This window comes from Paraburkholderia sp. RL17-383-BIF-A, assembly GCF_046028015.1.
Taxonomy (GTDB): Bacteria; Pseudomonadota; Gammaproteobacteria; order Burkholderiales; family Burkholderiaceae; genus Paraburkholderia.
Window position 1 is genome coordinate 1 of the sequence record NZ_JARESR010000046.1, and the last position, 55,962, is coordinate 55,962.

46 protein-coding genes are annotated in these 55,962 nt (G+C 63.6%); 14 read left to right on the forward strand and 32 right to left on the reverse strand.

Going from position 1 to position 55,962, the window contains the following annotated elements; translation table 11 throughout:
• Positions 1-262: 262 nt before the first annotated feature.
• The 8 genes from P0D71_RS32965 to P0D71_RS33000 all read left to right on the forward strand — a co-directional run bounded on the left by P0D71_RS32965 (position 263) and on the right by P0D71_RS33000 (position 9,460).
• Positions 263-754, forward strand: coding sequence for an NUDIX hydrolase (locus P0D71_RS32965; protein ID WP_091796710.1), 492 nt, complete (start codon positions 263-265; stop codon positions 752-754).
• A 79-nt stretch (positions 755-833) separates the two neighbouring features.
• On the forward strand, positions 834-1,979 hold the full coding sequence (mnmA, locus tag P0D71_RS32970) for a tRNA 2-thiouridine(34) synthase MnmA (protein ID WP_408483615.1): 1,146 nt from the start codon (positions 834-836) through the stop codon (positions 1,977-1,979).
• A 213-nt stretch (positions 1,980-2,192) separates the two neighbouring features.
• Positions 2,193-3,803 carry an FMN-binding glutamate synthase family protein gene (locus P0D71_RS32975; protein WP_408302551.1) on the forward strand — a complete coding sequence of 537 codons (1,611 nt, stop codon included), beginning with the start codon at positions 2,193-2,195 and terminating at the stop codon, positions 3,801-3,803.
• A 218-nt stretch (positions 3,804-4,021) separates the two neighbouring features.
• Complete coding sequence (gene glyQ, locus P0D71_RS32980) at positions 4,022-5,029, forward strand: glycine--tRNA ligase subunit alpha (RefSeq protein ID WP_408186525.1); 1,008 nt, start codon at positions 4,022-4,024, stop codon at positions 5,027-5,029.
• 20 nt (positions 5,030-5,049) lie between these two features.
• Positions 5,050-7,149: a glycine--tRNA ligase subunit beta gene (glyS, locus tag P0D71_RS32985; protein ID WP_091796713.1), complete on the forward strand. Its 2,100-nt coding sequence runs from the start codon at positions 5,050-5,052 to the stop codon at positions 7,147-7,149.
• Between the two features lie 10 nt (positions 7,150-7,159).
• Positions 7,160-7,714, forward strand: a complete 555-nt coding sequence (gmhB, locus tag P0D71_RS32990) for a D-glycero-beta-D-manno-heptose 1,7-bisphosphate 7-phosphatase (protein ID WP_408483616.1) — start codon at positions 7,160-7,162, stop codon at positions 7,712-7,714.
• A 40-nt stretch (positions 7,715-7,754) separates the two neighbouring features.
• A complete protein-coding gene (locus tag P0D71_RS32995) occupies positions 7,755-8,513 on the forward strand; it encodes a lysophospholipid acyltransferase family protein (RefSeq protein ID WP_091796715.1) in 759 nt (252 codons plus the stop codon).
• A gap of 44 nt (positions 8,514-8,557) precedes the next feature.
• Positions 8,558-9,460 carry a M48 family metallopeptidase gene (locus P0D71_RS33000; RefSeq protein ID WP_408483617.1) on the forward strand — a complete coding sequence of 301 codons (903 nt, stop codon included), beginning with the start codon at positions 8,558-8,560 and terminating at the stop codon, positions 9,458-9,460.
• Between the two features lie 70 nt (positions 9,461-9,530).
• Here the strand turns inward: P0D71_RS33000 and P0D71_RS33005 are convergent, their stop codons facing one another.
• From P0D71_RS33005 to P0D71_RS33015, 3 genes are all read right to left on the reverse strand, one after another.
• Positions 9,531-9,929: a hypothetical protein gene (locus P0D71_RS33005; RefSeq protein ID WP_091796717.1), complete on the reverse strand. Its 399-nt coding sequence runs from the start codon at positions 9,927-9,929 to the stop codon at positions 9,531-9,533.
• A 29-nt stretch (positions 9,930-9,958) separates the two neighbouring features.
• The gene (gene gloA, locus P0D71_RS33010; RefSeq protein WP_095417469.1) at positions 9,959-10,345 is read right to left on the reverse strand and encodes a lactoylglutathione lyase; all 387 of its coding nucleotides are present in this window, start codon (positions 10,343-10,345) and stop codon (positions 9,959-9,961) included.
• An 87-nt stretch (positions 10,346-10,432) separates the two neighbouring features.
• A complete protein-coding gene (locus tag P0D71_RS33015) occupies positions 10,433-11,554 on the reverse strand; it encodes a porin (protein WP_408483618.1) in 1,122 nt (373 codons plus the stop codon).
• 349 nt (positions 11,555-11,903) lie between these two features.
• Here P0D71_RS33015 and P0D71_RS33020 point away from each other — a divergent pair, with 349 nt between their 5' ends.
• Positions 11,904-12,839, forward strand: coding sequence for a DMT family transporter (locus P0D71_RS33020; RefSeq protein ID WP_091796720.1), 936 nt, complete (start codon positions 11,904-11,906; stop codon positions 12,837-12,839).
• Positions 12,840-12,883: 44 nt separating this feature from the next.
• Here the strand turns inward: P0D71_RS33020 and rsmA are convergent, their stop codons facing one another.
• The 4 genes from rsmA to P0D71_RS33040 all read right to left on the reverse strand — a co-directional run bounded on the left by rsmA (position 12,884) and on the right by P0D71_RS33040 (position 18,687).
• A complete protein-coding gene (rsmA, locus tag P0D71_RS33025) occupies positions 12,884-13,714 on the reverse strand; it encodes a 16S rRNA (adenine(1518)-N(6)/adenine(1519)-N(6))-dimethyltransferase RsmA (protein ID WP_408186503.1) in 831 nt (276 codons plus the stop codon).
• A gap of 158 nt (positions 13,715-13,872) precedes the next feature.
• Positions 13,873-14,883, reverse strand: a complete 1,011-nt coding sequence (pdxA, locus tag P0D71_RS33030) for a 4-hydroxythreonine-4-phosphate dehydrogenase PdxA (RefSeq protein WP_408483619.1) — start codon at positions 14,881-14,883, stop codon at positions 13,873-13,875.
• A 5-nt stretch (positions 14,884-14,888) separates the two neighbouring features.
• Positions 14,889-16,250: a peptidylprolyl isomerase gene (locus tag P0D71_RS33035; protein WP_408186505.1), complete on the reverse strand. Its 1,362-nt coding sequence runs from the start codon at positions 16,248-16,250 to the stop codon at positions 14,889-14,891.
• A 67-nt stretch (positions 16,251-16,317) separates the two neighbouring features.
• Positions 16,318-18,687 (reverse strand): LPS-assembly protein LptD, encoded by a 2,370-nt coding sequence (locus P0D71_RS33040; RefSeq protein ID WP_091796724.1) that lies wholly within the window; start codon positions 18,685-18,687, stop codon positions 16,318-16,320.
• Positions 18,688-18,909: 222 nt separating this feature from the next.
• Between P0D71_RS33040 and P0D71_RS33045 the strand changes: the two genes are divergently transcribed.
• Together P0D71_RS33045 and murU are read left to right on the forward strand one after the other, a co-directional pair.
• Entirely contained in the window at positions 18,910-20,001 is a 1,092-nt protein-coding gene (locus P0D71_RS33045) for an aminoglycoside phosphotransferase family protein (RefSeq protein WP_408483620.1), read from the forward strand.
• Between the two features lie 3 nt (positions 20,002-20,004).
• Complete coding sequence (gene murU, locus P0D71_RS33050) at positions 20,005-20,730, forward strand: N-acetylmuramate alpha-1-phosphate uridylyltransferase MurU (RefSeq protein ID WP_408483621.1); 726 nt, start codon at positions 20,005-20,007, stop codon at positions 20,728-20,730.
• Positions 20,731-20,853: 123 nt separating this feature from the next.
• On the opposite strand, the gene P0D71_RS33055 is transcribed toward murU, so the two are convergent.
• On the reverse strand, positions 20,854-22,743 hold the full coding sequence (locus tag P0D71_RS33055) for an ABCB family ABC transporter ATP-binding protein/permease (RefSeq protein ID WP_408483622.1): 1,890 nt from the start codon (positions 22,741-22,743) through the stop codon (positions 20,854-20,856).
• 284 nt (positions 22,744-23,027) lie between these two features.
• Between P0D71_RS33055 and P0D71_RS33060 the strand changes: the two genes are divergently transcribed.
• Positions 23,028-23,423, forward strand: coding sequence for an acyl-CoA thioesterase (locus P0D71_RS33060; RefSeq protein WP_091796728.1), 396 nt, complete (start codon positions 23,028-23,030; stop codon positions 23,421-23,423).
• Positions 23,424-23,520: 97 nt separating this feature from the next.
• On the opposite strand, the gene P0D71_RS33065 is transcribed toward P0D71_RS33060, so the two are convergent.
• Both P0D71_RS33065 and P0D71_RS33070 read right to left on the reverse strand, forming a co-directional pair.
• A complete protein-coding gene (locus tag P0D71_RS33065) occupies positions 23,521-23,856 on the reverse strand; it encodes a DUF4148 domain-containing protein (RefSeq protein ID WP_091796729.1) in 336 nt (111 codons plus the stop codon).
• Between the two features lie 286 nt (positions 23,857-24,142).
• Positions 24,143-25,075, reverse strand: coding sequence for a LysR substrate-binding domain-containing protein (locus P0D71_RS33070; protein WP_408302527.1), 933 nt, complete (start codon positions 25,073-25,075; stop codon positions 24,143-24,145).
• A 159-nt stretch (positions 25,076-25,234) separates the two neighbouring features.
• Between P0D71_RS33070 and P0D71_RS33075 the strand changes: the two genes are divergently transcribed.
• On the forward strand, positions 25,235-25,849 hold the full coding sequence (locus P0D71_RS33075) for a glutathione S-transferase (RefSeq protein WP_408483623.1): 615 nt from the start codon (positions 25,235-25,237) through the stop codon (positions 25,847-25,849).
• A gap of 19 nt (positions 25,850-25,868) precedes the next feature.
• Here P0D71_RS33075 and P0D71_RS33080 read toward each other — a convergent pair whose 3' ends face one another.
• Together P0D71_RS33080 and P0D71_RS33085 are read right to left on the reverse strand one after the other, a co-directional pair.
• Complete coding sequence (locus tag P0D71_RS33080; protein WP_408186511.1) at positions 25,869-28,979, reverse strand: sensor domain-containing protein; 3,111 nt, start codon at positions 28,977-28,979, stop codon at positions 25,869-25,871.
• 217 nt (positions 28,980-29,196) lie between these two features.
• Positions 29,197-29,673: a nitrate reductase associated protein gene (locus P0D71_RS33085; RefSeq protein WP_408302521.1), complete on the reverse strand. Its 477-nt coding sequence runs from the start codon at positions 29,671-29,673 to the stop codon at positions 29,197-29,199.
• 149 nt (positions 29,674-29,822) lie between these two features.
• Between P0D71_RS33085 and fdhD the strand changes: the two genes are divergently transcribed.
• Positions 29,823-30,662, forward strand: a complete 840-nt coding sequence (gene fdhD / locus P0D71_RS33090; RefSeq protein WP_408483624.1) for a formate dehydrogenase accessory sulfurtransferase FdhD — start codon at positions 29,823-29,825, stop codon at positions 30,660-30,662.
• Positions 30,663-30,794: 132 nt separating this feature from the next.
• Here the strand turns inward: fdhD and P0D71_RS33095 are convergent, their stop codons facing one another.
• The 20 genes from P0D71_RS33095 to P0D71_RS33190 all read right to left on the reverse strand — a co-directional run.
• Positions 30,795-31,565 carry an enoyl-CoA hydratase gene (locus tag P0D71_RS33095; RefSeq protein ID WP_408302517.1) on the reverse strand — a complete coding sequence of 257 codons (771 nt, stop codon included), beginning with the start codon at positions 31,563-31,565 and terminating at the stop codon, positions 30,795-30,797.
• Between the two features lie 154 nt (positions 31,566-31,719).
• The gene (locus P0D71_RS33100; protein ID WP_408186514.1) at positions 31,720-32,919 is read right to left on the reverse strand and encodes an acetyl-CoA C-acyltransferase; all 1,200 of its coding nucleotides are present in this window, start codon (positions 32,917-32,919) and stop codon (positions 31,720-31,722) included.
• A gap of 185 nt (positions 32,920-33,104) precedes the next feature.
• Entirely contained in the window at positions 33,105-35,540 is a 2,436-nt protein-coding gene (locus P0D71_RS33105; protein ID WP_408302515.1) for a 3-hydroxyacyl-CoA dehydrogenase/enoyl-CoA hydratase family protein, read from the reverse strand.
• Positions 35,541-35,678: 138 nt separating this feature from the next.
• A complete protein-coding gene (locus P0D71_RS33110) occupies positions 35,679-37,466 on the reverse strand; it encodes an acyl-CoA dehydrogenase C-terminal domain-containing protein (RefSeq protein WP_408483625.1) in 1,788 nt (595 codons plus the stop codon).
• 99 nt (positions 37,467-37,565) lie between these two features.
• Positions 37,566-38,165 carry a TetR/AcrR family transcriptional regulator gene (locus P0D71_RS33115; RefSeq protein WP_091796739.1) on the reverse strand — a complete coding sequence of 200 codons (600 nt, stop codon included), beginning with the start codon at positions 38,163-38,165 and terminating at the stop codon, positions 37,566-37,568.
• Between the two features lie 423 nt (positions 38,166-38,588).
• The gene (locus tag P0D71_RS33120; RefSeq protein WP_408483626.1) at positions 38,589-40,157 is read right to left on the reverse strand and encodes a tetratricopeptide repeat protein; all 1,569 of its coding nucleotides are present in this window, start codon (positions 40,155-40,157) and stop codon (positions 38,589-38,591) included.
• 284 nt (positions 40,158-40,441) lie between these two features.
• On the reverse strand, positions 40,442-41,701 hold the full coding sequence (clsB, locus tag P0D71_RS33125; protein ID WP_408483627.1) for a cardiolipin synthase ClsB: 1,260 nt from the start codon (positions 41,699-41,701) through the stop codon (positions 40,442-40,444).
• Entirely contained in the window at positions 41,698-42,201 is a 504-nt protein-coding gene (gene nudB, locus P0D71_RS33130) for a dihydroneopterin triphosphate diphosphatase (RefSeq protein WP_091796742.1), read from the reverse strand. Before nudB ends, clsB begins: the two co-directional genes overlap by 4 nt.
• Before the next feature lie 169 nt (positions 42,202-42,370).
• Positions 42,371-44,170, reverse strand: coding sequence for an aspartate--tRNA ligase (gene aspS / locus P0D71_RS33135; RefSeq protein ID WP_091796743.1), 1,800 nt, complete (start codon positions 44,168-44,170; stop codon positions 42,371-42,373).
• Between the two features lie 63 nt (positions 44,171-44,233).
• A complete protein-coding gene (locus P0D71_RS33140) occupies positions 44,234-44,887 on the reverse strand; it encodes a DUF502 domain-containing protein (RefSeq protein WP_091796744.1) in 654 nt (217 codons plus the stop codon).
• A 75-nt stretch (positions 44,888-44,962) separates the two neighbouring features.
• On the reverse strand, positions 44,963-45,349 hold the full coding sequence (locus P0D71_RS33145) for an FmdB family zinc ribbon protein (RefSeq protein WP_408186519.1): 387 nt from the start codon (positions 45,347-45,349) through the stop codon (positions 44,963-44,965).
• 182 nt (positions 45,350-45,531) lie between these two features.
• A complete protein-coding gene (locus tag P0D71_RS33150; RefSeq protein ID WP_408483628.1) occupies positions 45,532-46,155 on the reverse strand; it encodes a class I SAM-dependent methyltransferase in 624 nt (207 codons plus the stop codon).
• A 23-nt stretch (positions 46,156-46,178) separates the two neighbouring features.
• Positions 46,179-47,756 (reverse strand): ubiquinone biosynthesis regulatory protein kinase UbiB, encoded by a 1,578-nt coding sequence (gene ubiB, locus P0D71_RS33155; RefSeq protein WP_091796747.1) that lies wholly within the window; start codon positions 47,754-47,756, stop codon positions 46,179-46,181.
• 15 nt (positions 47,757-47,771) lie between these two features.
• The gene (locus tag P0D71_RS33160) at positions 47,772-48,416 is read right to left on the reverse strand and encodes a ubiquinone biosynthesis accessory factor UbiJ (protein ID WP_091796748.1); all 645 of its coding nucleotides are present in this window, start codon (positions 48,414-48,416) and stop codon (positions 47,772-47,774) included.
• 153 nt (positions 48,417-48,569) lie between these two features.
• Complete coding sequence (locus tag P0D71_RS33165; protein ID WP_408483629.1) at positions 48,570-49,565, reverse strand: Tim44 domain-containing protein; 996 nt, start codon at positions 49,563-49,565, stop codon at positions 48,570-48,572.
• A gap of 38 nt (positions 49,566-49,603) precedes the next feature.
• Entirely contained in the window at positions 49,604-50,335 is a 732-nt protein-coding gene (gene ubiE, locus P0D71_RS33170) for a bifunctional demethylmenaquinone methyltransferase/2-methoxy-6-polyprenyl-1,4-benzoquinol methylase UbiE (protein ID WP_091796750.1), read from the reverse strand.
• A 66-nt stretch (positions 50,336-50,401) separates the two neighbouring features.
• A complete protein-coding gene (locus P0D71_RS33175) occupies positions 50,402-50,815 on the reverse strand; it encodes a gamma-butyrobetaine hydroxylase family protein (RefSeq protein WP_408483630.1) in 414 nt (137 codons plus the stop codon).
• A gap of 78 nt (positions 50,816-50,893) precedes the next feature.
• Positions 50,894-51,322, reverse strand: a complete 429-nt coding sequence (locus P0D71_RS33180; protein ID WP_408483631.1) for an HIT family protein — start codon at positions 51,320-51,322, stop codon at positions 50,894-50,896.
• 34 nt (positions 51,323-51,356) lie between these two features.
• Entirely contained in the window at positions 51,357-55,451 is a 4,095-nt protein-coding gene (locus P0D71_RS33185; RefSeq protein ID WP_408302502.1) for a DUF3683 domain-containing protein, read from the reverse strand.
• Between the two features lie 215 nt (positions 55,452-55,666).
• Positions 55,667-55,962 (reverse strand): hypothetical protein (locus P0D71_RS33190; protein ID WP_408483632.1); only part of this gene is annotated, 296 nt, incomplete at its 5' end.

The window sequence follows — 55,962 nt, forward strand, 5'->3', positions numbered from 1 at the left end:
GGCTGGCACTCCGATGTGCATCGTTGTTCCTCCTCGACTTCCTGTTTTACGACAGATCCGCCGACGAGGCACGCCGGCTTGCAAGTGCAACGGCTAACGCCTCACTTTAACCGAAACGGACGCCGCGCCGAAATCGGGGACAATGCGGGGGGCCTTGGCGGATGCAGGCTGCGTCGTGGCGGGCCACGAATGGCCAAGACCGGGCGCCGCGCGCCGCCAGCTTCCCGGCAAGCGAAGCCCATAAACGGTAAAATGCGCACCCATGAAACCGGAAACCTGGCTGCCGCACGTCACCGTCGCGGCCATCGTCGAACGTGACGGGCGCTTCCTCGTGGTCGAGGAACATACCGCCGAGGGCCTGCGCCTGAATCAGCCCGCGGGCCATCTGGAAGCGGGCGAAACGCTGCTTGAAGCCGTGATCCGCGAAACGCTCGAGGAAACCGCCCATCCGTTCGTGCCCGTGGCACTGGTGGGCATGTATATGACCCACTTCGAGCGTCCCGGCAGCGAGGGCGCGGCAGGCGGGGTGACCTACCTGCGCTTCACCTATTGCGGCCCGGGCGGCGAACCGGACACGGAGCGCGCGCTCGACCCCGACATCGTCCGCACATTGTGGATGAGCGCCGACGAATTGCGCGCCTGTCCCGAACGGCACCGCACGCCGCTCGTCATGCAATGTCTGGACGACTACCTCGCGGGGCGGCGTTTCCCGCTCGACTTCGTGCACACGCATTCGGTCGGGCCCAAACAGTAAAAACAGTACATATCGCGGCAGCCGTCACGAGCGGCCCACCCACGATCCATGAAGTCACGCAGCACCCAGTGAGCACCTTATGAGCAAGCAGAAAGTCGTAGTAGGCATGTCGGGCGGCGTCGATTCGTCGGTTACCGCGTGGCTGCTGAAGGAACAGGGCTACGACGTGGTCGGCCTGTTCATGAAAAACTGGGAAGACGACGACGACAGCGAGTACTGCTCGACGCGGCAGGACTGGATCGACGTGGTTTCGGTGGCGGACCTGATCGGCATCGACGTCGAAGCGGTCAACTTCGCCTCCGAATACAAGGACCGCGTGTTCGCCGAATTCCTGCGCGAATACTCGGCCGGCCGCACGCCGAATCCGGACGTGCTGTGCAACGCCGAAATCAAGTTCAAGGCGTTCCTCGATCACGCCATGTCGCTCGGCGCGGAAACCATCGCGACCGGCCACTATGCGCGCGTGCGCAAGAACAATGGCCGCTTCGAACTGCTGAAGGCATTCGACCATACGAAAGATCAGTCCTACTTCCTGCACAGGTTGAATCAGGCGCAGTTGTCGAAAACGCTGTTTCCGCTCGGCGAGATTCCGAAAACCAAGGTGCGCGAAATCGCCGAACAGATCGCGCTGCCCAATGCGAAGAAGAAAGACTCGACCGGCATCTGCTTTATCGGCGAACGGCCGTTCCGCGACTTCCTGAACCGCTATCTGCCGACCAAGCCCGGCCCGATGAAAACCACCGAAGGCAAAGTGGTCGGCGAACACATCGGCCTCGCGTTCTACACGTTCGGCCAGCGCAAGGGCATCGGCCTCGGCGGCAGCAAGGACGGCAGCGGCGAGCCGTGGTTCGTGGCCGGAAAGGACATCCCGTCGAACACGCTCTACGTTGCGCAGGGCCACGATCATCCGTGGCTGCTGAGCCATACGCTGTCCGCGGGCAACACGAGCTGGGTGGCGGGCGAGCCGCCGGCGGACGGCTTTGCGTGCGGCGCGAAGACCCGCTACCGGCAAGCGGACGCGCCGTGCACGTTCAGTTCGGCGGGGGCCGGCGAAGGCCTCTTCGAGCTGAATTTCGACACGGCGCAATGGGCTGTCACACCGGGGCAATCCGCCGTGCTCTACGATGGCGACGTGTGCCTGGGCGGCGGCATCATCGAACATGCGGTAACCGGCCAGCCGGTCTCACGCCAGCCGCAACAAGCGGCATTGCTGACCACCCGCTGATCCATGCTTTCAATCGATGAACCATGCTGCGCGTCGCCGTACGCGCCGCACGTTCACGTCTGAACCCGGTCGCGGCATTCATGCGTTCGCACTTCAAACGGCAGCCCGCTTCGCCACGACAAGCAGTCGCCCGTTTTCCTTCACGACGGATTCCGCCTGCGCCAACGGCGTTGGCGATCCCGCCGTGACGATCCTCACCGCAACGGAGTCCCCATGTTTTCTCGACGTTATCTCGCCATGTGGTGCGCAGCCGCGCTACTCGCGGTCTGCGCGGCGCTCGCCGCCACGCATCACATTTCGTGGTTCTGGATCATCGTGCCGCTCGCGCTCGTGGCGCTCGGCCTGTTCGACCTGACGCAGCAGCGTCACGCGATCCTGCGCAACTATCCGCTGTGGGGGCACTTCCGTTTCCTGTTCGAATTCATCCGGCCGGAAATCCGTCAGTATTTCGTTGAAGGCGATACCGACGAAAAGCCGTTCTCGCGCGCTCAGCGCAGCATCGTCTACCAGCGTGCGAAGAACGACGTCGACAGCCGACCGTACGGCACCGAGCTCGACGTCAAGGCCGTCTCGCACGAATGGATCAGCCACTCGCTCGCGCCGACCGTGCTCGATCACCACGACTTTCGCGTCGTCGTCGGACCGGACCGCGCACAGCCTTATTCGATGTCGATCTTCAACGTCTCGGCAATGAGCTTCGGCTCACTGTCGGCGAACGCGATCATGGCGCTGAACCTCGGCGCGAAGAAAGGCAACTTCGCGCACGACACCGGCGAAGGTTCGATGTCGAAGTATCACCGCGAGCATGGCGGCGACATCATCTGGGAAATCGCTTCGGGCTACTTCGGCTGCCGCAACGACGACGGCACTTTCAGCGCGGAGAAGTTCGCGAAACAGGCCGCCGAGCCGCAAGTGAAGATGATCGAGGTGAAGCTCTCGCAAGGCGCGAAGCCGGGTCACGGCGGCGTGCTGCCGGCGGCCAAGATCACGCCGGAAATCGCCGAAACGCGCGGCGTGCCGATGGGCCGCGACTGCATCTCGCCGGCCACGCACTCGGAGTTCTCCACACCGCGCGGTCTGCTCGAATTTGTCGACCGTCTGCGCACGCTGTCGGGCGGCAAGCCGACCGGGTTCAAGCTGTGCATCGGGCACCCATGGGAATTTTTCGGCATTGCGAAGGCGATGCTGGAAACGGGCATCCTGCCGGACTTCATCGTGGTGGACGGCGCTGAAGGCGGCACCGGCGCGGCGCCACTGGAATTCACCGACCACGTCGGCGTGCCGTTACAAGAGGGCCTGCTGCTGGTGCATAACACGCTGGTGGGCATCGGCTTGCGCCAGCGCATCCGCATCGGCGCGAGCGGCAAGATGATCACCGCATTCGATATCACCAAGACGCTCGCCATCGGCGCCGATTGGGTCAATGCGGCGCGCGGCTTCATGTTCGCGGTGGGCTGCATTCAGGCGCAGACCTGCCACACGGGGCGTTGCCCGACCGGCGTCGCGACGCAAGACCCGGTGCGCCAGCGCGCGTTGGTGGTGCCGGACAAGGCCGACCGTGTTTTCAATTTCCATCACAACACGCTGCATGCGCTGAAGGAAATCATTCAGGCCGCGGGCCTGAAGCATCCGGCGGAACTGCGCGCGCATCACATCGTGCGGCGCGTGTCGTCGCATGAGGTGCGCCTCATGTCGGACTTGCTGAAGTATCTCGATCCGAACGACCTGCTCAACGGCAATTACCGTTACTCGCTGTTCGAAAAGTACTGGCCGGTGGCGCAAAGCGATTCGTTCTCGCCGAAGGTGGAGCTGGCGGCGACGTGACCGGCCTGCCGATGCGCGCGCTATGACGCGACACTATTGACGAAGGGCCGCACCACGCGGCCCTTCGTCATTCAGAGAACCGTTGAACTCCCGTCCGACCCCGCAAAACGGACACCCCCCTCCCTTTCCGTTAAAATCTCTGGTTTAGCACTTCGCTCCACGGCCAGCCCGGCGCGCTTCGGCGCTCACGGCGCGGCCCCATGCCCGAAAGGCACTTCATGCTCACGTTTCAGCAAATCATCCTGACAATGCAGTCCTACTGGGACAAGCAGGGTTGCGCATTGCTCCAGCCGATCGACATGGAAGTCGGCGCGGGCACCTCCCACGTCCACACTTTCCTGCGCGCGGTCGGTCCCGAGCCGTGGCGCGCGGCATACGTGCAACCGTCGCGCCGCCCGAAAGACGGCCGCTACGGCGAGAACCCGAACCGTCTGCAGCATTACTACCAGTACCAGGTGGTGCTCAAGCCGGCGCCGGAAAATATCCTCGACCTGTACCTCGGCTCGCTCGAAGCCCTCGGCTTCGACCTGAAGCAGAACGACGTGCGCTTTGTCGAAGACGACTGGGAAAATCCCACGCTCGGCGCCTGGGGCCTCGGCTGGGAAGTGTGGCTGAACGGCATGGAAGTGACCCAGTTCACCTACTTCCAGCAGGTCGGCGGTCTCGACTGCAAGCCAGTGCTCGGCGAAATCACGTACGGCCTCGAGCGCCTCGCCATGTATTTGCAGAAGGTCGAGAACGTCTACGACCTCGTCTGGACGGAGTGGGAAGAGCAAGGCCCGAACGGCCCGGAACTGCGTCGCCTCACTTATGGCGATGTCTACCATCAGAACGAAGTCGAGCAGTCCACCTACAACTTCGAATACGCGAACGTCGAGTTGCTGTTCTCGATCTTCAACAGCTACGAAGCCGAAGCCAAGCGCATGATCGAAGCGCAGATCGCGCTGCCGGCGTATGAACTCGTGCTGAAGGCCGGCCACACGTTCAACCTGCTCGACGCACGCGGCGCCATTTCGGTCACGGAACGCGCGGCGTATATCGGCCGCATTCGCGCACTGTCGAAGCTGGTCGCCCAGGCTTATTACGACTCGCGCGAAAAGCTCGGCTTCCCGATGCTCGGCAATCCGGTGCACGGCGTGCCCGGCCTCACGACTGACGAACAGGACGCCGCGATGCCCGCATGGGCGCCGCCGCTGAAAGTCGAACGCAAGATCGACCAAGACTGACGAGACGAGAACACCAGGAAATGACTCAACCCCATCAAGCTACCCTGCTCGTCGAGCTGCTGACCGAAGAACTGCCGCCCAAAGCGCTCGCGCGTCTCGGCGACGCCTTCGCCGAAGGCATTGCGCAGCGCCTCGCGGCGCGCGACCTGGTCGAAGGCGAACTGTCGTTCGAACGTTATGCCACGCCGCGCCGCCTCGCAGTCACGATCAAAAACGTGCGCGCGGTCGCGCCGGAAAAACACGTGCGCGAAAAAGTGCTGCCGGTTTCTGTCGCGCTGGATAAAGACGGCCAGCCCACCGCGCCGCTCGCCAAGAAACTGGCCGCGCTCGGCTTCCCCGATTTCTCGGTGAACGACCTGGAGCGCGCGCAGGACGGCAAGGCCGAAGCCTTCTTCCTGCGTTACGCCGCGCCCGGCGCCACGCTCGCCGAAGGCCTGCAAGGCGCGCTCGACGAAACGCTCGCCAAGCTGCCCATTCCGAAGGTCATGACCTATCAGCGCCCGGACGGCACCAATGTGCAGTTCGTGCGTCCGGCGCATCGCCTGACCGCGCTGCATGGCGAACAGGTCGTGCCGGTGAGCGCGCTCGGCATCGACGCCGACGACACCACGCTCGGCCATCGCTTCCTATCCGAAGGCTTCGTGCAGATCCAGCACGCGGATTCGTACGCCGAGACGCTGCTGCACAAAGGCCGCGTGGTCGCGAATTTCGCCGACCGCAAGGCCGCCATCCGCACGCATCTGCTCGCGCAAGCCAACGGCGACCAGGTAGTGATGCCGGAATCGCTGCTGGACGAAGTGACCTCGCTGGTTGAATGGCCGGTGGTCTACGCGTGCCGTTTCGAGGACGAATTCCTGCAAGTGCCGCAGGAATGCCTGATCCTCACCATGCAGACCAACCAGAAATACTTCGCGCTGACCGATGCGAACGGCAAGCTGCGTTCGCGCTTCCTGATCGTGTCGAATATCGAAACGGCCACGCCGGGCGATATCGTCGAAGGCAATGAGCGCGTGGTGCGTCCGCGTCTGGCCGACGCGAAGTTCTTCTTCGAGCAGGACAAGAAAAAGACGCTCGCCGATCGCGTGCCGCTGCTCGCGAACGTGGTGTATCACAACAAGCTGGGCTCGGCGCTGCAACGCGTGGAGCGCGTTGAAGCGCTGGCCGGCGCGATTGCCGAACTGATCGGCGCGGACGTGGCGCTTGCAAAGCGCGCCGCGCGTCTGGCCAAGGCCGACCTGATCACCGACATGGTGGGCGAATTCCCCGAGCTGCAAGGCACGATGGGCACGTACTACGCGCGCCACGACGGCGAGCCGGAAGAAGTCGCGCTCGCTTGCTCGGAACATTATCAGCCGCGTTTCTCCGGCGACGCGTTGCCCACCACCGCAACCGGCACCGTCGTCGCGCTCGCCGACAAGCTCGAAACGCTGGTCGGCATATGGGGTATCGGCCTGCAACCCACCGGCGAGAAAGACCCGTTCGCGCTGCGCCGTCACGCGCTCGGCGTGCTGCGCATTCTCGTCGAGAAGCAACTGCCGGTCGATCTGGTCGAACTGCTGCGCACGGCTCACGCGCAATTCGCCGCGGTGCCGAACGTCGCCGATTCGACGCAAGCGATCTACGAGTTCAGCATGGACCGCCTGCGCGGTCTGCTGCGCGAGCGCGGCTATGCAGTCGGCGAGATCGACGCGGTGCTGGCGCTGAATCCCACGCGTCTGGACGACATCGTCGCGCGTCTGGATGCCGTGCGCGAATTCGCGTCGCTGGCTGAAGCGGCTTCGCTCGCGGCGGCCAACAAGCGCATCTCGAACATCCTGAAGAAGTCGGAAGGCGCGGCGACCGGCGGTGTGCAAGTCACGCTGCTCGTCGAAGCGGCGGAAAAAGCCTTGCATGCGCAACTCGAACAGGTCGCGCCGCGCGTGCAATCGCAACTGGCCGCACGCGACTACACGGGTGCGCTCACCGCGCTCGCCGCGTTGCGCGAACCGGTCGACACGTTCTTCAACGACGTGATGGTCAACGCCGAAGATCCGGCGTTGCGCGCCAACCGTCTGGCCCTGCTCGGCGCACTGCATCAGCAGATGAACTGCGTCGCCGACATTTCCCGACTCGCCGCCTGAGCACCGCGCCATGCCGACCAAAAAAGTGGTGATCCTCGACCGCGACGGCGTGATCAACGTCGACTCCGACGCGTTCATCAAGTCGCCGGACGAATGGGTTGCCCTGCCCGGTTCGCTGGAAGCCATCGCGCGTCTGAATCAGGCGGGCTATCGCGTGGCGATCGCGACCAACCAGTCGGGCATCGGCCGCGGCCTGTTCGACATGAACGCGCTCAATGCGATGCATCTGAAGATGCACCGCATGGCGGCCGCGGTCGGCGGGCGCATCGACGCGGTGTTCTTCTGCCCGCACACGGCGGAAGACCACTGCGAGTGCCGCAAGCCGAAGCCCGGCATGCTGAAGATGATCGCCGAACGTTTCGAAGTCGATCCGGAACATACGCCGGTGGTCGGCGACTCCAAACGCGATCTGCAAGCGGGCGCTTCGCTCGGCCATCCGACTCATCTGGTGCTGACCGGCAAGGGTCGCAAAGCGCTCGCGGCCGGCAACTTGCCTGAAGGCACGATCGTGCACGACGATCTGCGTGCCTTCGCGCTCGACTTCCTCGCCGACGCTCAAGAGTGACGCGCGCCACGCGCGTCCCCATCCCTCACTGACCACGCCGATGCGCTTCATCCGTTCTTTGCTTCTGCTGATCTACTTCGTTCTCTTCACGGTGCCGTACGCGACGGCATGCTTCATCGCGTTTCCGTTCATGCGCGCCGACAAGCGCTACTGGATGGCGGCCGGCTGGTGCCGCGCGACGCTGCATACGGTGCGTTGGCTCAACGGCATCCGCTACCGGATCGAGGGCATGGAGAACCTGCCCAACGGTCCCGCCGTGCTGCTGTCCAAGCATCAGTCGGCATGGGAAACGCTGGCGTTTCCGGCGCTCATGCCCCGGCCGCTGTGCTATGTGTTCAAGCGCGAACTGCTGTATGTACCGTTCTTCGGCTGGGCGCTCGGCATGCTGAAGATGGTTCACATCGATCGCAAGGAAGGCAAGTACGCGTTCGAATCGGTCATCAAACAGGGCAAGGCACGCATGGCGGAAGGCGCTTGGGTCATCATGTTTCCGGAAGGCACGCGCACGCCGACCGGCAAGCAAGGCAAGTACAAAACCGGGGGCGCGCGCTTCGCGACGGCAACCGGCGCGCCGGTCGTACCGATCGCGCACAACGCAGGACGCGTGTGGCCGCGCAACTCGTTTCTCAAATATGCGGGTATAGTCACAGTGTCGATCGGCAAGCCGATCGACACGACGGGGCTCACGCCCGATGAAGTGAACACGCGCGTCGAACGGTGGATCGAAGCTGAAATGCGTCGCATCGATCCTACCGCGTACCGCGCGGCGGAAAGCAGTTCCGCCGCCGCACCAATCTGACGCGCCCACGCCCTAGAAGGCGTATTAGCGCGAAGCCGAATCCGATGCAGAAGTCTCCTACGCCGCAGCACGCTGCGGCGCTCGATAACCGGCAGCTCGATCTCCCGCTCTTTGCCGAGCCGGGGTCGACGTCGTCGTCCCCTTCACCTTCCGCACCGTCGTCTGGCTCTTTGCAGGGCTCGCCGGGGAGCCAGCAACCGGCCGTGTTGTTCGCGCCGGATGGCAGCAAGCTGCGCAGCCTCGCGATCGGCTCACGCACGCTGCATTACGTGCTCAAGCGTTCGGCGCGACGCTCGATCGGCTTTGCGATCGACAGCACGGGTCTCACGATCACGGCACCGCGTTGGGTTACGCTCGCCGATATCGAAACCGCGATCACCGAAAAACAGCGCTGGATTTTCACGAAGCTGATCGAATGGCAAACTCGCGTCGAGCAACGCGCGTTGCCGAAGGTCGACTGGAAAGATGGCGCCGAGGTGCCTTATCTGGGACAGCCCGTGCGCGTGAAGCTCGGCTCGCCGCAAGGCACGCTCGCGTTCAGCGCGAACGACGCGGCGCTGCAAGTGCCGCTGCCGTTGCAAGCGGATCCGCAGCAGATCAAGGACCGCGTGCAAGGGTGGCTGCAAGGCGAAGCGAAGCGCCTGTTCGGCGAGCGCCTCGCGATCTACGCGGATAAGCTGGGCGTGAACTATCGCGCGTATGCGCTTTCTTCAGCGGCCACGCGTTGGGGCAGTTGTTCGAGTGACGGCAAGATTCGCCTGAACTGGCGGCTCATTCACTTTCCGCTTTCCATCATCGATTACGTCGTCGCTCACGAACTCGCGCATCTGCGTGAAATGAATCACAGCCCGCGTTTCTGGCAAACAGTCGAATCGATTTTTCCGGAATTCCGCGAGGCGCGGCAGACGTTGAAGTCGCATCCGCCGGAATTGCTGCCGACGCTTTAGCCCCTTCCTTGCGCGTTGAAACCGGCGCTTCAGTTTCAAACTGAAGCACCGGCTTGTCACATTCTTCCGCTCACTCCGAGCAGAAAGTTTCCTGCAAATGACGCCACGTCACCTTGCCGTGCGCGTCGAGATCCATCACCGCCGTGGAGCGCCGCACGTTCGCGTTGCCGGTGTTGTCGCGCTGATACTCGCGATATTTCACCACCGCCCCTGACGGGTATTCGGCGACGATCTCCTTGTCGCGAATGGTGATGTGCGCGCCTGGGCGCGCGCCGCGCAGCTTCGAAAATGTCTCGCGCAAACCGGCGTGATCGAGTGCGGCACCCGAAGTCATGACCAGCGTGAACTGCGGAGCGAAGCGCGCCATGATTCTTTGCAGCGCGCCTTCATCCGCGGAACCGTCGAACAAGGCCTCGATTTCGACGTGGATCTCGTCGAGTTCGTTGAAGTAGGGATTGCTGTTATTCATCGTCTAACCTCGCCCCACGGCCTGCTCTATTATTTCTTCTTCTGGATGAACTCGATCTTGTAGCCGTCCGGGTCGGTAACGAAAGCGATCACGGTCGTGCCGTGTTTCATCGGGCCCGCCTCGCGCACGACCGTGCCGCCTTGCGCCTTGATCTTGTCACATGCGGCGTAGGCATCGTCCACTTCGACGGCGAGGTGACCGAAACCGGTACCGAGATCGTAAGAGGGTGTGTCCCAGTTGTGCGTGAGTTCGAGCACGGTGCCGTCGCGCTCGTCTTCGTAACCGACGAATGCCAGCGTGAATTTGCCGTCCGGATAATCTTCGCGGCGCAGCAGTTTCATGCCGAGCAGTTCGGTGTAGAAGGCAATGGAACGATCCAGGTCGCCGACCCGGAGCATGGTGTGAAGCAGGCGCATGGTGCACTCCCTGTTGCATGATAGCGAGACCGTCAATGTACCCGGAATCACGCACCGCTGCAGAGCGCGCCGCTCGTGAACCGATGCTCAGAACTGATGCCGCACGCCTGCCATCAAGCCGATCTGCGTGCCCTTCTGCGCGAGCCCGACGCCGTTGACGCCTTGCAGTTGCGCTCCGATCAGACCGCCCCGATAGATCGCATAGTCGCCTTCCAGATAGATGTCGGTGCGTCTGGAGAGGTTGTAGTCGGCGACCAGTTGGTACTGCCAGGCTGAGCCGTCCTGCGCGGCGGTCTTGCCGTCCTGCAGCGTGCGCCAGACATTCGCGGCGAAGTGCCACTTGTTGCTGACCTGCTGCGTGATGCCGCCCAGGATCATGCGGCGCCGCGCAAAGTCCGTGTACTTGAGCGCTGCCAGCACCGGTGCGGTGAACGGCCCGTTGGCGAAATTCGAAAAGCCCGCATCGTTCTGGTTGACGATGTAGCCGGCGGAAAAGCGCGTGAGATTCCAGGTGTACGCGCCGCCGAATGTCCATGTCTTCGCGGCCGCGCCGTTGACGGAGTCCTTCGACTCTTCGTACGCGCCGCCCACGCTGAACGGCCCGCCTTCCGGCTTATAAGCCGCGGCCGCGCCGATCTGGCTGCCGTAGGAATTGCCCGCGTTGCCGCCGAATGCGTAACCGGCCGCGAACGTAAAGCCGTCATATCTCGCCTGATATTGCACCTGGTTGCTGGTCCAGATGCCGCCCGTCATTGTCACTTCAGGTTGAAAGCTGAAGTCGTACGGGATCCAGGAGTTGCTGCCGTAGCCGGCCACCGTGACGCCTTCGATCACCACGTTGTATTGACGGCCGAGGATGATCTGGCCGTAGGAGTCCGAACGCACGCCGACCTGCGCTTCGTTGAAGAACGGCAGCGTGGGATCGCTTTGCCCGCTGTTGATATAGATGCGGTTTTCGAGCTTGAAGAAAGTAGACCAGCCGCCGCCCAGATCTTCGACGCCTTTCAGGCCCCAACGGCTTTGCGTCATGCCACCGTTGCCGAGTCCGATCGACGAATCGCCGGCCGCGTTGACGTGAGTCAGATAGCGCACGCTCTCATCGACCACGCCGTACAGCGTCACGCTGGATTGCGCGTGCGCCATCTGGCACGCCAACGACGCCAACGCCGCGGGCACTGCGCCCGCTGCCCACCTGCCTACGTTCTTCATCGCTTTTCCTCGTACAGGTTCCGCGTTGCGCGGAGAGGGTCAGTCTGCTTCGGCGGAGCAACGAATCAGTCCGTTACGCTGTCCGCCTGTTCTTCGCATTCTTCGTACTGAGAAGCCTTGCGCCGCACCGCATACAGCCGGCGCGAATGTCCTGACGAAACGGTAGTGGCTGAACCTTAGCGCGAAACGGCAATAGTGCGAAATTAGTCTGACCTGGGTGTTGCGCGGGTGTCGTGAAATCGGCAAAAAACTTGCGGCCTGTAAGAAGCACGCGTAGGCAGTGGGGTCATCGGGCGGCTGAGCGGACGGGTTTGCTATCGTACGACCTGTCCCCGCCTCCACTCAGCCCATGAGCACCTCCGCCCTGCCCGCACGTCGCGCCCCGGATAGCTTCGCCATCCTCTTGATGATCGGCCTGTGCGCGATATGGGGGCTTCAGCAAGTCGCGATCAAGAGCACCAACATCGCGCTGCCGCCGGTCTTTCAGGCCGGCGTGCGCTCGGCGATCGCGGCCGTGCTCGTCTGGGGCTGGGCGCGCTCACGCGGCACGCCGCTCTTTCGCGACGACGGCACCCTGGGCGCCGGCGTGCTCGCGGGCGTGCTGTTCGCCAGTGAGTTCGTGTGCATTTTTCTCGGCCTGACGCTGACCAGTGCGTCGCGCATGGCGGTCTTTCTTTACACCGCGCCGTGCTTCACGGCGCTCGGCCTGCACTGGTTCGTCGACGGCGAGCGCATGCGGCGCATTCAGTGGCTCGGTATCTTCGTCGCGTTCACGGGCATGGCGCTCGCTTTCGCGGACGGCTTCCTGCATGGCCACGCCGCGCAAGGTTCGGTGCTGAAGGGCGTCGCCGGCGACGCGCTCGGCGTGCTGGCCGGTATCGCGTGGGCCGCGACGACCGTGGTGGTGCGCGCCTCGCGCCTCGCTCAATCGAGCGCTAGCAAGACGCTGTTCTATCAACTGACGGTGTCGGCGGTAGTCCTGCTCGCGCTTGCCCTCGGGCTTGGCCAGGCGCGCGTGGAAACCGTCACGCCGCTGGCGGTGGTGAGCCTCGCGTATCAGGCCGTGATTGTGGCGTTCGTCAGCTATCTGGTGTGGTTCTGGTTGCTGACGCGCTATATCGCGTCACGCCTGTCGGTATTCTCGTTTCTCACGCCGCTGTTCGGCGTGAGCTTCGGCGTGCTGCTGCTCGGCGAGTCATTCAGCGTGCGCTTTCTGATGGCCGCAGTGCTGGTGCTGACCGGCATCGCGCTGGTCAATGCACCGGCAAAGCGTGTGACGGCCTAGCGTTCGCGTTCACCAACGCTTGGCTTTGGCCTCGGGCTCGGCGCTCAGGCCTTGCCCGCCACGATCTGCGCGACACGCACATATTCGGCCACCGGCACGTCTTCGGCGCGGCGCTGCAGGTCGAAGCCGAGCGCTTCGAAATCCACCGAATCGCGATACGCAGCGAGCGTGTTGCGCAGCATCTTGCGGCGCTGCGAGAACGCGGCCGTCACCACTTCGCCGAGCACACGCTCGTCGACGGGCGGCAGTTCATGCAGCTCGTACGGGATCATGCGCACGATCGCCGAATCGACTTTGGGCGGCGGGTTGAATGCGTCGGGCGGCACGTCGAGTTGCTTGTCGATCACGTAACGGTATTGCAGCATCACCGAGAGACGGCTGAACGCCTTGGTGCCTGGCTCCGCCACCATCCGCTCGACCACCTCGTTCTGCAACATGAAATGCTGATCGATCACGCGATGCGCGAAGGAGGTCAGATGAAACAGCAGCGGGCTCGAAATGTTGTACGGCAGATTGCCGACAATGCGCAGCGACGCCTTGTCGCCCGGCGCGGCCAGCGAGCCGAAGTCGAACGCGAGCGCGTCGCCCGCATGCAGTTCGAGCAGGTCGCCGAATTTCGTCTTCAGGCGGCCGATCAGATCGCGGTCCAGTTCGACCGCGTGCAAGGGCGCTTCCGGCGTCGCCAGACGCTCGATCAGCGGTTCGGTGAGCGCACCGAGGCCCGGTCCGATCTCGACCATGCGCTCGCCGCGCTGCGGCCGGATGACGTCGACGATCGAATCGATCACGCCCATGTCGACCAGAAAATTCTGACCGAAACGCTTGCGCGCGATATGACCTTGGTGCCGGCCCTGTTGCTGTCTGCTGGTGGACATCGAAGAAACGCTAAGAAAGAGAACTGCTTAAGAAAAGGAACCTGCTGCCCGACGCGCTTTCTCGCCGGCGCCCGCCATGCCGCGCCCGCTGCCGGCGGCAGCGCACATGGTAAAAAACGCGCCAGGCGCGCGCAAGAAGCCCGTGCGGTGGCGCCAGATCAGCCCGCGCGGCGGTGCTGCGCCATCGACACCGCTGTCTCGATCGCGGCAATCAGGCTGCCCGCGTCGGCACGCCCCGTGCCGGCCAGATCGAGCGCGGTGCCGTGATCGACCGAGGTGCGGATGATCGGCAAACCGAGCGTGATATTGATGCCTTCGCCGAACGTGGCGTACTTCAACACCGGCAGGCCCTGGTCGTGGAACATGGCCAGCACGCAGTCGGCCTGCTCAAGGTAACGCGGCTGGAACAGCGTGTCAGCCGGGTAGGGACCGCGCGCGTCGATGCCCTGCTCGTTCGCGAGCTTCAGCGCCGGTGAAATGACCTCGATTTCCTCGCGGCCAAGATAGCCGTTTTCGCCCGCGTGCGGATTCAGCCCGGTCACGAGAATGCGCGGCGCCGGCAAACCGAAGTGATGCCGCAAATCGTGATCGATGATGCGCAGCGTCTCCAGAATGCCTTCGATCGACAACGCCGCGGAGACATCCTTGAGCGGCAGATGCGTGGTGGCCAACGCGACGCGCAACGGGCGCTTGCCGGTGCCGGCCAGCATCATCACCACGCGCGGCGTGTGCGTGCGCTCGGCCAGATACTCCGTGTGGCCGGTGAACGGCACGCCGGCGTCGTTGATGGTGCTCTTTTGCAGCGGCGCGGTAACGATCGCGTCGAACGTGCCGGCCAGCGCTCCGTGTATTGCGCTGTCGAGCAGATCGAGCACGTAGCGGCCGTTGGCCGCGTCCAGCTTGCCCGCGACAGCAGGCGCCGCAAGCGGCCGGTGTTGCAGACGCACGCGCTTGCCATCCGCCACCAGCGCGCTCCAATCGACGCCCACGGCGCGCGCGCGTTCGGCGAGCAGGTCCGCGTCGCCGAGCACGGTGAACTGTGCGTGGGGCCAGTGCGCCGCCGCGCCGGCGAGCGCCTGCGCCGTCAGCTCGGGGCCGACGCCGGCGGGCTCGCCGGTCGTGATCGCGATCTGCAACGGTGGGCGGGCGGACTGGGCGGCGGTTGTCATAACGGTTATTGCGTGCTCGACAGCGTGGGCTTCACTTCCACATACGCAGTGTCGCGCAGTGCGCGCAACCAGTCGGCGTAGGCCTGTTCCGCTTTGCGCTGACCGATGGCCTGGCGCGCCAGATCCATCTGCTGCGAAACCGAGCCTTCGGATTCGCGGCGGCCCAGCACCTGAATCAGATGGTAGCCGTATTCGCTGCGAACGGGGTCGCTGATCTGGCCGTCCTGCAGGCTGTTCATGGCGCGCTCGAATTCCGGCACCGTCTCGCCCGGGCTGATCCAGCCGAGGTCACCGCCTTGCGACGAAGAACCGTCTTGCGAGTAGGTGTGCGCGAACTTGGCGAAGTCCCCGCCCGCGGCGATCTGGTTCTTGATTTCGAGCAGCTTCTGACGCGCTTGCGGCTCCGACATGCCGTCGCCGACGCGCAGCAGAATGTGGCGCACGTGCGTTTGCACGAGCTTCGGCGCATCCGAACTGGTGCCCTGCCCGGCGCGGCGATCGACCAGACGCACGATTTCGAAACCGTCGTTGGTGCGGATCAGATCCGGATTGATCTGGCCGGGGCGCAATGTCGCGGCAGCCGTGACGAATTCAGGCGGCAACTTGGCCGGCGAAAGGAAACCCGTATCGCCGCCTTTCGATGCATCCGGTGCCTGCGAATTCGACTTCGCCAGCTTTTCGAAGTTGGCCCCGCCCTTGGCTTCGGCAAGCAGGGCCTGCGCCTTTTTCTGCGCCGCCTCGATATCGGTCTCCGACGCGTTCAGCGGCGCCTTGATGAAAATGTGCTGCAGATGCAGGTCGCTCGTCTGGCCGGCGTTCGGGCCGCGCTGGCTGGCGATGTAGTTCGCGACCTCGGCGTCCGAGACCGTGACCTTGCTGTCCACTTCCTTCTCGCGCAGGCGCGAGAGCGTGAGCTCGGTCCGCGCGTCGCCGGTGAAGGTGCTCCAGGGCACGCCTTGCGCCTCGATCCGCGAGCGGTACACGTCGAGCGTCAGGTTGTTCGCCGCGGCAAGCCGTTCGAGCGTTCTTTGCACGGTGGCGTCGTCGATATTGATGCCGTCTTCTTTCGCCTTCTGCAACTGGATGCGCTCCAGCACCATCTGGTTGAGCACCTGCTGGCGCAGCTGATCGATCGGCGGGACCGGCGCGTTCTGCTGGTTAAGGCGGCGGGTGATCAGGCCCATGCGTTCGTCGAGTTCGCGCCGCGTGATGACACCGTTGTTGACCACTGCGGCAATGGTGTCGACCGTCTGGCCGCCACTGCCGGAGAGCGCCTGCGCCTGCACCGGCGCAACCGACAGGAAAGACGCCGCGGCGGCAAGACCGGCCGCAAGCGTTGCCAAGCGAAGCTTTTTCATGATTGCCACAGATACTCCAATGATGTCGGGCGCGCCTGGCCCGTCTTTTCGCATTTTATGAATGATCGGGTGAGCGTCATTCGTAGTTGGTGAAACGCGATTCCGGCGCCGGCGGCGGCGGCAACGGCGTATAGCCCGCCACGCTGCTGCGGAATGCGGTCATCAGCCCGTTGTCGACGCTCGACAAGCCCTTGAACGTCAACTGCGCGAGAAACCGCGTGCTGGACTGATTCTGCCCCGAGGTGTTCAGGCCGTTCGCATAGCGTTGAATCCCCGCGCCGAGCGTCCAGCAGTCGGCGTCGTACTGCAGGCCGACCAGACCGTCGACGATCCGATGTCCGCCGAGGTCGTAATTGAAACGGCCCACCCCGTACACCCGGTGGGCGAGCGGCCATTGCCCCGAAATCAGCACCTGGTTGATCGGTGTGTTGTCCAGCGTGGTGTTCGCGCGGGTGTAGCGATACGCGACGTTGATCACCTTGCCGGTCGCCGGACTGAACCCGAAGCCGACGCTCGTTTTCACCAGCTGATTGTTGTCGGCATTATATTGGAACGCCGTTTCCGAAGCGAAACCCGCGCCGAGCTTGAAGGACGCACCCGCGATCAGGTCCGAATGCGTGGCCTGCGCGCTGGTCTGGGTCGACTGCAGCGTGACCCGCTGATCCTGGAAGTAATACTGCTGCGCGATCACGAAACGCGCCCGTTCGTCGCCCGTGGCCGCGTCGATGAAACGCGTGGTGAGGGCGGCCGTCAGACGGTTCGCGTCGGCGATCCGGTCGTTGCCGACGAAGGTGTTCGGCGTGAAGATTTCCGCGAGCCCGAAGTCGGACTCGGCCGTGTCGAACAGCGGCGCCGACTGCTGGTTGCGATACGGCGTGTACACGTAGTACAGGCGCGGTTCGAGCGTCTGGATGTAATCCTGACCGAAGAGCCGCACCGAGCGGTCGAAGATCAGTCCCGTATCGAAGGAGAGCGTCGGGATCGATTCGGTAAAGTTTTTCGGCGTGCCGGCCGCGACGTCAGCGGCGCTCAGGTGGTTCAGGTTGTACGACGCAAAGTGCCATTGCACCTTCGGCGTGACGAAGTAACCCGGCCCGACCACCGAATACGACAGGTACGGGTTGAACATCACCCGCTGACCTTCGGTCATGTCCGCGGTGGTGATGCGGAAATTCGTGTAGTCGGCTTCCGCGCCGTAGTCGAAGCCGCCGACGTTGTACTTCGCGTACTTCACGTTCAACTGCGGCTCGCGGCCGTACGGCGCCACGGACGGCGTGAGCGTCTGCCAGTGCTGTTCGCGCGCGAGCACCGACCACGGGCCGTTGTTGTAGGTCAACCCGGCTTCCTGTTGATACAGGAGCTGGGTGCCGTTCATGAACTGATTGACCGACGACGACAGGTCTTCCGGATACGTGTTGTCCGAAACCTTGTTGTAGTAGATGTAGCCGCCGAACCCGTTGCCGAAGTTCTGGTTGTGCTGGATGTACAGCGCGTAGCGGTTGGTCTTGGTCAGGTGATCGTCAGGCAGGAATTCGCCGGTGATCGAGCCGGAATACGTGGGCGACAGATAACGGAACGTGGACTGCAACTGCACGCCGCGCTTGGAGATCAGACGCGGCGTGAGCGTCAGATCGCGATTCGGCGCGATGTTGAAGTAATACGGCACCGACAGTTCGAAGCCGTTCGACGAACTCACCGAGAACGTGGGCGGCAAAATCCCGCTGCGCCGTTCGCCCGAAAGCGGGAACGACAGCCACGGCGAGGCGAACACCGGAAAGCCCTGGAAGAACAGCACGCCGTTATGGGCGACGCCTTCGTCCGCGCCGGTGTCGAAATCGAACTCGCTGCCCTTGATGTACCAGGCCGGATCGTCCGCGCATGCGCAGGCCGTGTAGGTGCCTTTCGTGAAAACCGAGCGCTCGTTGTCGAGCAGGTCGACGCGCTCCGCGCTGCCCGAGCCGCCCGTCACGTTGAAGTGGTACTTCGGCGCGGTCATGAAGCCTTCGCTCGAATCCACGCGCATATGCGCTTCCGGCCCGACGAAGGAATTACCGTTGTTGACCACGTGGACCGAGCCGTACGCGTCGGCCATGTCCGTGTCCTGGTCATAGTGCAGCGCGTCGGCCTTGATCACGACCGTATTGCGGCGCACCTCGGCCGAACCCTTGGCGGCCATGTCCTGGTCGGTCGTGCCGCTCGTCGTATCGCCGAGCACGAACGTGGCCGGCTTCTGGCCCGGCTGCAACGGACGCTCTTCGAGCTGCGGGGCGAGCTGCATGCCCCAGGGCGCGTCGATGGGTTGCGGCTGCGCAGCTTCCCCCACCAGCTGGGCGTGCGCAAGCGCGGGCATCAGGCCCGGAACGGCGATCAACGCCGCGACGAGCCGCCTTTTGCGCGGCGCTGGGGCACAAGAGGGAATCGTTTGGGAAAGCTGTCTAGGCGGCATGTATCGTTTGGCGAATCGGCTCGTCCGTCAGCTTCTGCAGTCACGGTCTACCGCCTGCACACCCCGACCGTGACAGTCGGCTGCACATCAATATTTACAATCTGTCGAACGATGAGGCGGGCGGTAAAGCGGAAGTCGCGAAAGCCGGCGTGAGCCGCGTCAAAAAAGTCGTGGGGTATTATATGGCAAGACGTTGCCCCTCTGAATTTGCCGCCGGTTTTCATGACGCTGCCCCCACTCCAAGACTCCACCGATCCCCGTCTCGAACTGCTCAAAGCCTGGCTGAAAGGCCATGCGGCGCGCTATGCGCTCGAGCTCGACACCCTCGTTCCGGCTTCGTCAGACGCCAGTTTCCGGCGTTATTTCCGGCTCGCCGGTAAGGCGGCGGAAGGCGAAAGCCGCGCCACCCTGATCGCCGTCGACGCTCCGCCGCCCGAAAAGTGCCGCGAATTTGTGCAGGTCGCGCAGTTGCTCGAGGCCGCCGGCGTGTACGTGCCGCGCGTGCTGGAGGTCGATTTCGAGGCCGGCCTCATGCTGGTCACGGATCTGGGCACCGCGTCGTACCTCGGCGCGCTGACCGAAGCGCAAAGCGCAGGCGACTCGCGCCGCGCCCGCACGCTGATGCGTGACGCGCTCGACGCGTTGATCCGCTGGCAGCTCACGTCGCGCGAAGACGTGCTGCCGCCCTTCGACGAAGCGTTCCTGCGCCGCGAGATGGAGTTGATGCCGGAATGGTTCCTCGGCCGGCATCTGGGCCGTGATGCCGACGAAAAGACCCGCGGCGTGCTGGATCGCACCTTCGCGCTGCTGATCGCGAGCGCCCGCGCGCAGCCGCAGATGTTCATGCTGCGCGACTTCATGCCGCGCAATCTGATGATCGCAACCGAGCCGGAGCCTGGACACCCCGCGGTCAACCCCGGCGTGCTGGACTTCCAGGACGCGGTGTACGGCCCGATCACCTACGACGTCGCCTCGCTGTTGCGCGACGCGTTCCTGAGCTGGGACGAGGAATTCGAGCTGGATTGCTTCGTGTACTACTGGGAGCGGGCGAAAAAAGCTGGCCTGCCGGTGGATGCCGATTTCGGCGAGTTCTACCGCCAGGTCGAGTGGATGGGTCTGCAACGGCACATCAAGGTGCTGGGCCTCTTCTGCCGGATCAACTACCGCGACGGCAAACCGCATTACATGAAAGACCTGCCGCGTTTCATCGGCTATGCGCGCAAGGTGGCCGATCGTTATGCACCGCTGCGTCCGTTCGCGAAGCTGCTCGACGATCTCGAAGGCCGCGCGAATGAAGTCGGCTACACCTTCTGACCGATGACGATGTCCCTGAAGAAAGCGATGATTTTCGCCGCCGGCCGCGGCGAGCGCATGCGTCCGTTGACCGACACGCGTCCCAAGCCTTTGCTCGAAGTGGGCGGCAAGCCGCTGATCGTATGGCAGATCGAACGGCTCGCGCAGGCTGGCTTTCGCACCATCGTGATCAATCACGCGTGGCTCGGCGAGCAGATCGAGGCCACGCTCGGCGACGGCTCGCGCTGGCAGGTGGCGTTGCGCTACTCGGCCGAACGCGAGGCGCTGGAAACCGCGGGCGGCATCGTGCAGGCGTTGCCGTTGCTGGAAGATAACGGCGCAAGCGAATTGTTCGTCGCGGTCAGCGGCGACGTGTACGCCGACTTCGACTACGCCACGCTGAATGCTCGCGCGGAACAACTCGCGGCCTTGCCCGAGCCGGGCATGCATCTCGTGATGGTGCCAAATCCGGCGTTTCATCCGGCCGGCGACTTCGGCCTGGCCGACGGCGCGCTGTCGCTCGAGGGCGAGCCGCGCTTCACGTTCGGCAACATCGGGCTATATGACACCCGCATGTTCCGCGATCTGCCGCACGGCACGCGGCGCGCGCTCACGCCGTATTATCGCGACACCATTGCACGCGGTCTGGCGAGCGGTGAGCTGTACGAGGGTCTGTGGGAGAACGTCGGCACGCCCGCGCAGTTAGGCGAGCTGGATCAGCGTGTGCGCGCGCTGGCTGGGGCGCGCTAGGCGTTTGGCGTTTGGCGTTTGGCGTTTGGCGTTTGGCGTTCGGCGTTCGGCGTTCGGCTCTCAACTCTCGACCTTAACTCCGCGCCAATTGCCAGGCGGCCACGCAACACGCGTCACCCAAGCCTATCGCCCACGCCCTCCCGCATCGACCGTTTCCACCTGTTCCGGCGCCTCACTCGCGCGCTGCTGCTGCAAAGCCCACATCTGCGCGAAGAGGCCGTTTGCGCGCAACAACTCCGCATGCGTGCCGCGCTCGACGATCCGCCCTTTGTCCATCACGATGATCTGCTGTGCATGCACGACGGTCGAAAGCCGGTGCGCGATGATCAGCGTGGTGCGCTCGCGGGCGATCAGATCGAGCTCGTGCTGAATGGCGCGCTCGGAACGTGAATCGAGCGCCGAGGTCGCTTCGTCGAACAACAGAATGGGCGGATTCTTGAGGATGGTCCGGGCAATCGCCACGCGCTGCTTTTCACCGCCCGACAACTTCAGACCGCGCTCGCCGACCGGCGTCTCATAGCCCTTCGGCAGCCCCTCGATGAACTCGTGAATATGCGCCGCGCGCGCCGCCGCGATCACTTCCTCGCGCGTCGCCGATGGCCGGCCGTAAGCGATGTTGTAGTAGATCGAGTCGTTGAACAGCACCGTATCCTGCGGCACGATGCCGATCGACGCGCGCAGCGAATCCTGCGTGACGTCACGAATATCCTGACCGTCGATGGTGATCGCGCCGCCCGTCACGCGGTCCAGATCGTAGAAGCGGAACATGAGCCGCGCGAGGGTCGACTTCCCCGAGCCGCTATGGCCGACCACCGCCGTCGTGGTCCCCGCCGGAATCGTGAAGCTCACGTCGTACAGAATCTGGCGCGCCGGCTCGTACGCGAAATTCACATGTTCGAAGCGCACCTGCGCGCCGTTCACGCGCAGCGCGGGCGCACCGTCCACGTCCGGCACTTCCTGCGCCGCGCCGAGCAGCGTGAACATGCGGTCCATATCGGTGAGACTCTGCTTCAACTCGCGGTACACCACGCCGAGAAAATTCAGCGGAATATAAAGCTGCAGCATGAAGGTGTTGATCAACACCAGATCGCCGAGCGTGAGACGACCGGCCATCACGCCTTGCGTGGCGCGCCACAGAATGAACACCAGCCCCGTACCGATGATCGCCTGCTGCCCGAAATTCAGCGCCGACAGCGAGCGCTGCGACTTGATCGCCGCCGTACGATAGCGCTTCAGGTTTTCGTCGTAACGGCTCGCTTCCCACTCTTCGTTGCCGAAGTACTTGACGGTCTCGTAGTTCAGCAGCGAATCGATCGCGCGTGAATTCGCCTTCGAATCGAGATCATTCATGGTGCGGCGAAAATGCGTGCGCCACTCCGTCACTTTCACCGTGAAGACGATGTACACCGCGAGCGCGATGAACGTGACCACCGCGTAATACGCCTCGTATTTGACGACGAAAAAGCCGAGCACGAGGCCGACTTCGACGAGCGTCGGCAGAATGCTGTACAGCGAATACGAGATCAGTTGCGTGATGCCGCGCGTGCCGCGCTCGATATCACGCGACATGCCGCCCGTCTGCCGTTCGAGATGAAAGCGCAGCGACAGCGCATGCAGATGGCGGAACACTTTCAGCGCCAGTTGGCGCACCGCGCTCTCGGTCACCTTCGAAAACAGAATCTCGCGCAGCTCGGTGAACAGCGACGTGGACAACCGCACCACCGCATACGCGACCACCAGCAGGCCGACGCCGCCCAGCAGAACGATGGCCGGCGAATCGTTGGCGCGGCCGAGCGCGGTGAGATGCTGCACCGAGGCGAGGCTGTCGACGATCCGCTTCATGACGATCGGCACCCCCAGATTGGCGACCTTCGCGCCGATCAGGCAGCTCAGCGCGAAGGCGACTCGCCATTTATACGTGGCGAGGTACGGCAGCAGCGAAAGAATCGTCTGCCAGTCGTTGCGCGGCTGGGTGGAGATCGGAGAAGGTTCGGACGAGGGCGAGCGGCGCATGGGGATCGGCTGGGGAGAGTGTGGAAAGGCCGGAGTTCGCAGCGGCGCGCCGACCGCCGCATGCCGACCCGGCACACTGCATTTTGTCGCGCGACCCGGCTGGGCGCTTTCCCGTACAATTCCTGATCTTTCTATTGTCGCAGAAGCCGGCTGGCGCCGCTTTTCATGGGTTGTCCGGCCGTAGGTGGCACGTTAGCCGCGCGGTGCGTGCCGTACCGTTGTCGTGAATTGCCCCGCCCGCTGGTCCAGCCGACCGAACCAACACGTTTCTCAAGGGTGCCCCGATGACCGATCTTCTTCAACTCCCGCAAAAGCACTGCGCGCTGCGCGTGGTGCCGCAGCCTTCGGATGCGAACGTCCACGGCGACGTGTTCGGCGGCTGGATCATGGCGCAAGTGGACATTGCCGGCTCGATCCCGGCAAGCCGCCGCGCCAACGGGCGGGTGGCGACCATCGCGGTCAATTCGTTCGTGTTCAAACAGCCGGTGTTCGTCGGCGATCTGCTCAGCTTTTACGCGGATATCGTCAAGACGGGCAATACCTCGGTCACCGTCGAGGTCGAGGTCTACGCGCAGCGCATGAGCCTGACCGAAGACCTCGTGAAGGTCACCGAAGCCACGCTGACCTATGTCGCGACAGACAGCGACCGGCGTCCGCGCGCGTTGCCGGCGCTGGATTGAGCGGCTCGCGGTAAACGAAAAACGAGGCGCTTTTAGCGCCTCGTTGTCTTTTGGCTTTGGCTTCTACCTCGGCTGCACCGTCATGCGCTGAACCTGCTTACTGGCTCGCCGCCGCGCCGATTCCCGCCTTCTTCTGCGCGTTCTGAATATCGTTCGGATAGTTCGGATCGTTACGCGACGGCTGATAGCCGTTGGCCTCCAACTTTTTCAACTCGGCGTTTTTCTTCGCCCGCGCCTGTTTGCGCGCGGCCTTGCGCTCAGCCTTGGTGGACGGAGCCGCTTTCGATGCGGCCGACGGTATCGCCGCATCGGAATCGTTCCCCGCCGGGCCACCGCCGCCGCCGCTTTGCGCGAACGCCGGCGCGGCACACGCCACGCTCAATACAACCGATGCCAGCAACACAGACAGTTTCTTTGCAGGTGACGACGTCATTGTTCTCTCCAGTCGGATTGGCGAATAGTCGATGGCGAAACGCCCATCACCCGGTGCAAGCAGCGAAAGGCGGGCGCAACGCCACGTGAATCGGTGCTTCGTGGTTCCCAGCGCGGTCTGAGATGGGAAACATCAATATATCCGACGAGGCGCTTTTCGAAAACGTCGTTGCAAGCGTCGCATTTTCGAAACGCCAGCGTCGAAGACGGTGCGTCGAAGCTCGCGCATCACTGCCCACGCATCAGAGCCCAGGCGTCATGGCCTGCTCAGCGCGAACCCGCGCGGGCTAACCGGCACGATTCGCCACCACCGCTGCCCCGCTACCGCGCAGGTAGACGTCGACCTGCCCTTCGATCCACTGCGCGAAATGCGCCTGCGAGGCATCGAGAATTTCGCGTTGCTGCCACACCAGCCAGTACGGGTAACGATAGGGCACGCGAATATCGGTGATCTGCAGCAGGTCGCCCCGCGCCAGCGCATTCGCGACCAGGCTGCGCCGTTCCAGCGCGACACCCTGGCCATGCAGCACGGCGCCGATCACGATATTCGAATCGCTCGCCGACAACACCACAGCCCCGTCGGCCGGCTCCGCCACCTGCGCCGCCTGACACCAGTCATGCCACGGTGTATCGGGACTCGAGATCAACGGACAGGCCATCACGTCCAGGGCGGTGACGGGAAAGCGGCCGTTCGGCGCGAGCGCGAAATGGGGCGCGGCGACCACCACCATGTCGTCGTCGAACAGCTTCTGCTGCGCGACGTCGGGCCAATGCCCCTGCCCCATGCGGATGCCGATATCGCTCACGCCCTGGCGGAAATCCTCCACCTGCAAACTCGTCAGCAGCCGGATCCGGTAGTACGGATGCGCCTCGCGAAAACTAGCGAGGCGCGGCACGAGCCAATGCTGAGCGAACGACGGCAAGGTCGTGATCACCAGTTCGCTTTCGTGCGGGCGGGCTTGCGCGCGGCGCGTGGCATGCGTGATGTCGCGCAGCGCCATGCGGATATCGAGCGCGTAGAGCCGCCCTTCCTCGGTCAGCCGCAGCCCGCGCGCCTCGCGCATGAAGAGCGCGATGCCCATCGAATCTTCCAGCACCTTGATTTGCTGGCTCACCGCCGAGTGCGTGACATGCAGTTCGCGCGCGGCTTGCGTCACGCCACCCAGGCGGGCGACGGCTTCGAAGCAGCGTAACGCGGTCAAAGGCGGGATTGGCTTCATGTAAGAAATTCTGACGTAAATCGTCGTTAATTGTCGCTTTTTTTGCTGCCCGTAGATGCTTAATCTATTGGCTCAAAGCGCCCTTATCCCTTACAGACAGGGGAACCGTGGGAGCCGCGGAGCCGGGCGCCTCATGATAGATGTTCTAACGGGAATGAGATGAAACTGATCGGAATGCTGGATTCGCCCTACGTACGCCGGGTCGCTATCTGCCTCAAATTGCTGAAGCTGGAGTTCGAGCACGAGGCGATCTCGGTGTTCCGCACCTACGACCAGTTCGCGAGAATCAACCCCGTGGTCAAGGCGCCCACGCTGATCGCCGACAACGGCCAGACCGTGATGGACTCGACGGTGATTCTCCAGTACCTCGCCACGCTCGCCGGGCCGAACCAGCGACTTTTCCCGACCCGGCCCGAGGCGGCATTGCGCGCCGCCCATCTCACTGGACTCGCGCTTGCCGCGTGCGAGAAAACCGTGCAGATCGTCTACGAGCGCAATCTGCGTCCGGTGGAAAAGCAACATGAGCCATGGATCGACCGCGTAAGCACGCAGTTATCCGCCGCTTACGCCGAACTCGAACGCGACCTCGCGGCAACGGCGCTGCCGATCGAAGCCAACCAGTTCGACGCGGCTGACGTCACCGTGGCGGTGGCCTGGCAATTCACCCAGATGATGTTGCCAGGCACGGTGAGCAAGACCGACCATCCCTTCCTGCAGTCATTTTCCGACATGGCGGAAGACCTGCCGGCTTTCCTGAGCACGCCGGCACAGTGAGCGCGCCGGGCGCGAACGCTCAAACCATCGCCAGTTCGCGCCCCACGCCACCCTGCAGCAGTTCGGACATCGCGTCGGTCGACAACGGCTTCGCGAAATAGAAGCCCTGCATCTCGTCGCATGCGCGCTCTTTCAGGAAGTCGAGCTGCGCGGACGTCTCCACGCCTTCGGCAATTACCTGCAATTTCAGCGAGTGCGCGAGCGCGATGATCGCCGAGGTAATCGTTTCGTCGTCGCCCGACACGCCAATGTCGGAGACAAACGAGCGGTCGATCTTCAGGCGATCCACCGGGAAACGCTTCAGATAGCTGAGACTCGAATAGCCGGTGCCGAAGTCGTCGATGGCAAGGCCGATGCCGAGCGCGTGCAACTCGTTGAGCATCGACACGGCCTCTTCGGCGTTGCGCATGATGGTGCTTTCGGTCAGCTCGAGTTCGAGATATTGCGGCGCGAGGCCGGTCTCGGCCAGCACCTGCATGACGAGCTTGGCGATATCGCGCTGCTGGAACACCCGCGCCGACAGATTCACCGAGACACGCGCCGGTGGCAGGCCTTCGTCCTGCCACGCCTTGTTCTGCCGGCACGCTTCACGCAACACCCACTCCGAGAGCGGCCCGATCAGTCCGCTTTCTTCCGCCACCGGAATGAACGACGACGGCGGCACCAGGCCGACTTCCGGATCGCACCAGCGCACCAGCGCTTCGGTGCCGACGATCTGTCCGCTCTCGATATCCACCTGCGGCTGGTAGTGCAGCAGGAACTGGTTGTCGCGCAACGCGCGGCGCAAACGCCGTTCGAGATTCAGGCGCGTGCCCGCGCTCGCGTTCATTTCCGGCTGATAGAACTGGAAAGTGTTGCGGCCCATGTCCTTGGCGCGATACATGGCGAGATCGGCCTTCTTCATCAGCGTTTCGGCATCTTCGCCGTCTTGCGGGAAGAGGCTCGCGCCCATGCTGCAGCCGACATACAGTTCGGTGCCGTCGAGCCAGACCGGCTCGGAGATCGACACGCGCACGCGCTCCATCCACGCGATCAGCGACTGTTCGTCGACGGTATCGGTCATCACGATCACGAACTCGTCGCCGCCGTGCCGCGCCACCGTATCGCTCGTGCGCGTGCAACGGGCAAGGCGCTCGGCAACCACGCTCAACAAGCGGTCGCCGACACTGTGGCCGAGGCTGTCGTTGACGTTCTTGAAGCCGTCCAGATCGATGAACACGACCGCGACGCCTTTGTGATGCCGTTGCGCGACGACCAACGCATGCTGCAGACGGTCGCGCAGCAGATTGCGGTTCGGCAGGCGCGTCAGGCTGTCGTAGTTGGCCTGATATTCGAGCTGCTCCTGATAGCGCATCAGGTCCGTCACGTCGTTGATCACGCCGATGTGATGCGTGATCACGCCGTCCTGATTCGGCACCGGCGCGATGAAGAGCTGATTCCAGAACAGTGCGCCGTCCTTGCGATAATTGCGCACCACCGCGCTGACCTCACGGTTCGCCGCGAGTGCCTGACGGATCAGCGCGACGCCTTCCTGGTCGCGGTCGTCGCGCTGTAGCAGGCGGCAATCGTGACCAATCGCCTCGGCGGCGTCGTAGCCGGTAATGCGCATGAACGCGGGGTTCACGTACTCGATCAGATTGCCCGTGGGCGACGGCGCCGTGATCAGAATCGCGTTGACGCTGGCATCGAGCGCGCGGCTTTGCAGACGCAAGGCCAGATCGGCGCGCTTGCGCTCGGTGATGTCCGTGTACGAACCGAGCACGCCGATCACGCGGCCGTCGCCGTCGGTGAACGGCAGCTTGCTCGTGACCGTGGTGCGGTGCACGCCGTCGATCACCAGATCGACCTCGAAGTTCATCTTCGGCACGCCGGTGCTCACGACTTCCCGGTCATGGTCGCCCAGCAGGCTGGAGAAGTCGCGCCACGGCATGTCGGCGTCGCTCTTGCCCACCACCTGCTCGGGATAAGCGAGTCCCGCATCGCGCGCGAACGCCATGTTGCAGCCGAGATAGCGCGACTCCATGTCCTTCCAGAAAATGCGCTGCGGAATATTGTCGATCACCGCTTCGAGCATCTGGTTCGAACGGTGTGCTTCGGCTTCGGCGTTGATCTGGTCGGTGACGTCGTCGGCCAGCACGAAGAACGCGCCGCGGCCCATGAAATTCAGCGCGTGATACGAAATGTCGGCGCTGATCGTCGAGCCGTCCTTGCGCCGGTGATGCCAGATGCCCGCCATGGTACGGCCATGCTGGCTGGCGTCGCTGCGCTGCAGATGCGATTCGAGACGCGAGATTTCCGCTTGCGGCCGGATCGCGCGAATCGTCATGCCGAGAAACTCGCTTTCGGAATAGCCGTATTGCTGGATCGCGGCCGCGTTGACGGCGAGAAAGCGCAGCGTCTCGCGATCCACGATGTACATCGGCACCGGATGTTCGTCGAATAGGCCGCGAAAGCGTTCGTCGTGGCGACCGAGCGCGCGCACGCTGCGCAGCTTCTCGCGCGCGCTGTTTTCGCGAACGCCGAACGTGTAGATCAGCAGCACGCTGCCGGCCAGCATCGTCACGATCAGCAGGAACATGGCCCGCTGGGTTTCGCTTGCCGACGCCGCGAGCGACGCCCGCAAGGCGCGATTCTCCTCGCCGCGCAGCGAGGCCAGCGCGGCTTCCACACGATCCAGTCCGAGCCCGAGATGGGTATAGGTCGACGCCGCCCACGCGCGCGAGGCGTTCGGCCCGGCGCCGGCGCTCCTGAGCAGCGCGTCGTCGATATCGTGTTGCAACGCATGACTGTCCGCGCTCAGCCTGGCGAGCGCGTCGAGCATGGCGGGTTCGCCGGCAAATTCACTGCGCAGGTCGCGCTCCAGACGCGCAAGCGTCGTGACCATCGCGGCAGCGGAACCTGCCGGCGCGGACTCGCCCGACGCCTCGAAGCGGCCGAGCGCGGCGAGACCGCCGTCGAGCGCCGACTGGTAGGCGTCGAGGTTCTGGCGCACGCTCGTCGAACGCAGCATGCGCGCGTCCGCGTCGCGTTGGCCGCAAATCTGCGTGTAGGCGACGAACGCGTTCGCGCCGACCGCCGCGGCGACGACCGCTATGTTGATCAGCAGCCGCTTCGATAGAAAAGGAGTCATGGGTTCCGAACGTCAATCGTTCTGCGGGCGGGGAGCGCGCGGTCGATTTCGATGCATCGGGCCGCATCGATACGGATTTTCTTTACGCGCCAACCCATGGATAACGGCAGCGTTCGGAACAGGTTGAGGGTGGTGAATGAAAAAAACGTGGCCGGCAACTCGTGGCCGGTGCGGTTGACCGACCGCAACCGGGCCGGTCGCACCTAGCCGGCCGCACCTAGCCGGCCGCACCGAACTCCTTCATGGCCGGGACGAAGTCGTGGTTGGCCTCCGGCTTACGCGACAGCTTGGCGAGCACGTAGCGCTTGAACGGATCGAGTTCGGCCCAACGGGCCACACCCGGCGCGACGATGCCGGCCAGTTGCGCCTGATGCGCGATGCCCTCCGGCACGCTATCCGTGCGGCGCCAGGCCGGCGCTTCCTCGGGCGTGAACCACTCCGGCTCGACGTTCGCATGGGTGCGCAGCATTTCGAACAGGGCGTGATCGAAGTTCGGCTCGATCTCCGCATCTTCCTCGACCGGGAAACGCGCCAGCAGCTTGCGGTCTTCCAGCGGCAACAGTTGCCATTGTTGAAGCGAGATGCGCAGCCCGAACCGGTCGAGGTTGAAGCGCACCGACATCGGGATGTAAGTGAAATTCTCCGAAGACTCGACCTCGAAGTTGAACAGAAGCGGCGCTTCGTTGAGTCCCATGACAGTGTCCCTCGTGGATGGCGGGCAACGCTCAAGCCCAGCTTGAGGTATTTTAGAACCTTATTCGCGCGACGGCGGCACGGCCTGGCGGCAACCCGCGAGCCCACCTGCCGCTCAGGCGCGCGCGGCATGGCAAAGGAGTGACAAGCTTGGACGAACTGGAAACAGGCGGGCAACCGGGCGCGGTGGAGCGCCAGGTGCGCCGGCATCGCGGCGCCGAAGTCGAGACCGTGACCGACCACGTCGGTCAGGAATGGCCGGTCGCGCTGGTCTTCAACGGCATTTCGCATGCGGTGATGATGTGCACGCCGCGCGATCTGGAAGCGTTCGCGGTCGGATTCGCGATTTCCGAAGGGATCGTGGAACGCGGTAGCGACATTCAGGATATCGAGGTCGAACTGCACGACGACGGTGAATTGCCGCACGCCGAAGTGCAGTTGCAGGTCGTGCAGCAGGCGTTCGTCGCGCTGAAGGAAAAGCGCCGCGCGCTCGCCGGGCGCACCGGTTGCGGCGTGTGCGGGATCGAAAGCATCGATCTGCTGGATCTGGAACCGGAGCGCGTGCCGGACACCGGTTTCCTGCAACGGCTCGCACCGGATGCGATTGCGCGCGCCGCCCGCGAACTGCCCGAGCATCAGGCATTGACGCGGCTGACCGGCGGCCTGCACGCCGCCGCATGGTGCGACGCGGCAGGCGCGATCCGCTATGCGTTCGAGGACGTGGGCCGCCACAACGCGCTCGACAAGCTGATCGGCCAGCTCGTGCTCGATCGCGTGGATACCAGAGAGGGTTTCGTGTTTCTGTCGAGCCGCGCGAGCTATGAGCTGGTGCGCAAGGCGGCGCGCGTTGGCGTGCCAATGGTCGCGACGATCTCGGCGCCGTCGTCGCTGGCGATTGCGATTGCCCGCAAGGCGGGCGTGCGGCTGGTGAGCTTCTGCCGCGAAAAGAGCTACGTCGACTACGACACGTTGCAGCCGGCGCAGCTTTGAACGGCGACGCGCCTGAGTTGCGAGCGGGCGAAGGTCCAGCCGTGCAAAAAGGCGTAGCCCGCCCAAGCTGGGCAGTCCGTTCTACGCCAGAACGCTCGCGCTCACAGTGCTTCAAGCGCTCCGGCGCACCGCTCAGTCGAACTGCCGGAAGTCCGGCTTGCGCTTCTCGAAGAACGCCTTGAACGCCTCGCGGGCTTCGGGCGCGAGCAGCATCTTGCCGAAATGCACGGCTTCTTCCGACATCTGCGTTTGCAGTTCCTGGTGGCTCGCGCGCTTCATCAGGCTCTTCGTCACGCGCAATGACGAGGCCGGCAGCGCGGCCAGCTTCGCGGCTTGCGAAGCGGCGAAACCGTCGACTTCTGCGGCGGGCAGCACGCGATTCACGAAGCCCATGCGTTGTGCCTCGGTGGCGTCGAACGCTTCGCCGAGCAGCAGTTTCTCCGCCGCCGCCTGATAGCCGCCCACACGCTGCAACAGCAGACTCGACGCCGCTTCCGGGCACAGGCCGAGTTGCGCGAACGGCAGCGAGAAGCTCGCCGTGTCGGCGGCGTAGACCAGATCGCAATGCAACAGCAAGGTCGTGCCGATCCCAACCGCCGGGCCCGCCACCGACGCCACCACCGGCTTCTCCGCCGAACTGATCGCGCGCAGGAACTGGAACACCGGCGCGTTTTCGCCCATCGGCGGCGTCTTCATGAAATCTTCGAGATCGTTGCCGGCGCTGAAAATGCCCGCGCTGCCGCGAATCAGGATGGCGCGCACCGCGGCGTCGCCTTGCGCTTCGACTAGCGCATCGGCCATTGTCTGATACATCGCTGCCGTGATCGCGTTCTTCTTGTCGGGCCGGTTGAAGGCAATCGTCAGCACGCCGTCGGCGCGCTCGACCAGAATATCCATCGTCATCTCCTCGTACTCCTGCTCAGAATGTAAAAACGGTTCGCAAGCCGGATGGCCTGCGAACCGTTGCGCGGTGCCTAACGGGCCGCCCCGAGGGTCGCCCCGAGCCTCGCCGTATAGACCGAAGCGAATGCCGGACTGAACACTGCGGCGAGCACGCTCACAGCCGCTCGATGATGCCCGCTGCGCCCATGCCCGTGCCGACGCACATCGTCACCATGCCGTACTTGTAGTTACGGCGGCGCAAACCATGCACCACGGTCGACGCACGAATCGCGCCCGTCGCGCCCAGCGGGTGGCCGAGTGCGATCGCGCCGCCGAGCGGGTTGATCTTCGCCGGATCCAGACCGAGGTCCTGAATCACCGCCAGCGATTGCGCGGCGAACGCTTCGTTCAGCTCGATCCAGTCGAGGTCGTCGATCTTCAGGCCGGCGGCCTTCAGCGCGGCGGGAATCGCTTCCTTCGGGCCGATGCCCATGATTTCCGGCGGCACGCCGCGCACGGCGAAGCTGACGAAACGCGCGAGCGGCGTCAGGTTGAATTCCTTCAACATTTTTTCCGACACCACGATCAGCGCGCCCGCGCCGTCCGAGGTCTGCGAGCTGTTGCCCGCCGTCACCGAACCCTTGTTCGCGAACACCGCGCGCAGCTTGGCCAGACCTTCGAGCGAGGTTTCCGCGCGCGGACCTTCGTCGAGCGAGACTTCGCGGGTCTTCACGCGGACTTCGCCGGTTGCGAGATCGGGGAAGCGCTCGGTGATCGTGTAGGCGGCGATTTCGTCGTTGAACTCGCCGGCCTGCTGCGCGGCGATCGCGCGGCGGTGCGATTCGACCGAAAACGCGTCTTGCGCTTCGCGGCTGATCTTCCAGCGCTCGGCGACCTTCTCCGCTGTCAGGCCCATGCCGTATGCAATGCCGATGTCTTCATTGCGATCGAAGATATGCGGCGACATGGACGGCTTGTTGCCCATCATCGGCACCATGCTCATCGATTCGCAGCCGCCCGCGATCATCGCGTCCGACTCGCCGACGCGGATGCGGTCCGCCGCCATCGCCAGCGCCGTGAGGCCCGACGCGCAGAAGCGGTTCACCGTCACGCCACCGACGGTATTCGGCAGGCCGGCCAGCAGCGCGCCCATGCGCGCCACGTTCAGGCCTTGTTCCGCTTCCGGAATCGCGCAGCCGATGATCGCGTCTTCGATCACCTTCGTGTCGAGGCCGGGCACTTGCGCCACGGCCGACTTGATCGCGTGCACCAACAGTTCGTCGGGGCGCGTGTTCTTGAACATCCCGCGCGGCGCCTTGCCGATCGGCGTGCGGCTCGCGGCGACGATGTATGCGTCTTGCAGTTGCTTTGCCATCTGAATCTCCTTTGTCGACCGGAGTTAGCGCTTCAGCGCTTACTCCGGTCCCATGCAGTCTTATCGCGGTCGACCGGAGTTAGCGCTTTACCGCTTACTCCGGTCCCATGCAGCCTTATCGCGGTCGACCGGAGTTGGCGCTTTAGCGCTTACTCCGGTCCAATGCACGTAGTGCGGTCGCTCGCTCAGTTGCGCACCGGCTTGCCGGTTTGCAGCATGCCCATGATGCGTTCCTGCGTCTTTTGCGTGCCGAGCAGATCGACGAACGCGCGACGCTCGAGTTGCAGCAGCCACTCTTCATCGACCAGACTGCCCGCTTCCACGTCACCGCCGCACACCGCTTCCGCGATACGGCTAGCAATCAGGAAATCGTGCTCGCTGATGAAACGGCCATCACGCATGTTGACGAGCGACGCCTTGATGGTCGCGATCGCCGAGCGGCCGGCCACCGGCACTTGCGTGACCCGCAGCGGCGGACGGTAACCCGCCACCGACAACGCGCGCGCTTCCTTCTTCGCGACGTCGAGCAGTTCGAATACGTTGAAGACGATCGTGTCGGACGGCTTCAGGTAGCCCATTGCGCGGGCGTCGAGCGCGGAGGCCGAGACCTTCGCCATCGCCGCGTTTTCGAACGACTTCTGCACGAACTTCAGCAGGTCGTTGGTCGCGCCGACTTGCGTCGCCGCTTCCGCCGCGCGCAGCGCCGCTTCCTTCAGGCCGCCGCCCGCGGGCACGAGACCCACGCCGACTTCCACCAGACCGATATAGCTTTCGATGTGCGCGACCCGCTTCGCGCTATGCAGCGCCAGTTCGCAACCGCCGCCGAGCGCGATGCCCGACACGGCCGAGATGACCGGCACGCTGGCGTACTTCACGCGCAGCATGCCTTGCTGGAATTTCTTCACGAACGGCTCGATGCCCTTCGCGCCGCCCATCATGAAGGCCGGCATCGCTTCTTCGAGGTTGGCGCCCGCGGAGAACGGGCCGCCCGGCGTGCCGAGCTTGAGCGACGTCGGCTGCCACACCACCAGGCCCTTGTACTCCTTTTCGGCCAGTTCGATCGCCTGCGTCAGACCGTCGATCACCGACGGTCCGATCGTGTTCATCTTGCTCTTGAACGAAACGATCAGCACGTCGTTCTCGCCGGCGCGATCGTCGACCCATGCGCGCACGGCGTCGGTTTCGAACAGCGTCTTGCCGTAGGTCTTCGGATCAGCCGCGGTTTCGCCGACCAGCGGCGCACGGAACACCTGCTTGTCGTACACCGACAGCGACGAGCGCGGTACGAACGTCCTGGAAGCCGGCGACCACGAACCTTCGTTCGTATGCACGCCGCCCTTCTCGGCCACCGGACCTTCCAGCACCCAAGACGGCAGCGGCACGTTCGAGAGCGCCTTGCCGGCCGCGATGTCTTCCTGCACCCACTCGGCGACCTGCTTCCAGCCGGCCGTCTGCCAGCCTTCGAACGGGCCTTCGTTCCAGCCGAAGCCCCAGCGGATTGCCAGATCGACGTCGCGCGCGTTGTCGGCGATCGACTCCAGATGCACGCCGATGTAGTGATACACGTCGCGGAAAATCGCCCACAGGAACTGCGCCTGCGGATGCTGCGATTCGCGCAGCAGCTTCAGACGCTCCGCCGGCGGGCGCTTGAGGATGCGGCCGACCAGTTCGTCCGCCTTAGCGCCGCCGTCCACGTACTCGCCGGTTTTGGCGTCGAGCACCTTGATCGCCTTGCCTTCCTTCTTGTAGAAGCCGCCGCCGGTTTTCTGACCCAGCGCGCCCTTCTTTACGAGTTCGGCCAGCACGGCCGGCGTTTCGTAGACCGGATAGAACGGATCGTCCTTCAGCGTGTCCTGCATCGTCTTGATGACGTGCGCCATCGTGTCCAGACCGACCACGTCGGCGGTGCGGAAGGTGGCCGACTTCGCGCGGCCCAGACGTGCGCCCGTCAGATCGTCCACTTCGTCGAAACGCAGGCCGAATTTCGCGGCTTCGGTCACGACGGCGAGAATCGAGAAAATCCCCACGCGATTGGCGATGAAGTTTGGCGTGTCTTTCGCACGCACAACGCCCTTACCGACCACGCTGGTCAGGAACGACTCGAGTTGGTCGAGAATTTCCGGACGCGTGGTCGCGGTCGGAATCAGTTCGACCAGGTGCATGTAGCGCGGCGGATTGAAGAAGTGCACGCCGCAAAAGCGCGCCTTCAGTTCGTCCGAGAAACCTTCCGACAAGGCGGTAATCGACAGACCCGACGTGTTGGTCGCGAAAATCGCGTTCGGCGCGAGATGCGGTGCGACCTTCTTGTACAGGTCGTGCTTCCAGTCCATGCGCTCGGCAATCGCTTCGATCACGAGGTCGCATTCAGCGAGCTTCTCGATGTCGTCGTCGTAGTTCGCGGGCTGGATGTATTGCGCGTCGTCCTTCACGCCGAACGGCGCCGGCGACAGCTTCTTCAGATTCTCGATCGCCTTCAGCGCGATCGCATTCTTCGGGCCTTCTTTTGCCGGCAGATCGAACAGCAGCACGGGCACCTTGGCGTTGATCAGGTGCGCGGCGATCTGCGCGCCCATCACGCCGGCGCCGAGCACGGCTACCTTGCGAATGATCAGATTGCTCACGTCGTTCCTCCGGAGAGTTATGCGAGGTCGCGAAGCTTCGATGGACGCTTCGCGTTGTGTGATTGAGGAGAGACGCCGCGAGTTCGACACGCGCGGCGCCTGCCTTGATGTGATTGCCTGACGCCTGAAAACAGCGGCTTAGAACAGCGCTTCGTCGACTTCCATCATCGATTTCGAGCCGGCACGCGCCTGACGGATCGTCATGGCCGTTTCCGGCAGCAGCTTCGCAAAGTAGAAGCGTGCCGTGGCGAGCTTCGCCTTGTAGAACGGATCGCCCGATCCTTCCTTGTCCAGCGCGATGCGTGCCATGCGCGCCCAGAAGTACGAGAACACCAGGTGGCCGACCGTGCGCAGATACGGCACGGCGGCGGCGCCGACTTCGTCCGGGTTCTGCATGGCCTTCATGCCGATTTCCATCGTCAGCTTCTGCACCTTTTCGCCGATGTCGGCGAGCGGGTTGATGAACTCCTGCATCTCCGGCTTCACGCCTTCGGCTTCGACGAATTCGGACACCAGCTTGCCGAACTTCTTCATCTTCGCGCCCATGTCGCCGAGGATCTTGCGGCCGAGCAGGTCGAGCGCCTGAATCGCGTTGGTGCCTTCGTAGATCATGTTGATGCGCGCGTCGCGCACGTACTGCTCCATGCCCCACTCGGCGATGAAGCCGTGGCCGCCGTAGATCTGCATGGCGTGGTTGGTGCTCTCGAACGCGTTGTCCGACAGGAACGCTTTCAGGATCGGCGTGAGCAGCGCGACGAGGTCGGCGGCTTCCTTGCGCACCGATTCGTCAGCGTGCGACAGTTCCTTGTCGATATGCAGCGCGGACCAGTACGAAAAAGCGCGCGCGCCTTCGGCGTAGGCCTTTTGCGTGAGCAGCATGCGGCGCACGTCCGGATGCACGATGATCGGATCAGCCGCCTTTTCGGGCGCCTTCGGGCCGGTCAGCGAACGCATCTGCAGACGCTCTTTCGCATATACCAACGAGTTCTGATAGCCGACTTCGGTCAGACCCAGGCTCTGCATGCCGACGCCCAGGCGCGCGGCGTTCATCATCACGAACATGGCGTTCAAGCCCTTGTTCGGCTCGCCGACGAGCCAACCCTTGGCGTTGTCCAGATTGATCACGCAGGTGGCGTTGCCGTGAATGCCCATCTTGTGCTCGATGGAACCGCACTTCACGCCGTTGCGCTCGCCGGGTTCGCCCGCCTCGTTGGGCACGAACTTCGGCACGATGAAGAGCGAAATGCCCTTGGTGCCCTTGGGCGCATCCGGCAGACGCGCGAGCACCAGATGAACAATGTTCTCCGCGAGATCGTGTTCGCCGCTGGAGATGAAAATTTTCGTGCCGCTGATCGCGTACGAGCCGTCGCTGTTCGGTTCGGCCTTGGTGCGCAGAATGCCGAGATCGGTGCCGCAATGCGGCTCGGTCAGACACATCGTGCCGGTCCACACACCGGCGACGAGCTTCGGCAGATAGCGTTGCTGCAATTCCGGCGTGCCGTGCGCATGCAGACATTCGTACGCGCCGTGCGAGAGACCCGGATACATGGTCCACGCCTGATTCGCCGAGTTCAGCATTTCATACAGCGCGTTATTGACGAACGCGGGCAGACCCTGGCCGCCGTATTCCGGATCGCAGCCCAACGCGGGCCAGCCGGCTTCGACGTACTGCGCATAGGCTTCCTTGAAGCCCTTCGGCGTGGTCACGACGCCGTCGCCGACGTATGTGCAGCCTTCCTGGTCGCCGCTGTGGTTGAGCGGGAACAATACTTCGGAGCAGAATTTGCCGGCTTCTTGGAGCACCGCGTTGATCGTGTCGGCATCGAGATCCGCGTGCTTCGGCATCTGCTTGATTTCGGCTTCGACGTTAAGCAGTTCGTGCAACACGAATTGCATGTCGCGCAGCGGCGCGGCGTACTGTCCCATGACTCTCTCCCAAGTTTGACAAGAAGCCAGGCCGTTAGCTGAGTCCGTGGATCGGAACTTTCTGCGCCGCTGAATCCGCCTTAGTTGGCGGCGACGCCGCTAACGGCTTTCGCTCTGATACGAAACAATCAATTTTTCCAGCGCGGCCCACGTGAGACGCACCGCATCCGGCAAGTGCAGGAAGCGCGCGTCGTGATGCAGACCGAGCGTGAAGCTGTACAGTTCGAACAGCATCAGTTGCGGATCGGTGTCGGCGCGCAGATGCCCTTCTTCCATTGCCTGCGAAATCGCGCGAGTGAGCGCCGCACGCCAGATCGTCACGCTCGACACCAGTTGTTCACGCACCGGGTTATCCGCGCGGTCGTCGTATTCGACGGCGCCGCTGATATAGATGCAGCCGGTAGTGACTTCCTGAATGCGTTTCTCGATCCAGCGGGAAATCATCGCGCGCAAGCGCGGCAATCCACGAGGCTCGCGCAAACTCGGGAAGAACACCTCGTCTTCGAAACGACGGTGATATTCGCGCACGACTTCAACCTGCAAATCCTCGCGCGACCCGAAATGCGCGAACACACCGCTTTTGCTCATCTGCATGCGCTCAGCCAGCAAGCCGATCGTCAGACCTTCGAGTCCGTCGCGGCTGGCCAGATCAAGTGCTGCTTCGAGAATTGCGGCTCGCGTCTGTTCGCCTTTTCGCATAGCTTTTTTACCGTTCTAATGTGACCGAAAGAAAATCGAACGGCCGTACTATTATTGAGTGCTGCCGTCCGCGAAACAAGGACTTTATTAGAAACCGGTTTCTAACCTGGTTTCAATTCTGCGGCATCCGTCAATCAGAGGAATGAGATTTTTTAGAGGCGTTTGCCTTGAGGCGGTCTTTGCCTACCGAAAGGCTCGCTTCCCGGATCAGTACAGCCGGCCGATATCATGCAGCAAGTCGGCGCGAATCCAGAAGGATTCGGCATATCACGAGTATAGGAAGGCCACGGCGACAGGGTGAATCGCAGCGCGCAACGACCGGCGATCGTTCCGTGAGACGTCGGCCCGACACAGTGTTGCCGCTGCTTCGGCTGCCGGCTCAGGGTCGCTCGCCAGGACCATACGGGAAGGGAATGCACCGCATCAGGACGCGTTGTCTTGCCGTGGGAAAGTCTGGATAAGAGCGACGGCAACCCGCGCCAGCACGTCATGCCAATCGGCGCGCCTCGTCTGCGTGAAAAGACGCAATCCGGGATACCACGGGCTGTCGTCCCGGCCATACAGCCAGCGCCAGCAACCCGCGAAACGGTTGAGCAGCCAGACCGGCTTGCCCATTGCCGCGGCGAGATGGGCGACCGAGGTATCGACCGAAATCACCAGATCGAGGTTGTCGATCAGCGCCGCGGTGTCCGCGAAGTCGGCGATTTCATCGGTCCAGTCGATCAGGTGCGCCCGGGCGGCGGCGTCGGGAAGCTTGTCGGGATCGTCGGTCTTTTGCAGACTGATCCAGCGCACGTGAGGCATCGCCAGCAAAGGTGCGATTTGCACGGCAGCGAGGCTGCGCAAACCGTCCACGGCAATGCCGGAATGACCGCCCGCCCACACGACGCCAACGCGCGGCAGCTGCGGGGCCGGCAGCGCTTCGAGCCGCGCGCGCCAGGCGGCGGCGAGCCGGGCGTCGGCATGGAGGTAGGGCAGCGCGGCCGGGATTGTCGCCACTTGCGTGGCGAACGCCATTGGCAGCGACATCATCGGAATATGGCGGTCCCACTGCGCCAGATCGACGGGCACAGCGTCGAGCAACACGAGGCCCGGCCAGCGTGAACACAATGACCGTTCATAGAGGCGCCGTAAGGCCGGCGGGCACACATAGCCGACCCGGGCAAAGTGCGCGAGCGCCAGCGGCAGGTAGCGCACGAACTGCAAGCTGTCGCCCAAGCCTTGCTCGTGAAGCACGAGAAGGCATTGCGCCGATGCGCCCGCCGCTTGCGCGCCCTGGATGTGAGAGACGCTCTCGCCCGACCAGCGCGGCAGCGGCACCTCCACCGGCGCGGGCGCGGGGCGGCCATCGGGCAGCTTGAAACTGACCCAGCGATCCTCGAAATATGGCCACGCTTCGTCGTAGCGGCCGGTCGCAAGCAAAGCCATGGCAAGGTTATTACGCGCGACGAGGTTGGCGGGCGCCAGTTCAATCGCGCGCCGGTAGTGACGCTCGGCTTCGTCCATTGCGCCGAGGTCCGCGCAAACGCGACCCAAATTGTTATGCGCCGCCGAGTTGACCGGATCGAGTTCGAGCGTGCGCCGATAGCCCACCGCGGCGTCCTCGATATGACCGAGATGTTGCAGCGTCAACGCCAGGTTGTAGTGGAACGCGGCAAAGTCAGGCTGGATCGCGAGTCCCTGCCGAATAGTCTGCACCGCACCGGCGAAATCTCCCAGGTTCAGCCGAATCGCGTAGAGCGTGTTGAACAGAATCGGCTCCGGCCGAATCCGGATCGCGCGCTCGAGCCAGCGCAGCGCGTCGTGCGCCTCGCCGGACGCCAGCGCGAGCAGGCCTCGCAAGTGAATGGCGCCGACATGCTCCGCGTCCTCGGCGAGGATCCGCTCGACGAGTGTCTGCACCACATCGTGGCGGCCTGTTTGATAGGCGTGCACGGCCTCGTCATGGAGACTCGAAAGGTCGACTGCCTGCGATGAAGGGAAAGTGGACATGTTTGGCGAATGCGTATCCGGATGCGTAAGCATTACGCTGCCGATCCGGTTGCCGTGAGCGCGCAGTCGAAACGGCAGCGAGGCTTGACGAGCGGGGGAGTTGAGTGGCGCGTGCAATTCGCCGGGTCGCCCGATCGATAAGGAGCGCAGATTATGTTTGCCAGAGAGGCGGCCCGTCTCTAGGACCGTTCCGAAACGTGGCATGCCGTGCGTCGATGCATGGCAAGAAGGCTTAAGCATTGCACTTGAGCCTGCCGAGCGTGGCTCAGCGCGTTGCCACGCAGTCAGTCATATCCGCCGACCGTGAGCAGCTTCATCACCGCGCGGTAGGTCGTGTAGGCGAGCCAGTTGAGCACGCGCTCACTGGCCGGGCGGGCGTCGTAGCGCGCCTCGTCGATGCGGCGCGAGTCCTTGAAGGCGACGAGGATCGCCTCGCGCAGCGGGTCGATCGACGGGTCGTTCACCAGCACGACATTGGCTTCGTTGTTGAGCATCAGGCTCAGCGCATCGAGGTTCGACGAGCCGACCGTCCCCCAGTTCGAATCCACCACCGCGACCTTGCCGTGCAGCAGCGTTTTCTCATACTCCGCGATCTGCACGCCGGCCTTGAGCAACGAGCAATACAGAAACGGCACCGCATAGTCGAGCGCCTTGAATTCCTTGCGCCCGATAATGAGCTTCACCTCCACGCCGCGGCGCGCGGCGTACACCAGCGCGCGCCGCAGCTTGCGCCCCGGCATGAAGTACGGATTGGCGAGCAGTACTTCGTTGCGCGCCTGCCCGATCGCCGCCAGATAGGCCTTCTCGATGGCGCGCCGATTGATCAGGTTGTCGCGCGCGACGAACGCCACGCAAGGCTGACCGCCCGCCCACAACTCCTCGTTACGACGGCGGCGGCGCCGGCGCAGACTGCCGAGCGAAGCCGTGGTGCTCGGCCCGAGATCCGGCGCCATGGACTCGAGCGGCCGATGCCCGAGGCGAATCCGGCGCCACTGCACCTCGAACGCCTGGCGGATATCACCGACCACCGGCCCGTGCAATTCAACGGCGAAGTCCCAGCGCCGATACGGCAGCTTCTCGCCGTTGTTCTCGTAGTCGTCGACGATGTTGATCCCGCCGCAGTAGGCGAACTGATCGTCGATCACCGCGAGTTTGCGATGCGTACGCGAGAAGCCGAAGCGGCCGAACAGGTGCGGGTTGTAAATGCGATGATCGATGCCGGCGTCGGGCCACTCGTTGAACATCGGCAAGCGCGCGGTGCCGATGCCGTCGGTGATCACGCGCACTTTGACGCCGCGCTCGGCGGCACGCTTTAGCGCCGCGCTGACCGCCTGCCCGGCGTTGTCGTAGCAGAAGATATACGTCTCGAGCACCACGTCGCTCTGCGCGGCGTCGACCCGTGCGATCAGTGCGCTGAAGAACTCTTCGCCGGAGCGCAGCAGCTTGACGTCGTTGCCGCTGGTGAACCGGTAGCGCTGCCAATAGCGGCGGCCGAGCAGCGCTTGCCGCAGTCGGGCGAAACGGCGCGCGCCGCCGACGCTCATCGGCCACGCTCCGTGGGATGCCCGGCGACAGCACGCGCACCGAGCCGCTTAGGCAACTGCAGGATCGCATCCGCATTCGACGAGGAAAAACAGCGCGATGCCGCCTCGTCATAGGGCAGCCACAGAAATGCGGTGTGCTCGCGTGGCGCCAGCGTGACTTCGAGTTGCTCGGGCACCTGCAGGCTGAACCAGTGTTCGGTGTTGTGGATCACGCCTTCGGCGTAGCGATGCCGGAACTCCGGGTAAATCTCATATTCGATCGAATACTGCCAGTCGAACAACGCGCTCTGCGGCACGCGCTCGCTGCCCACCACAATGCCGGTCTCTTCGGCGACTTCGCGCGCCGCCGTCTCGACGAGCGGTTCATCGAGTTGATCTTTGGAGCCCGTGACCGACTGCCAGAAACCGGCGTGATCGGCGCGCTCGATCAACAATACGTCGAGCGCGGGTGTATGAATGATGACGAGTACGGATTGCGGAATCTTCGGCGGTTTCGGCATGGCGTAAAAACTGGGAGCAACGCTTGCGCGGTACAGGTCGGAGAGTGGTTCGACGAGCGGTCGAACACAGTTGCATCGACTGTAACGCAAAAAACGGAAAAGGCGCATGAGCGCCTTTTCCGGTTGCTTCTGCTGTCGTTTTCAGACAGCACTGACTGCCTTCAGTCCATTACGCCTTCGGTTCCGGCTGACGCAGACGGATGTGCAACTCGCGCAGCTGGCGCTCGTCCACTTCGCTCGGCGCCTGCGTGAGCAGACACTGCGCGCGTTGCGTCTTCGGGAACGCGATCACGTCGCGGATCGAATCGGCGCCGGCCATCATCGTGACGATGCGGTCCAGACCGAATGCGATACCACCGTGCGGCGGCGCGCCGTATTGCAGCGCGTCGAGCAGGAAGCCGAACTTGGCTTGCGCTTCTTCCGCGTTGATCTTCAGCGCACGGAACACCTTGCTCTGCACTTCTTCACGGTGAATACGCACCGAACCGCCGCCGATTTCCCAGCCGTTCAGCACCATGTCGTAGGCCTTGGCGAGGCAGCGCGCCGGATCCGTTTCCAGATACTCGAGGTGCTCGTCTTTCGGGCTCGTGAAAGGGTGATGCGCGGCCACGTAACGGTTGTCTTCCTCGTCGTATTCGAACATCGGGAAGTCGACCACCCACAGCGGCTTCCAGCCGGTCTCGACCAGACCGTTCGCCTTGCCGAATTCCGAATGACCGATCTTCAGACGCAGTGCGCCGAGGCTGTCGTTCACCACCTTCGCGCGATCCGCCGCGAAGAAAATGATGTCGCCGTCTTGCGCGCCGGTGCGCTCGATGATCGCCTTGACCGCTTCGTCGTGCAGGTTCTTGACGATCGGGCTTTGCAGACCGTCACGGCCCTTCGCGACTTCGTTGACCTTGATCCACGCCAGACCCTTCGCACCGTAGATGCGCACGAATTCCGTGTAGCTGTCGATATCGCCACGCGAGAGCTCGCCCCCCTTCGGCACGCGAATGGCCGCGACGCGGCCGTCTTTCGTGTTGGCCGGCACGCTGAACACCTTGAAGTCGACGTCGCGGACAGCATCCGTGAGGTCCGTGAATTCGAGCTTCACGCGCAGGTCCGGCTTGTCCGAACCGAAGCGGCGCATGGCTTCCGAATACAGCATGACCGGGAATTTTTCGTCCAGCGCGACGCCGATCGTTTCCTTGAACACATGACGGATCATGTCTTCGAACAGATCGCGAATTTCCTGTTCCGACAGGAACGAGGTTTCGCAGTCGATCTGCGTGAATTCCGGCTGACGGTCGGCGCGCAGGTCTTCGTCGCGGAAGCACTTGACGATCTGGTAGTAACGATCGAAGTTCGCCACCATCAGCAGCTGCTTGAACAGCTGCGGCGACTGCGGCAGCGCGAAGAACTGGCCCGGGTTCGTACGCGACGGCACGAGGTAGTCGCGCGCGCCTTCCGGCGTGCTCTTGGTGAGCATCGGCGTTTCGATGTCGATGAAGCCCAGCGAGTCGAGATACTTGCGCGCCTCGATCGCGACGCGGTAACGCAGACGCAGATTGTGCTGCATCTGCGGACGGCGCAGGTCCAGCACGCGGTGCGTAAGGCGCGTGGTTTCCGACAGGTTGTCGTCGTCGAGCTGGAACGGCGGCGTGATCGACGGGTTCAGCACGATCAGCTCATGGCACAGCACTTCGATCTTGCCGCTCTTGAGCGCGGCGTTCGTGGTGCCTTCCGGACGAGCGCGAACCACGCCCTTGATCTGCAGGCAGAACTCGTTGCGCACGCCTTCGGCCGCCTTGAACATCTCTGCGCGGTCGGGGTCGCACACGACCTGAACGAGGCCTTCGCGATCGCGCAGGTCGATGAAGATGACGCCGCCATGGTCGCGGCGGCGGCTCACCCAGCCGCACAGCGAGACGGATTGGCCCAGCAGTTCTTCGGTCACCAGACCGCAGTATTCAGATCTCATCGACATGATGTTTGTCTTTCGTTTTGCATTGGTTGAACGGCGCGTGGCATTAAAACGCTACGTGCCGCGTTACAGCGGAGGCTCGACTGTCGTGCGGCGCACCGGCGCCGGAGGCGCGGACGGCGCCACGACGCCCATCGAGACGATGTACTTGAGCGCAGCGTCGACCGTCATGTCGAGCTCGATCACTTCACTCTTGGGCACCATCAGGAAGAAGCCGGACGTGGGGTTCGGCGTAGTCGGCACATACACGCTGACGTGATCTTCTTTCAGGTGGTTGAGCACGTCGCCGCCCGGGATACCGGTCAGAAACGCGATCGTATAGGAGCCGCGGCGCGGGTACTCGATCAGCAGCGCCTTGCGAAACGCGTTGCCGCTGCTCGACAACAGGGTGTCGGACACCTGCTTGACGCTGGTGTAGATCGGGCCGACCACCGGAATGTGGGCGACCACGACTTCCCACCACTTCACGAGCTTCTGCCCAATGAAGTTCTGCGTCAACAGCCCAACGACAAAGATGAACGCCAGCGTGAGCACCGCCCCGAGGCCGGGCAGGCGGAAGCCGAACAGGCGCTCCGGCTGCCACGCGCGCGGCAGCAGCAGCAGGGTCTGGTCCATCGTGCCGATGATCAGACCGAGCACCCACAGTGTGATGGCCAGAGGCACCAGCACCAGCAGGCCAGTCAGGAACACCGATTTGAGCGTCGTTTTTTTCGTCGTCATGTGTACCGCCAGAAAGCCGCGCTGGCCGAGACCCAACGCGCGGCGTGTGCACCGCCCCGCAGGGCGGCAGTCCCACTAGGCGCTGCCGGAACCGCTCGAACTCGCCGAAGCGGCCGGTGCGGCAGCAGGCGCGGACGGCGTTGCGGCCGCGCTCGATGAACCGGCCGAAGCCGTGTCGGTTTGCGCTGCGGCGCCATTATTGGCGCCCGCATTTTCGCCGGCGGCGCCATTCGAGGCGCCATTGGCGTCGGGCTTGGCAGGCGCGCTCGTGCCGCCATTGCCGCCGCGAAAATCAGTCACGTACCAGCCGGAGCCCTTCAACTGAAAGCCGGCAGCAGTGACCTGCTTGCGAAAAGTGTCTTTCCCGCACTCGGGACATTGCGTCAACTGGGGGTCGCTCATCTTCTGAAGCACATCCTTCCCGAAGCCGCATGATTCGCAACGATAAGCGTAGATCGGCATGATCCTTTTCCCTACTGAAATCTTGTAAACGCTTGCAAAGCCTTGAATTATAGCCGCAAACGATGCCCCTCCCCCGGATTTTGGGGTCGAGCGCCCGACGTAGGCGCCGCCCAGTCAAGTGGGGGCAGCCGCGGTTGAATCAAGTGCGGCCCGCGCCGCCGGGGAGCGTCGCAGCTACGCCCTCAAGCGCGGCGGCGCCAGGTTAGCCAGCGCTCACGTCCCGCGAAGACGGCGATCGAATCGTGCACGGCTTCGTCTTCGATCAATTCGAAGTACGGTGAGAGCAGCGCGTCGAGTTCCGCGCGCTCGATGCCGAACGGCGGCCCTTTCGGCGTCGCGCCGAGGAAAAAGAAGCCCGCGAGCAACGCGCCGTGAGGCAGCAGCTCCGCCATTCGGCGTGCGTAGTCAATGCGGCGCGCCAGTGGCAGCGCGCAGAGAAACGCGCGCTCGTAAATCCACGCGGGCGTGAACGGCGGCTCATACGCGAAGAAGTCCGCCTGCTCCACCAGTTGCGCGTGCTGCGCGCCCAGCTGCTCGTGCGCCGCTGCGACGGCGGCCGGCGAAAAGTCGATGGCCCGCACCGGGTTGCCCTGCCCGGCCAGCCAAAGCGCTTCGTATGCACTGCCGCAACCTGGAATCAGCACGGCGGCGCCGCTATGGCGAGCGGCGAACGCCTGAAACGCGGACGGCACGCCCGCCTGATCCCACGGCATGAAACGGCGCTCGAAGCGCTCGTCCCAGAAAGCAGGCGAGTTGGGATCGCGCGTTTCGAAGTCGGGCGCGGAAGGCTGGGTCGGGTCGCTCATCAAATACCTCGTTGAGAATGCAATCAACCGCCGTAGGCGAACGCAAGAAACACCCGCGCCAGCGCCGCGCCGACGCCGACCGCCACGCCAAACAGCAGCAAACCTTGCAACAAACGATTGGTGCGTTTCTGCTCGAGCAGAATCTGGCGAATCATTTCGTCGTTTGCACCGCGCGCGTGGTCGTGGCGCTCGGCCAGCACGTGATGAATCAGGCGCGGCAACTGCGGCAGCGTCTTGCTCCACTGCGGCGCCTCGATCTTCAGGCGCTCGTACCAGCCGCGCAGCCCGATCTGTTCGTTCATCCAGCGTTCGAGGTAGGGCTTGGCGGTCTTCCACAGATCCAGCTCAGGATCGAGCGAACGGCCGAGCCCTTCCACGTTCAGCATGGTTTTTTGCAGCAGCACGAGTTGCGGCTGGATTTCGACATTGAAGCGGCGCGAGGTCGAGAACAGCCGCATCAGGACCTGGCCCAGCGAGATATCCTTCAACGCGCGGTCGAAGTACGGTTCGCAGACCGCGCGGATCGCGCTCTCGAGTTCCTCGACGCGGGTAGTGGGCGGCACCCAGCCCGACTCCAGATGCAGCGTGGCGACGCGATGGTAGTCACGCTTGAAGAATGCGAGGAAGTTCTGCGCGAGGTAGTTCTTATCGAAGTCCGACAGCGCGCCGATGATGCCGAAGTCGAGCGCGATATAGCGGCCGAAGTGCTTCGGATCGAGACTCACCTGAATGTTGCCCGGGTGCATGTCGGCATGGAAAAAGCCGTCGCGGAACACCTGGGTAAAGAAAATCTCGACGCCTTCGCGCGCCAGCTTCGGAATATCCACGCCGGCGGCGCGCAGCGTTTCCACCTGGCTGATCGGCACGCCGACCATGCGCTCCATGACCAGCACCGTGGGCGTGCAGAACTCCCAGTACATCTCCGGCACCAGCAGCAGATCGAGCCCGGCGAAGTTGCGCCGCAACTGGCTGCCGTTGGCCGCCTCGCGCATCAGGTCGAGCTCGTCGTGCAGATATTTGTCGAATTCGGCGACAACTTCGCGCGGCTTCAGACGCTTGCCGTCGGCCCACAGGCGCTCGGCCCATACGGCGATGTCGCGCAGCAACGCGAGGTCGGAATCGATCACCGGCAGCATGTTCGGGCGCAGCACCTTCACGGCGACAGCCTTGCCCGCGTGCTGGCCGGCCTTCACTGTGGCGAAGTGCACCTGCGCGATCGAGGCGCTCGCCACCGGCACTCGCTCGAAGTCGTCGAACAACACGTCGACGGGTGCGCCGAGCGACTTTTCGACCAGTCCGATCGCCACCGCCGAATCGAACGGCGGCACCTGATCCTGCAGCTTGGCCAGTTCGTTGGCGATATCCACCGGCAATAGATCGCGCCGGGTGGACAGCACCTGCCCGAACTTGACGAAGATCGGCCCGAGGCTTTCCAGCGCAAGCCGCAGACGCACGCCCGGCGGGGCGTCGAACTTGCGGCCGATGGTCGTGATACGCAGCAACAGACGCACGCGCCGGTCATTGACGCGGCTGAGCATCATCTCATCGAGACCGAAGCGGATGACCGTGAAAAAAATCTTGAGGAAACGCAGAAAACGCATAGTTGTGCCCGGTGACTAGCGCGTGCCGCGCGACGTGGCGGCGCCGCTCGGCGCAAGAGCGCCGCGGGCTTCGACCTTCTGTTCAAGACGCTCGATGCGTTTTTCCACGCGCGCGAGTGCGTCGCGCGCGCGGGCCAGTTCGACGTTGAAGTCCTCGAGCGCGGCGCGGCGCACCAGTTGCGGATTCTCGTCGAGCAGATATTCGGCGGCGGTGTCGAGCAGGTTGCGCCCGGTGCGCTGCACATGTTCGCCGACCGTGCGCACAACTGACGCCACCCGCCACGCAGGGCCGTCGCCGATGAATTTCGCCAGATCCTCTTCCGGCTCCCAGCGCAGATGTTCGGCGAGCTTGGCGATCACGGTGGCGAATTCGGCGTCGCCTTCGATCTTGACGTGCTTCATCACCGCCGCCTGGCCGCCTTGCACGAAGGCGGGCAGCGCGTCGGAAGGCACCGAGATGGTCACGTCGAACTGTTGCGCCTCGGTAGCGGCGACGGCGCTCAGATAGCCGTCCGGTTGCACCAGCAGCATCAGCACGACCGGCGGACAGGACAGCTTCGCGGTCTTGCCCGCGTAGGGGGCGAGGCGCTCACGAGCCCACGATTCGCGGGCGAGCAGATGATTGACAGCAGCAGCGAATGGCTTGGCGGCGAGGGTCATTGAAAGTGGCAAGAAAAAACCCGCGCGAGCGAGGTGCCCGCGCGGGTTCCTATTGTAACGTCCGTTCGCTTCGCGGCTCGCTATGCCGAACGGCCAACGCGAGGAGCCCGGTCAGGAGGTGTGGTCCTGCCGCGGCCCCGGCGCGCGGTTGTCTCAGTGCTGCGCCACCTGCTGGATGCCGGCCAGCAGCCAGCCTTCGCCGGGGCGGTTCGCCTTGGACAGGTTCCAGACTTCGACGAACGGCTCTGCCGCCGCGCCCGGCGCTTCGCGGATCAGGCCCGAGAAGCGCACGCTGGCGAAGTATTCGTTCGCACGCTCTTCCACGCCCAACAGCTCGGCGTTGAGTTGCACCACGTCGGTCTGATTCGTCTCGGCACCGCGCGAAGACAGATCGACCTTCACCTCGGCGAACATTTCCGGCGTGGTGAATTCGCGGATGTCTTCCGTGTTGCCGACGTCCCAAGCGGCTTGCAGGCGCACGAAATAGACCTTCGCGTTACGCAGAAACGCTTCCGAATCGAAGCCGGCCGGCACGACCGGCGCGGCGTTGATGGTCGGCGTGTTCAGCGGATTGCCTTGCGGTTCGACATACGAGCCGGTAGGCGGGGCGTTATAACGCGGTTCCTGCGGTGAGTAGCCCGTGCCGCTCGAATTGAACGACGGCGAGCTGCCCGCGTAAGCCGGTTGCGCCGCGTCGCGCTTGCGGCCCATGAAGCGGCGAATCAGCCAGATACCGATCATCGCAATGATCGCAATCACGATGATATTGGCCATGGCGCCGGCGAACGCGCCGCCCAGACCGAAGTGCGACAGCAAAGCGGCGATGCCCAGACCGGCCGCCAGACCGGCGATCGGTCCCAGCCAGCGCGAACGGTTAGGCTGCGCGGCCGGCGTCGGCGCGGGCGCCGGTGCGGGCTGCGCGCGCTGCTGCATCGCCTGATTGCTTTGGGAAGGTTGCGACGGAGCGGATTGCTGCGTCACGCTATTCGACTGACGGCCAATACTGCGGCCACCGCCCATGCGGCGAGCTTCCGCATCGAGCGAAGCGAGGGAGCCGGCCATGATCAGGCCGACCATCGCGATCAGTCCGATTCTTCTCACCAGCGACCGCTTAACCTTACGGGGAGATAACGCACCTGAATCGGACATTTTCGTACTTTCCTCTAAAAATCGATGGGTTAGGAACCCTAGTATTTGGTCCCCACATGTAAAGCTACCACGCCAGCTGACAAATTGTAATATTTGACGCCGTCCAGGCCCGCTTGTTCCATCATTGTTTTCAAAGTTTCCTGGTCCGGATGCATCCGGATCGATTCAGCGAGGTATTGATAGCTCTCGGCATCTTTCGCGAAGCGTTGGCCCAACCACGGCAACACCTTAAAAGAATAGACGTCGTAGACCTTCTTGAGCGGATCCCACACCTTCGAAAATTCCAGCACCAGCAAACGCCCGGCCGGCTTCAGCACGCGCCGCATTTCCGCCAGCGCGACGTCCTTGTGCGTCATGTTGCGCAGGCCGAAGGCCACCGTCACCACGTCGAAGTAGTTGTCCGGAAAGGGAATTTTCTCGGCGTCGCACAGCAGCGCAGGGGTGATCACGCCCTTGTCCAGCAGGCGGTCGCGGCCCACCCGCAGCATCGATTCATTGATGTCGGTATGCCAGACTTCGCCGGTTTCGCCGGCCTGCTTCGCGAACGCCTTCGACAGGTCGCCCGTGCCGCCCGCGATATCGAGAACCTTGTAGCCCGGCCGCACGTTGGCCTGGGCGATCGTGAACATCTTCCACGCCCGGTGCAACCCGCCCGACATCAGGTCGTTCATCAAGTCGTAGTTGGCGGCAACCGAGTGGAACACGCCCGCCACCTTCTGCGCCTTGTCCTGTTCGTCGACCGATTGAAAGCCGAAGTGGGTTTTGCTCATCGCGCTTGTCCTTTCGCGTATTCTGAAATGTTGCGCCGCATCAGTGCGGCGATGGGGCGAATCGTATCAGTGACAGTGCCCGTGCGCAGCGCCGGCCTGGACCATGGGCATATCGCGATCGACGCCCGCCGCCTGCAGTTTGGCGAGATACGCGCCCCAGAGTTCATCCTGGCGCACCGCCATGTCGTACAACAGGTCCCAGGAATAGATGCCGGTGGCGTGGCCGTCGGAGAAAGTCGGCTGCAGCGCGTAGTTGCCGACGCCTTCGATCATCGTGATGGTCACTTCGCGCTTGCCGGTCTGCAGCGTTTCCTGGCCGGGCCCGTGGCCCATCACTTCCGCCGACGGCGAATACACGCGCAACAGTTCGAACGGCAGGCGATACGATTCGCCGTTTGCGTACTGCAATTCGAGTACGCGCGATTTGGAATGGACGACGACGCCGGTCGGCACCGGAGTATCGGGAGTCAATCCGCTCATGTTGACCTCATAGAGAACGCCGCCGCGAGTTTTCTTGCCCTTCAGGAGCCTCGCGCGACGCAACAGGTTCAGGGGCGCTCAACCAAGAGCCTGTTCGATTTCCTGTCGCACCGCTTCACGCAGCAAGGTAGCTTGCGCGCGACGCGACGACAGCATGGCTTCGGACACCGTGCGCTGGCGCGGCGCCCAGATGGGCAGTGGAAAATGCGCGTCGTTCGAAAAACGCGGGATCACATGCCAGTGCACGTGCGGCACCTGGTTGCCGAGGCTCGCCAGGTTGACCTTCGCCGGCTGAAGGATGCGCCGGATCGCGCGCTCGACCGCATACACGACCTTCATCACGCGATCACGGTCGTTTCCGTCGAGGTCGGAGAACTCGGCCACGTGCTCGTTCCAGATCACCCGGCAAAAGCCCGGGTAATCGTGTTCGTCGGCGAGGACGACACGCAAGGTGTCGTCGTGCCACAGCACATCGCCGCCATCTTCACGGCAAAAAACGCAATCCATCGTCGTCCTCAGGCAAAAATCGTCAGTCGTGCCATTAAACCAGCACGCGCTCGATTCCGCCATTGTTCGCCCGTTGCACGTAGTCGACCATCCAGTCTTCACCGAGCACGTGACGTGCCATCTCGACGACGATGTAATCCGCCTCGATGCCCGCGTCTTCGTTGTACCGCGACAGGCCTTGCAGGCAGGACGGGCAGCTCGTGAGGATCTTCACGTCGGTGGCGCCCTTCGGCTGCGGACCGTCGCCGGCCTTCAGGACGGAGCCGTCCGGCGCGCCCGCCGAACCGGCCGACGCATTGGCCGGATTGATCCCGTTCGCGCCGGCTTCGGCAACCAAAGGAATGCCGCGCAGCTTCGCCGCGCCCTTGCGGATCTCCTCTTCCTTGCGGAAGCGGACCTGCGTCGAAATGTCAGGACGCGTGACCGCGAGCGTGCCGGACTCGCCGCAGCAGCGATCGTTCTTCTCGATCTTGTAGCCGTCTTTCTCCGAGCCCATCAGCTGATTGACGAGCTTGACCGGGTCCATCGTCTTGATCGGCGTGTGGCACGGGTCGTGATACATGTAGCGAACGCCGTTCACGCCGTCGAGCTTCATGCCTTTCTCCAGCAGAAACTCGTGGATGTCGATAATCCGGCAGCCCGGGAAGATCTTCTCGAATTCGTAGCCGGCGAGCTGGTCGTAGCACGTGCCGCACGACACCACCACCGTCTTGATGTCGAGGTAGTTCAGCGTATTGGCGACGCGGTGGAACAGCACGCGGTTGTCCGTGACGATCTGCTCGGCCTTGTCGAACTGGCCCGACCCGCGTTGCGGATAGCCGCAGCACAGATAACCCGGCGGCAACACGGTTTGAACGCCCGCTTCCCACAACATGGCCTGGGTGGCGAGACCCACTTGCGAGAACAGACGCTCGGAGCCGCAGCCCGGGAAGTAGAACACCGCTTCCGTGTCGGCGGTGGTCGTCTTCGGATTGCGGATGATCGGGACGATCTTGTTGTCCTCGATATCGAGCAACGCGCGCGCGGTCTTCTTCGGCAGGTTGCCCGGCATCTTCTTGTTCATGAAGTGGATCACCTGCTGCGTGACCGGCGGCTTGCCGACGGTTGCCGGCGGGTGCGCCGTCTGCTTCTTCGTAAACTTCTTCAGCACTTCGTTGCCGAGGCGCTGCGCCTTGTAGCCGACGCCCATCATCGCGGTGCGCGCGAGGTTGATGGTCTGCGGGTTGGTCGCGTTGAGGAAGAACATGCCGGCCGCGTTGCCCGGATTGAACTTCTTCTTGCCCATCTTGCGCAGCAGGTTGCGCATGTTCATGGTGACGTCGCCGAAGTCGATCTTCACCGGGCACGGCGTCACGCATTTGTGACAGACGGTGCAGTGATCCGCGACGTCGTTGAATTCGTCCCAGTGCTTGATCGACACGCCGCGGCGGGTCTGCTCCTCGTACAGGAACGCCTCCACCAGCAGCGAGGTGGCGAGAATCTTGTTGCGCGGGCTGTACAGCAGATTGGCGCGCGGCACGTGGGTCGCGCACACCGGCTTGCACTTGCCGCAACGCAAACAGTCCTTGATCGACTCGGAAATCGCGCCGATGTCAGACTGCTGCATGATCAGCGATTCATAGCCCATCAGGCCGAACGACGGCGTGTAGGCGTTGCGCAGGTCGGCGCCTTCGAGCAGCTTGCCCGCGTTGAAACGGCCATGCGGATCGACGCGCTGCTTGTACTGGCGGAACTCGCTGATCTCGTCTTCGGTCAGGAATTCGAGTTTGGTGATGCCGATGCCGTGCTCGCCGGAAATCACGCCGTCGAGCGAACGCGCCAGCTTCATGATGCGCGCGACTGCCGTGTGGGCGTCCTGCAGCATCTCGTAGTTGTCGGAGTTGACCGGCAGGTTCGTGTGAACGTTGCCGTCGCCCGCGTGCATGTGCAGCGCGACGAACACGCGGCCACGCAGCACCTGCTTGTGGATCGCCTGGGCTTCCTCGAGGATCGGCTTGAACTCGCCGCCGTTGAAGATCTGCCGCAACTCGGCGCGAATTTCCTGCTTCCACGACACGCGAATCGTACGGTCCTGCGTGACATGAAACACGGTGGCATCGGGCTGCGCGTCCGCACGGTCGGCGAACTTCTCCGCCAGCGCTTCGTAACCGAGACCGACCAGATAGTGCTGCGCTTCACGAAGCGACAGATCGAGCTTGTCACGCAGGAATTCCCAACGCGTGCGCACGCGCTTGAGCAGATCGAGAGCCTGCTGCACGCGGTCTTCGAGCAGTTCGGCGCTCGGGATTTCGTTGGCGTCGTCGCTCTTGCCGAGCGGCAGCTTGCCGGCCTGGAAGAACGCTTCGAGCGCGTCGACCAGTTGCAGCTTGTTCTTGATCGACAGCTCGATGTTGATGCGTTCGATGCCGTCCGTGTACTCGCCCATGCGGTCGAGCGGAATCACCACGTCTTCGTTGATCTTGAACGCGTTGGTGTGCTTGGCGATTGCCGCCGTGCGGCTGCGGTCGAGCCAGAAACGCTTGCGCGCCTCGGCATTGACCGCGACGAAGCCTTCGCCGCTCTTGCCGTTGGCCATGCGCACGACTTCCGAGGTGGCTTGCGCGACCGCGTCCGCATCGTCGCCGACGATATCGCCGATCAGCACCATCTTCGGAAACGCGTTGCGCTTGCTCTTGGTCGCATAGCCGACCGCACGCAGATAGCGCTCGTCCAGATGCTCGAGGCCCGCGAGAATCGCGCCGCCCTGCTTCGACGTCTCGAACAGATAATCCTTGATTTCGACGATGCTCGGAATCGCATCGCGCGCCTGACCGAAGAATTCGAGGCAGACGGTGCGCGTATGCGCGGGCATCTTGTGCAGCACCCAGCGCGCGGACGTGATCAGCCCGTCGCAGCCTTCTTTCTGCACGCCCGGCAGACCGGCGAGGAATTTGTCCGTGACGTCCTTGCCGAGGCCTTCCTTACGGAACACGCGGCCCTTGATGTCGAGCGCTTCCGTGCGCAGCAGCTTTTCGCCCGGCGCGTAATTGCCGTCGAACCATTTGAGCTCGAAACGCGCGACTTCGATGTCGTGAATCTTGCCCATGTTGTGGTCGAGGCGCGTGACTTCGAGCCAGTTCCCTTCCGGGTCGACCATGCGCCACCAGGCGAGGTTGTCGAGCGCCGTGCCCCACAGCACCGCCTTTTTACCGCCCGCGTTCATCGCGACGTTGCCGCCCACGCAGGATGCATCCAGCGAGGTCGGATCGACGGCGAACACGAAGCCGGCCTGCTCGGCCGCCTCGGTCACGCGGCGCGTGACCACGCCCGCGCCGGAGAAAATCGTCGCGACTTTACGATCGACGCCCGGCAATTCGGTCATTTCGACCGCGCCCAGCTGTTCGAGCTTTTCGGTATTGATGACGGCGGAGAACGGCGTGAGCGGCACCGCGCCGCCGGTATAGCCCGTGCCGCCTCCGCGCGGAATCACGGTCAGGCCGAGCTCGAAACACGCCTTGATCATGCCGGCGATCTCGGCTTCGGTATCCGGCGTGAGCACCACGAACGGATATTCGACGCGCCAGTCGGTCGCGTCGGTCACGTGCGAGACGCGGGACAGTCCGTCGAACTTGATGTTGTCCTTTTCCGTGACCTTGCCCAGCACCTTGGTCGCGCGCTTGCGCAGATCGTAGGTCTTCTGGAATTCGCTAGCGAATTCGTCGACGGCGCGGCGCGCGGCCTGAACCAGCGTTTCGACGCGCGCGGCGCGGTCGACGCCCGCTTCATCGCCGTGTTCGGTCAGATCGGCGCGGCGGCGCTTCTCGATCTCGCTCAAACGGTGATGCAGCGCCTCGATCAGCATCGCGCGGCGCTTTGGGTTGTCGAGCAGGTCGTCCTGCAGGTAAGGATTGCGCCGCACCACCCAGATGTCGCCGAGCACTTCGTACAGCATCCGCGCCGAACGGCCGGTGCGGCGTTCCGCGCGCAGTTCGGCAAGCGCGGCCCAAGCGGCGTCGCCTAGCAGGCGGATAACGATTTCACGGTCGGAGAACGACGTGTAGTTATAGGGAATTTCGCGCAGACGCGCTTCGGGATCGGCGGCCACCGCAGCGGCGGCCCCGTGCGGATCGAAAACTTGAGGTGCGTTCATGTTTGGACGACTCGGTGGGTCAACCCGGCGCGCTCATTGGTGAGGCGCCGGCTGACGGTGCGCGTGGCGCGCAATGCTGGAAATTTTCTTGGGGAGCGAAGCACGACCGACGGTCAACCCACACCGGTCGCTTCGTGGCGCTCAGATACAGCTACACGATCGTGCGTGGCGGACGAGACGCTCCGCCGCGGGGCAAGACTCACGCGGGGCGGGCATCAAGTGGGCGATCCGAGGCTGCCAGTGCATCTTCCGATCCTTATTCCAAAATGGAATTCTACCGCATGATCCCACCACGCGTTGACGGGTGAAATCAGATCTGCGCCGGGGCTTTGAGCAATTTCGCGGTAAATCGCTCGACGAAACCGCAACACCCGATTGACCGACCGAACGGTCGGGCGAAACTTCACGGCGCCGCTTCGGTGCATCAGCCGGAAGCCTGAGCGTACACCGTTGGCGCTATCATTGACCCTTTCCTGTCTCGCAAAGCGCACCGCGCCACCCGCATGGCCTC

Bases quoted from the DNA above. Each gene is read 5' to 3' on its own strand.
- P0D71_RS33005 (WP_091796717.1), bottom strand. From the start codon at position 9,929: ATGAATAACAGCAATCCCTACTTCAACGAACTCGACGAGATCCACGTC.
- nudB (WP_091796742.1), bottom strand. From the start codon at position 42,201: ATGCCGAAACCGCCGAAGATTCCGCAATCCGTACTCGTCATCATTCAT.
- P0D71_RS33110 (WP_408483625.1), bottom strand. From the start codon at position 37,466: ATGGGACAGTACGCCGCGCCGCTGCGCGACATGCAATTCGTGTTGCAC.
- clsB (WP_408483627.1), bottom strand. From the start codon at position 41,701: ATGAGCGTCGGCGGCGCGCGCCGTTTCGCCCGACTGCGGCAAGCGCTG.
- murU (WP_408483621.1), top strand. From the start codon at position 20,005: ATGACGATGTCCCTGAAGAAAGCGATGATTTTCGCCGCCGGCCGCGGC.
- P0D71_RS33015 (WP_408483618.1), bottom strand. From the start codon at position 11,554: ATGAAGAACGTAGGCAGGTGGGCAGCGGGCGCAGTGCCCGCGGCGTTG.
- glyS (WP_091796713.1), top strand. From the start codon at position 5,050: ATGACTCAACCCCATCAAGCTACCCTGCTCGTCGAGCTGCTGACCGAA.
- P0D71_RS33095 (WP_408302517.1), bottom strand. From the start codon at position 31,565: ATGACGATGGATATTCTGGTCGAGCGCGCCGACGGCGTGCTGACGATT.
- P0D71_RS33060 (WP_091796728.1), top strand. From the start codon at position 23,028: ATGACCGATCTTCTTCAACTCCCGCAAAAGCACTGCGCGCTGCGCGTG.
- P0D71_RS33140 (WP_091796744.1), bottom strand. From the start codon at position 44,887: ATGACGACGAAAAAAACGACGCTCAAATCGGTGTTCCTGACTGGCCTG.
- gmhB (WP_408483616.1), top strand. From the start codon at position 7,160: ATGCCGACCAAAAAAGTGGTGATCCTCGACCGCGACGGCGTGATCAAC.
- P0D71_RS33115 (WP_091796739.1), bottom strand. From the start codon at position 38,165: ATGCGAAAAGGCGAACAGACGCGAGCCGCAATTCTCGAAGCAGCACTT.
- P0D71_RS33150 (WP_408483628.1), bottom strand. From the start codon at position 46,155: ATGAGCGACCCGACCCAGCCTTCCGCGCCCGACTTCGAAACGCGCGAT.
- P0D71_RS33185 (WP_408302502.1), bottom strand. From the start codon at position 55,451: ATGAACGCACCTCAAGTTTTCGATCCGCACGGGGCCGCCGCTGCGGTG.
- aspS (WP_091796743.1), bottom strand. From the start codon at position 44,170: ATGTCGATGAGATCTGAATACTGCGGTCTGGTGACCGAAGAACTGCTG.
- P0D71_RS33175 (WP_408483630.1), bottom strand. From the start codon at position 50,815: ATGAGCGGATTGACTCCCGATACTCCGGTGCCGACCGGCGTCGTCGTC.
- P0D71_RS33120 (WP_408483626.1), bottom strand. From the start codon at position 40,157: ATGTCCACTTTCCCTTCATCGCAGGCAGTCGACCTTTCGAGTCTCCAT.
- gloA (WP_095417469.1), bottom strand. From the start codon at position 10,345: ATGCGCCTGCTTCACACCATGCTCCGGGTCGGCGACCTGGATCGTTCC.
- P0D71_RS33055 (WP_408483622.1), bottom strand. From the start codon at position 22,743: ATGCGCCGCTCGCCCTCGTCCGAACCTTCTCCGATCTCCACCCAGCCG.
- pdxA (WP_408483619.1), bottom strand. From the start codon at position 14,883: ATGACAACCGCCGCCCAGTCCGCCCGCCCACCGTTGCAGATCGCGATC.
- rsmA (WP_408186503.1), bottom strand. From the start codon at position 13,714: ATGTCCACCAGCAGACAGCAACAGGGCCGGCACCAAGGTCATATCGCG.
- P0D71_RS33000 (WP_408483617.1), top strand. From the start codon at position 8,558: ATGCAGAAGTCTCCTACGCCGCAGCACGCTGCGGCGCTCGATAACCGG.
- P0D71_RS33040 (WP_091796724.1), bottom strand. From the start codon at position 18,687: ATGCCGCCTAGACAGCTTTCCCAAACGATTCCCTCTTGTGCCCCAGCG.
- P0D71_RS33020 (WP_091796720.1), top strand. From the start codon at position 11,904: ATGAGCACCTCCGCCCTGCCCGCACGTCGCGCCCCGGATAGCTTCGCC.
- P0D71_RS32975 (WP_408302551.1), top strand. From the start codon at position 2,193: ATGTTTTCTCGACGTTATCTCGCCATGTGGTGCGCAGCCGCGCTACTC.
- glyQ (WP_408186525.1), top strand. From the start codon at position 4,022: ATGCTCACGTTTCAGCAAATCATCCTGACAATGCAGTCCTACTGGGAC.
- P0D71_RS33080 (WP_408186511.1), bottom strand. From the start codon at position 28,979: ATGACTCCTTTTCTATCGAAGCGGCTGCTGATCAACATAGCGGTCGTC.
- P0D71_RS33070 (WP_408302527.1), bottom strand. From the start codon at position 25,075: ATGAAGCCAATCCCGCCTTTGACCGCGTTACGCTGCTTCGAAGCCGTC.
- P0D71_RS33065 (WP_091796729.1), bottom strand. From the start codon at position 23,856: ATGACGTCGTCACCTGCAAAGAAACTGTCTGTGTTGCTGGCATCGGTT.
- P0D71_RS32995 (WP_091796715.1), top strand. From the start codon at position 7,755: ATGCGCTTCATCCGTTCTTTGCTTCTGCTGATCTACTTCGTTCTCTTC.
- ubiE (WP_091796750.1), bottom strand. From the start codon at position 50,335: ATGAGCAAAACCCACTTCGGCTTTCAATCGGTCGACGAACAGGACAAG.
- P0D71_RS33160 (WP_091796748.1), bottom strand. From the start codon at position 48,416: ATGACCCTCGCCGCCAAGCCATTCGCTGCTGCTGTCAATCATCTGCTC.
- P0D71_RS33100 (WP_408186514.1), bottom strand. From the start codon at position 32,919: ATGGCAAAGCAACTGCAAGACGCATACATCGTCGCCGCGAGCCGCACG.
- P0D71_RS33075 (WP_408483623.1), top strand. From the start codon at position 25,235: ATGAAACTGATCGGAATGCTGGATTCGCCCTACGTACGCCGGGTCGCT.
- P0D71_RS33145 (WP_408186519.1), bottom strand. From the start codon at position 45,349: ATGCCGATCTACGCTTATCGTTGCGAATCATGCGGCTTCGGGAAGGAT.
- mnmA (WP_408483615.1), top strand. From the start codon at position 834: ATGAGCAAGCAGAAAGTCGTAGTAGGCATGTCGGGCGGCGTCGATTCG.
- P0D71_RS33165 (WP_408483629.1), bottom strand. From the start codon at position 49,565: ATGTCCGATTCAGGTGCGTTATCTCCCCGTAAGGTTAAGCGGTCGCTG.
- ubiB (WP_091796747.1), bottom strand. From the start codon at position 47,756: ATGCGTTTTCTGCGTTTCCTCAAGATTTTTTTCACGGTCATCCGCTTC.
- P0D71_RS33045 (WP_408483620.1), top strand. From the start codon at position 18,910: ATGACGCTGCCCCCACTCCAAGACTCCACCGATCCCCGTCTCGAACTG.
- P0D71_RS33180 (WP_408483631.1), bottom strand. From the start codon at position 51,322: ATGGATTGCGTTTTTTGCCGTGAAGATGGCGGCGATGTGCTGTGGCAC.
- P0D71_RS33085 (WP_408302521.1), bottom strand. From the start codon at position 29,673: ATGGGACTCAACGAAGCGCCGCTTCTGTTCAACTTCGAGGTCGAGTCT.
- P0D71_RS32965 (WP_091796710.1), top strand. From the start codon at position 263: ATGAAACCGGAAACCTGGCTGCCGCACGTCACCGTCGCGGCCATCGTC.